The sequence below is a fragment of the Spirillospora sp. NPDC048824 genome, assembly GCF_043198455.1.
Lineage (GTDB): Bacteria > Actinomycetota > Actinomycetes > Streptosporangiales > Streptosporangiaceae > Spirillospora.
This window is the reverse complement of sequence record NZ_JBICUS010000007.1, coordinates 224,398-280,271: the sequence shown is the minus strand read 5'-3', so window position 1 is coordinate 280,271 and position 55,874 is coordinate 224,398. Positions and strand designations below refer to the sequence as shown.

The 55,874-nt window shown below is 71.1% G+C and carries 56 protein-coding genes (2 of these 56 only partly in view); 41 read left to right on the top strand and 15 right to left on the bottom strand.

Features of this window, described 5'->3' with window-relative positions:
• The 3 genes from ACGFIS_RS16660 to ACGFIS_RS16650 all read right to left on the bottom strand — a co-directional run.
• A protein-coding gene (locus ACGFIS_RS16660; protein WP_392905758.1) for an HAD family hydrolase crosses the window boundary here: on the bottom strand, positions 1-727 show its 5' portion. It extends 146 nt beyond the left edge of the window; the window shows 727 of its 873 coding nt (coding positions 1-727); it begins with the start codon at positions 725-727; its stop codon lies off the left edge, out of view.
• Between the two features lie 10 nt (positions 728-737).
• Entirely contained in the window at positions 738-926 is a 189-nt protein-coding gene (locus ACGFIS_RS16655) for a hypothetical protein (RefSeq protein ID WP_392971491.1), read from the bottom strand.
• Between the two features lie 271 nt (positions 927-1,197).
• Positions 1,198-1,836: a sigma-70 family RNA polymerase sigma factor gene (locus ACGFIS_RS16650; RefSeq protein WP_392905755.1), complete on the bottom strand. Its 639-nt coding sequence runs from the start codon at positions 1,834-1,836 to the stop codon at positions 1,198-1,200.
• 156 nt (positions 1,837-1,992) lie between these two features.
• Between ACGFIS_RS16650 and ACGFIS_RS16645 the strand changes: the two genes are divergently transcribed.
• From ACGFIS_RS16645 to ACGFIS_RS16610, 8 genes are all read left to right on the top strand, one after another.
• Complete coding sequence (locus tag ACGFIS_RS16645) at positions 1,993-3,321, top strand: putative quinol monooxygenase (protein ID WP_392905753.1); 1,329 nt, start codon at positions 1,993-1,995, stop codon at positions 3,319-3,321.
• Between the two features lies 1 nt (position 3,322).
• The gene (locus ACGFIS_RS16640; RefSeq protein WP_392905751.1) at positions 3,323-3,595 is read left to right on the top strand and encodes a glutaredoxin family protein; all 273 of its coding nucleotides are present in this window, start codon (positions 3,323-3,325) and stop codon (positions 3,593-3,595) included.
• Between the two features lie 344 nt (positions 3,596-3,939).
• Entirely contained in the window at positions 3,940-4,680 is a 741-nt protein-coding gene (locus ACGFIS_RS16635; protein WP_392905749.1) for a redox-sensing transcriptional repressor Rex, read from the top strand.
• Positions 4,681-4,763: 83 nt separating this feature from the next.
• Positions 4,764-6,389 (top strand): glutamyl-tRNA reductase, encoded by a 1,626-nt coding sequence (locus tag ACGFIS_RS16630; RefSeq protein WP_392905747.1) that lies wholly within the window; start codon positions 4,764-4,766, stop codon positions 6,387-6,389.
• Positions 6,390-6,501: 112 nt separating this feature from the next.
• Positions 6,502-7,371, top strand: coding sequence for a hydroxymethylbilane synthase (hemC, locus tag ACGFIS_RS16625; protein ID WP_392971589.1), 870 nt, complete (start codon positions 6,502-6,504; stop codon positions 7,369-7,371).
• A 143-nt stretch (positions 7,372-7,514) separates the two neighbouring features.
• Positions 7,515-9,044: a uroporphyrinogen-III synthase gene (locus tag ACGFIS_RS16620; RefSeq protein ID WP_392905988.1), complete on the top strand. Its 1,530-nt coding sequence runs from the start codon at positions 7,515-7,517 to the stop codon at positions 9,042-9,044.
• A gap of 68 nt (positions 9,045-9,112) precedes the next feature.
• Positions 9,113-10,108 carry a porphobilinogen synthase gene (gene hemB, locus ACGFIS_RS16615; protein WP_392905745.1) on the top strand — a complete coding sequence of 332 codons (996 nt, stop codon included), beginning with the start codon at positions 9,113-9,115 and terminating at the stop codon, positions 10,106-10,108.
• Between the two features lie 241 nt (positions 10,109-10,349).
• The gene (locus ACGFIS_RS16610) at positions 10,350-10,997 is read left to right on the top strand and encodes a bifunctional DNA primase/polymerase (RefSeq protein WP_392905986.1); all 648 of its coding nucleotides are present in this window, start codon (positions 10,350-10,352) and stop codon (positions 10,995-10,997) included.
• Here the strand turns inward: ACGFIS_RS16610 and ACGFIS_RS16605 are convergent, their stop codons facing one another.
• A complete protein-coding gene (locus ACGFIS_RS16605; RefSeq protein ID WP_392905743.1) occupies positions 10,998-12,713 on the bottom strand; it encodes a serine/threonine-protein kinase in 1,716 nt (571 codons plus the stop codon).
• Between the two features lie 198 nt (positions 12,714-12,911).
• On the opposite strand from ACGFIS_RS16605, the gene hemL reads away from it, so the two are divergent.
• Entirely contained in the window at positions 12,912-14,201 is a 1,290-nt protein-coding gene (gene hemL / locus ACGFIS_RS16600; protein WP_392905741.1) for a glutamate-1-semialdehyde 2,1-aminomutase, read from the top strand.
• 64 nt (positions 14,202-14,265) lie between these two features.
• On the opposite strand, the gene ACGFIS_RS16595 is transcribed toward hemL, so the two are convergent.
• Positions 14,266-15,138, bottom strand: a complete 873-nt coding sequence (locus tag ACGFIS_RS16595) for a dihydrodipicolinate synthase family protein (protein WP_392905738.1) — start codon at positions 15,136-15,138, stop codon at positions 14,266-14,268.
• A 4-nt stretch (positions 15,139-15,142) separates the two neighbouring features.
• Positions 15,143-16,147, bottom strand: coding sequence for an EamA family transporter (locus ACGFIS_RS16590; protein WP_392905735.1), 1,005 nt, complete (start codon positions 16,145-16,147; stop codon positions 15,143-15,145).
• A gap of 72 nt (positions 16,148-16,219) precedes the next feature.
• On the opposite strand from ACGFIS_RS16590, the gene ACGFIS_RS16585 reads away from it, so the two are divergent.
• The 6 genes from ACGFIS_RS16585 to ccsB all read left to right on the top strand — a co-directional run bounded on the left by ACGFIS_RS16585 (position 16,220) and on the right by ccsB (position 22,013).
• Positions 16,220-17,146, top strand: a complete 927-nt coding sequence (locus ACGFIS_RS16585) for a LysR substrate-binding domain-containing protein (RefSeq protein WP_392905733.1) — start codon at positions 16,220-16,222, stop codon at positions 17,144-17,146.
• 108 nt (positions 17,147-17,254) lie between these two features.
• Positions 17,255-17,893, top strand: a complete 639-nt coding sequence (locus ACGFIS_RS16580; protein ID WP_392905730.1) for a histidine phosphatase family protein — start codon at positions 17,255-17,257, stop codon at positions 17,891-17,893.
• Positions 17,894-17,938: 45 nt separating this feature from the next.
• Positions 17,939-18,529: a TlpA family protein disulfide reductase gene (locus tag ACGFIS_RS16575; RefSeq protein WP_392971488.1), complete on the top strand. Its 591-nt coding sequence runs from the start codon at positions 17,939-17,941 to the stop codon at positions 18,527-18,529.
• Positions 18,526-19,269, top strand: a complete 744-nt coding sequence (locus ACGFIS_RS16570; protein ID WP_392905724.1) for a cytochrome c biogenesis CcdA family protein — start codon at positions 18,526-18,528, stop codon at positions 19,267-19,269. Before ACGFIS_RS16575 ends, ACGFIS_RS16570 begins: the two co-directional genes overlap by 4 nt.
• Position 19,270: 1 nt before the next feature.
• Complete coding sequence (locus ACGFIS_RS16565) at positions 19,271-21,022, top strand: cytochrome c biogenesis protein ResB (protein WP_392905722.1); 1,752 nt, start codon at positions 19,271-19,273, stop codon at positions 21,020-21,022.
• Between the two features lie 4 nt (positions 21,023-21,026).
• Positions 21,027-22,013 (top strand): c-type cytochrome biogenesis protein CcsB, encoded by a 987-nt coding sequence (gene ccsB, locus ACGFIS_RS16560; protein ID WP_392905719.1) that lies wholly within the window; start codon positions 21,027-21,029, stop codon positions 22,011-22,013.
• A 39-nt stretch (positions 22,014-22,052) separates the two neighbouring features.
• On the opposite strand, the gene ACGFIS_RS16555 is transcribed toward ccsB, so the two are convergent.
• On the bottom strand, positions 22,053-22,343 hold the full coding sequence (locus tag ACGFIS_RS16555; RefSeq protein WP_392905716.1) for a hypothetical protein: 291 nt from the start codon (positions 22,341-22,343) through the stop codon (positions 22,053-22,055).
• Positions 22,344-22,480: 137 nt separating this feature from the next.
• On the opposite strand from ACGFIS_RS16555, the gene ACGFIS_RS16550 reads away from it, so the two are divergent.
• Together ACGFIS_RS16550 and ACGFIS_RS16545 are read left to right on the top strand one after the other, a co-directional pair.
• Entirely contained in the window at positions 22,481-23,467 is a 987-nt protein-coding gene (locus ACGFIS_RS16550; protein ID WP_392905714.1) for a hypothetical protein, read from the top strand.
• A gap of 16 nt (positions 23,468-23,483) precedes the next feature.
• Entirely contained in the window at positions 23,484-23,747 is a 264-nt protein-coding gene (locus tag ACGFIS_RS16545) for a hypothetical protein (RefSeq protein WP_392905711.1), read from the top strand.
• A 163-nt stretch (positions 23,748-23,910) separates the two neighbouring features.
• Here ACGFIS_RS16545 and ACGFIS_RS16540 read toward each other — a convergent pair whose 3' ends face one another.
• A complete protein-coding gene (locus ACGFIS_RS16540; RefSeq protein ID WP_021593176.1) occupies positions 23,911-24,114 on the bottom strand; it encodes a BldC family transcriptional regulator in 204 nt (67 codons plus the stop codon).
• A 247-nt stretch (positions 24,115-24,361) separates the two neighbouring features.
• Here ACGFIS_RS16540 and ACGFIS_RS16535 point away from each other — a divergent pair, with 247 nt between their 5' ends.
• From ACGFIS_RS16535 to msrA, 20 genes are all read left to right on the top strand, one after another.
• Positions 24,362-25,342, top strand: a complete 981-nt coding sequence (locus ACGFIS_RS16535) for a threonine/serine dehydratase (RefSeq protein WP_392905707.1) — start codon at positions 24,362-24,364, stop codon at positions 25,340-25,342.
• 44 nt (positions 25,343-25,386) lie between these two features.
• Positions 25,387-25,626, top strand: a complete 240-nt coding sequence (locus tag ACGFIS_RS16530) for a DUF4229 domain-containing protein (protein WP_392905704.1) — start codon at positions 25,387-25,389, stop codon at positions 25,624-25,626.
• An 81-nt stretch (positions 25,627-25,707) separates the two neighbouring features.
• Positions 25,708-26,424: a demethylmenaquinone methyltransferase gene (locus ACGFIS_RS16525; RefSeq protein ID WP_392905701.1), complete on the top strand. Its 717-nt coding sequence runs from the start codon at positions 25,708-25,710 to the stop codon at positions 26,422-26,424.
• A 137-nt stretch (positions 26,425-26,561) separates the two neighbouring features.
• Positions 26,562-27,818: a geranylgeranyl reductase family protein gene (locus ACGFIS_RS16520; protein ID WP_392905698.1), complete on the top strand. Its 1,257-nt coding sequence runs from the start codon at positions 26,562-26,564 to the stop codon at positions 27,816-27,818.
• A gap of 193 nt (positions 27,819-28,011) precedes the next feature.
• Positions 28,012-28,371, top strand: a complete 360-nt coding sequence (locus ACGFIS_RS16515; protein ID WP_392905695.1) for an NADH-quinone oxidoreductase subunit A — start codon at positions 28,012-28,014, stop codon at positions 28,369-28,371.
• A gap of 1 nt (position 28,372) precedes the next feature.
• Positions 28,373-28,918: a NuoB/complex I 20 kDa subunit family protein gene (locus ACGFIS_RS16510; RefSeq protein ID WP_392905693.1), complete on the top strand. Its 546-nt coding sequence runs from the start codon at positions 28,373-28,375 to the stop codon at positions 28,916-28,918.
• Complete coding sequence (locus ACGFIS_RS16505) at positions 28,918-29,697, top strand: NADH-quinone oxidoreductase subunit C (RefSeq protein ID WP_392905691.1); 780 nt, start codon at positions 28,918-28,920, stop codon at positions 29,695-29,697. The genes ACGFIS_RS16510 and ACGFIS_RS16505 overlap by 1 nt, the downstream gene beginning before the upstream one ends.
• Positions 29,694-31,040, top strand: coding sequence for an NADH-quinone oxidoreductase subunit D (locus ACGFIS_RS16500; RefSeq protein WP_392905688.1), 1,347 nt, complete (start codon positions 29,694-29,696; stop codon positions 31,038-31,040). The genes ACGFIS_RS16505 and ACGFIS_RS16500 overlap by 4 nt, the downstream gene beginning before the upstream one ends.
• The gene (nuoE, locus tag ACGFIS_RS16495) at positions 31,037-31,861 is read left to right on the top strand and encodes an NADH-quinone oxidoreductase subunit NuoE (protein WP_392971484.1); all 825 of its coding nucleotides are present in this window, start codon (positions 31,037-31,039) and stop codon (positions 31,859-31,861) included. Before ACGFIS_RS16500 ends, nuoE begins: the two co-directional genes overlap by 4 nt.
• Positions 31,858-33,156, top strand: a complete 1,299-nt coding sequence (nuoF, locus tag ACGFIS_RS16490) for an NADH-quinone oxidoreductase subunit NuoF (RefSeq protein ID WP_358449148.1) — start codon at positions 31,858-31,860, stop codon at positions 33,154-33,156. Before nuoE ends, nuoF begins: the two co-directional genes overlap by 4 nt.
• Complete coding sequence (locus ACGFIS_RS16485) at positions 33,153-35,636, top strand: NADH-quinone oxidoreductase subunit G (protein ID WP_392971481.1); 2,484 nt, start codon at positions 33,153-33,155, stop codon at positions 35,634-35,636. Before nuoF ends, ACGFIS_RS16485 begins: the two co-directional genes overlap by 4 nt.
• Complete coding sequence (gene nuoH, locus ACGFIS_RS16480; protein WP_392971478.1) at positions 35,633-36,970, top strand: NADH-quinone oxidoreductase subunit NuoH; 1,338 nt, start codon at positions 35,633-35,635, stop codon at positions 36,968-36,970. Before ACGFIS_RS16485 ends, nuoH begins: the two co-directional genes overlap by 4 nt.
• A 49-nt stretch (positions 36,971-37,019) precedes the next feature.
• Positions 37,020-37,640 carry an NADH-quinone oxidoreductase subunit NuoI gene (gene nuoI, locus ACGFIS_RS16475; RefSeq protein ID WP_392971586.1) on the top strand — a complete coding sequence of 207 codons (621 nt, stop codon included), beginning with the start codon at positions 37,020-37,022 and terminating at the stop codon, positions 37,638-37,640.
• Complete coding sequence (locus tag ACGFIS_RS16470; protein ID WP_392971475.1) at positions 37,637-38,581, top strand: NADH-quinone oxidoreductase subunit J; 945 nt, start codon at positions 37,637-37,639, stop codon at positions 38,579-38,581. Before nuoI ends, ACGFIS_RS16470 begins: the two co-directional genes overlap by 4 nt.
• On the top strand, positions 38,578-38,877 hold the full coding sequence (nuoK, locus tag ACGFIS_RS16465) for an NADH-quinone oxidoreductase subunit NuoK (protein WP_392905674.1): 300 nt from the start codon (positions 38,578-38,580) through the stop codon (positions 38,875-38,877). Before ACGFIS_RS16470 ends, nuoK begins: the two co-directional genes overlap by 4 nt.
• A gap of 9 nt (positions 38,878-38,886) precedes the next feature.
• Positions 38,887-40,803, top strand: a complete 1,917-nt coding sequence (gene nuoL / locus ACGFIS_RS16460; RefSeq protein ID WP_392905672.1) for an NADH-quinone oxidoreductase subunit L — start codon at positions 38,887-38,889, stop codon at positions 40,801-40,803.
• A complete protein-coding gene (locus ACGFIS_RS16455; protein ID WP_392971472.1) occupies positions 40,800-42,416 on the top strand; it encodes an NADH-quinone oxidoreductase subunit M in 1,617 nt (538 codons plus the stop codon). The genes nuoL and ACGFIS_RS16455 overlap by 4 nt, the downstream gene beginning before the upstream one ends.
• Entirely contained in the window at positions 42,413-44,008 is a 1,596-nt protein-coding gene (nuoN, locus tag ACGFIS_RS16450) for an NADH-quinone oxidoreductase subunit NuoN (protein ID WP_392971469.1), read from the top strand. The genes ACGFIS_RS16455 and nuoN overlap by 4 nt, the downstream gene beginning before the upstream one ends.
• 133 nt (positions 44,009-44,141) lie before the next feature.
• Positions 44,142-45,059 carry a polyprenyl synthetase family protein gene (locus ACGFIS_RS16445; RefSeq protein WP_392905984.1) on the top strand — a complete coding sequence of 306 codons (918 nt, stop codon included), beginning with the start codon at positions 44,142-44,144 and terminating at the stop codon, positions 45,057-45,059.
• 495 nt (positions 45,060-45,554) lie between these two features.
• A complete protein-coding gene (msrA, locus tag ACGFIS_RS16440; protein ID WP_392905664.1) occupies positions 45,555-46,211 on the top strand; it encodes a peptide-methionine (S)-S-oxide reductase MsrA in 657 nt (218 codons plus the stop codon).
• A gap of 189 nt (positions 46,212-46,400) precedes the next feature.
• On the opposite strand, the gene ACGFIS_RS16435 is transcribed toward msrA, so the two are convergent.
• The 3 genes from ACGFIS_RS16435 to ACGFIS_RS16425 all read right to left on the bottom strand — a co-directional run bounded on the left by ACGFIS_RS16435 (position 46,401) and on the right by ACGFIS_RS16425 (position 47,663).
• Entirely contained in the window at positions 46,401-46,835 is a 435-nt protein-coding gene (locus ACGFIS_RS16435) for a hypothetical protein (RefSeq protein ID WP_392971466.1), read from the bottom strand.
• The gene (locus ACGFIS_RS16430; protein WP_392905659.1) at positions 46,832-47,176 is read right to left on the bottom strand and encodes a hypothetical protein; all 345 of its coding nucleotides are present in this window, start codon (positions 47,174-47,176) and stop codon (positions 46,832-46,834) included. Before ACGFIS_RS16430 ends, ACGFIS_RS16435 begins: the two co-directional genes overlap by 4 nt.
• Before the next feature lie 82 nt (positions 47,177-47,258).
• Positions 47,259-47,663, bottom strand: a complete 405-nt coding sequence (locus ACGFIS_RS16425) for a nuclear transport factor 2 family protein (protein ID WP_392905656.1) — start codon at positions 47,661-47,663, stop codon at positions 47,259-47,261.
• 50 nt (positions 47,664-47,713) lie between these two features.
• On the opposite strand from ACGFIS_RS16425, the gene ACGFIS_RS16420 reads away from it, so the two are divergent.
• Entirely contained in the window at positions 47,714-48,196 is a 483-nt protein-coding gene (locus tag ACGFIS_RS16420) for a MarR family winged helix-turn-helix transcriptional regulator (protein ID WP_392905654.1), read from the top strand.
• On the opposite strand, the gene ACGFIS_RS16415 is transcribed toward ACGFIS_RS16420, so the two are convergent.
• Positions 48,189-48,401, bottom strand: a complete 213-nt coding sequence (locus ACGFIS_RS16415; RefSeq protein WP_392905983.1) for a dihydrofolate reductase family protein — start codon at positions 48,399-48,401, stop codon at positions 48,189-48,191. The genes ACGFIS_RS16420 and ACGFIS_RS16415 overlap by 8 nt on opposite strands.
• Before the next feature lie 218 nt (positions 48,402-48,619).
• Here ACGFIS_RS16415 and ACGFIS_RS16410 point away from each other — a divergent pair, with 218 nt between their 5' ends.
• Together ACGFIS_RS16410 and ACGFIS_RS16405 are read left to right on the top strand one after the other, a co-directional pair.
• Positions 48,620-49,417 (top strand): LuxR C-terminal-related transcriptional regulator, encoded by a 798-nt coding sequence (locus tag ACGFIS_RS16410; RefSeq protein ID WP_392905981.1) that lies wholly within the window; start codon positions 48,620-48,622, stop codon positions 49,415-49,417.
• Between the two features lie 78 nt (positions 49,418-49,495).
• Positions 49,496-49,879 carry a thioesterase family protein gene (locus ACGFIS_RS16405; RefSeq protein ID WP_392905652.1) on the top strand — a complete coding sequence of 128 codons (384 nt, stop codon included), beginning with the start codon at positions 49,496-49,498 and terminating at the stop codon, positions 49,877-49,879.
• A 331-nt stretch (positions 49,880-50,210) separates the two neighbouring features.
• On the opposite strand, the gene ACGFIS_RS16400 is transcribed toward ACGFIS_RS16405, so the two are convergent.
• The 3 genes from ACGFIS_RS16400 to ACGFIS_RS16390 are packed head-to-tail and all read right to left on the bottom strand — an operon-like array spanning position 50,211 to position 54,210.
• Positions 50,211-51,041, bottom strand: coding sequence for an ABC transporter permease (locus tag ACGFIS_RS16400; RefSeq protein WP_392905650.1), 831 nt, complete (start codon positions 51,039-51,041; stop codon positions 50,211-50,213).
• Positions 51,038-53,518: an alpha/beta fold hydrolase gene (locus tag ACGFIS_RS16395; RefSeq protein WP_392905648.1), complete on the bottom strand. Its 2,481-nt coding sequence runs from the start codon at positions 53,516-53,518 to the stop codon at positions 51,038-51,040. The genes ACGFIS_RS16400 and ACGFIS_RS16395 overlap by 4 nt, the downstream gene beginning before the upstream one ends.
• Positions 53,519-53,571: 53 nt before the next feature.
• On the bottom strand, positions 53,572-54,210 hold the full coding sequence (locus tag ACGFIS_RS16390; RefSeq protein ID WP_392905646.1) for a TetR/AcrR family transcriptional regulator: 639 nt from the start codon (positions 54,208-54,210) through the stop codon (positions 53,572-53,574).
• A gap of 132 nt (positions 54,211-54,342) precedes the next feature.
• On the opposite strand from ACGFIS_RS16390, the gene ACGFIS_RS16385 reads away from it, so the two are divergent.
• Positions 54,343-55,874 carry the 5' portion of an MDR family MFS transporter gene (locus ACGFIS_RS16385; protein ID WP_392905644.1) on the top strand. 217 nt of this gene lie beyond the right edge of the window, so only the first 1,532 of its 1,749 coding nucleotides appear in the window; its start codon is at positions 54,343-54,345; its stop codon lies beyond the right edge, outside the window.

Below are 55,874 nucleotides of genomic sequence, written 5' to 3'. Positions count from 1 at the left end.
GCTCGCGCAGTTCGGCGTCGGGGTTCACGGCGTGCGGATGGCCGACGGCGGTCAGCATCGGCAGGTCGTTGATCGAGTCGCTGTAGGCGGCGCAGCGCGCCAGGTCCAGGCCCTCGCGCTGCGCGAGGGCGCGGACGGCCTCGGCCTTCGCGGGGCCGTGCAGCAGGTTCCCGACGAGCCGTCCCGTGTAGACGCCGTCGCGCGTCTCCGCGACGGTGCCGAGCGCGCCGGTGAGGCCGAGGCGGTGCGCGATCGTCCGGGCGACCTCGACGGGCGTGGCGGTGACGAGCCAGACCTGCTGGCCGGCGTCGAGGTGCTGGAGGGCGAGGGTGCGGGTGCCGTGCCAGATCCGGTCGGCCATCACCTCGTCGTAGATCTCCTCGCTGAGCTTGACGATCCCGTTGACCTTCTGCCCGGCGACGAACGAGAGCGCGGCCTCCTTGGCGCTGCCGATGTGCTCGGAGTTCTCGGTGCCGCGGAGCCGGAACGCGGCCTGCCCCCAGGCGAACATGGCGAGGTCGCGCATGGTGAACAGCTTGCGGGAGGCGAGGCCCCGCGCGAAGTAGTAGATGGACGCGCCGCGCATCATCGTGTTGTCGACGTCGAAGAACGCCGCCGCGGCGGGGTCGGGCTCGGGAAGCGGCTCGGGCTCGGTCGCGGCCGCGGCGGCCACCTCCCCGGCGCTCTTGTGATCTTCATCCTTGCCGCGTTGCCAGAATCGCCGCATGGAGGTGAGCCTAGTCAACCCCCTTGCCCGAGCCGTCCGCGCGCCCGTGATTGCGACGGTCGTCACTCCGGTCGCTCGCCGCCGCGACGAGCCGCTCGCGCAGCGCCGCGCGGAAGCGCGGGTCCGGCCCCGCGTCGCTCGCCCGCAACCGGGCCAGCGCGTTCCCATGTTCGGCGATCTTTCCTCGCCCGGTTCTCAACTGGCCGCTCCCTCGCGGAATCCAGGCGCGAACGCGCTCCTGCCCGCAAAACGATCGGGTGGCGCGGCCGGTTACGGCCCGACAGTTAATTAATAAACTATCTAATAATGCGTTGATGCCGCCGGACGCCAGTGGGCGCAGCAGCTGGGCACTGTCAGCCGAGTACAGATCCGCCGAGTACAGGTCGGCCGGAGTACGAGTCGGCCGGAGTACGAGTCGGCCGGAGTACGAGTCGGCCGGAGTGCAGGTCGGCCGTATTGCGGGTCGGGGGCTAGTGGCACAGGTCGGGTGGGAGCATGCGCGCCAGCGACCGGACGGCCCGGTACTGCAGCGCCTTGATCGCGCCCGGCTTCTTGTCCATGACCAGCGCGGTCTCGGCGACCGACAGCCCGTGCAGGAACCGCAGGACGACGCATTCCTGCTGCTCGGACCCCAGCCGGCGGACGGCCGCCAGCAGGGTCCGGTTCGTCATCGAGTCCAGGACGGCCCGCTCGGGCCCCTCCTGTGGCCGGTCCGGTTCGACGAGCTCGGCGGTGCAGACCTCCAGCCGGTAGCGGCCGGACTTGAAATGGTCGGCGACCAGGTTCCGGGCGATCGTCACCAGCCAGGCCCCGAAGTCCTTGCCCTGCCAGTGGAAGTCGCAGATCCGGCGGAGCGCGCGGAGGAACGTCTCGCTGGTGAGGTCCTCGGTGAGCGAGTGCGTCCCGACCCGGTAGTAGACGTAGCGGTAGACCAGTTCGACGTAGTGGTCGTAGAGGGAGCCGAACGCGTCGGCGTCGCCGTCCCGTGCCCGCAGGACCAGGGCCTTGAGCAGCTCCGCCCGGTCGGCAGGGCCGGAAGTGCGGTCGGCGCCGCCTCGGATCGACCGGGGAAGTGGGAGGACCCCGGCATCGAGGGTCAAGCTGCTCATGCAGATCTCCTCGGGGCGTACGCGACCTCCGGCGTGATTTGCCACTCTAGATACCGATAGGTACGCCAGGCAATGGTGTGTGTGCACGGGCACATGCACGTGCGTTCTCGGGAGCGGTTACCCGTCAGCCCCCGGCATCGGGCACCATGGGGCGCGATGGTCTCTGCTCTCCTCGCGCTCGTGGCGACCCTTGGTGCCTTACTGGTCACCGGGTTGCTGATTCAGCGCGCCTACCAAGACCGGCTGCTCTACCTCATCGCCTGGTCGTTCACCCAGGTCGGGCTTTCGCTCGCCCTGCTGTCGATGGGCGTCGGGTTCCTGGCCGGATTCAACGGCGTGTTCTTCCGCGTCATGGAGCTCGGGGCGGCCCTGATCGGGCCGCTCTGGCTCGCGCTCGGCATGATCGAGCTGATCGCCCGGTACGTGCAGGTGCGGTTCGCCGCCTGGCTGTTCGCGATCTCCTACACGTTCGTCGCGATCGTCATCCTGCTCCTGGACCCGCTCAAGGGCTCGCTGTCCAAGGACCTGCCCAAACCCGGCTCCACCTACGACGCCCTGCCGCTGCTGCTGATCGACGGCGCGCACGTCGTCGCCGTGCTCGCGTTGGCGGCGTGCACCGGGGTCACCGCCTGGCTGGCGAGCAAGCGGGACGAGGAGGCCGGCGAGCTGCTGATCCCGATCGCCCTGGTCGCCCTGGCGGGCGTCCTGGTGGTGAGCGGCACCCGCGGGTTCCTGCCCGCGCCGCTCGCGGTGATCGCCCTGGGCGCCGCCGCCGGCCTCGTCTGGTACGGCGCGATGCGCACGATCCCGGTGTACGACGACGAAGAGGGCTATGACGGCTACAGGGACGACCACGGAAATGAGCCGATGACCGGGTACGAAGAGCAGGGGTACCCGCGCTCGCGGGCCGAGTCCGTCCGGCCCGACCCCGTCCCGGCGCCGACCCCGTCGCCCGACCCGAGGCGCGGGGAACTGCGCTTCCCCGAGCCGGCCCCCGCCGAACCGCTGCGCTTCCCTCCGGACAACCCCGCGGGCCCCACCGCCGTGGACGGTGCCGGCGGCCGTGCCGGTGCCGCCGGCATGGGAGTCGCCGGGCTGCCCGAGCAGAACCGGCACGCCGGGCCGTCCAGGGGCGCGTTCGGCGGCGAGCTGGCCGGGGCATGCGGCCAGATCACCGTCTACACGCTGCTGGACGGACGCGAGGACGCCTTCGACCGGCTCGCCACCGACCTCGTGAAGGCGGCCCTCGCGGTCGAGCCCGACACGATGATCTTCGCCTGCCACGAGGTGGTGGGCGGCCCCACGCAGCGGATCTTCTACCAGCTCTTCCGGGACGAGGCGGCGTTCGCCGCGCACCGGCAGCAGCCGCACCTGCAGCGCTTCCTGGCGGAGTCCCGCACGCACGTGCTGGCCACCAACGTGATCGAGCTGCGCCTCGGCGCCGCCAAGGTGCCGCTCCCCGCACCGGAGTACCCCGGGAGGTGACATGACGGCCAGCGAGAAGGCGAGTATCACGATCACGCTGCTCGGCAAGCCCGGCTGCCATCTGTGCGACGACGCCCGTGCGGTGATCGAGCGGGTCGCCCGCGATCTGGGCGTGCCGTGGGAAGAGCGTGACATCACCAGGTCCGAGGAGCTCACCGAGCAGTACTGGGAGCAGATCCCGGTCACGCTCGTCAACGGCGTCCAGCACGACTTCTGGCGCGTCGACGAGGCCCGCCTGCGCGCCGCCATCGCGAAGCTGCGCGAACCGGCCTGACACCCGGGCCGAGCCGGGCCCTTCCGGCCGCCGCGCGTCTCCGGGCCGCCGTGCGTCTCCGGGTCGTACCGACGGATATGTCTGGTCGGTCACATCCGGCGGCGGCCGGGCGGGTGCCGCGTACCCTGAAAAGTTGCTGCTGGACGGCGCTTTCGCGGTCGCGCGCGAGCGTCCGGAGTCCGCTATCCGGGGGGTGACTTTGTGCGCGTGTTCACAAAGGCTTAACCTGGTGGACAGCCCCGGGGCGGTCAGGTCGCGGCCGTGAGCCGCTGCCCGCCCCCGCGAGAACCGGAGCCAGGGGTCGGCGTGACCCCGTACCCAGCGTCGAGCCCGAAGAGCAGGCCGTGACACCTCGACAGAACCGACAACGCGACCGTGCAGGGCGCGGCATCCCCGAAGCCACCGTGGCGCGGCTGCCGGTGTACCTGCGGGCGCTGACCGCGCTGCAGGAGCGCGGCATCACGACCGTGTCCTCGGAGGAACTGGCCGCGGCCGCCGGCGTCAACTCGGCCAAACTCCGCAAGGACCTGTCCCACCTGGGCTCGTATGGGACGCGCGGCGTCGGGTACGAGGTGGAGTACCTCGTCTACCAGATCTCCCGTGAACTCGGGCTCACCCAGGACTGGGTGGTCGCCATCATCGGGGTCGGTAACCTGGGCCGTGCGTTGGCCGGCTACGGCGGTTTCGCGTCCCGCGGTTTCCGCGTGGCCGGCCTGCTCGACGCGGACGAGTCCATCGTCGGCCAGGAGATCTCCGGGATGACGGTGCAGAACATCGACCTGCTGGAGGACATCATCGCGGGCCACGGCGTGTCCATCGCCGTGATCGCCACCCCCGCGGGCGCGGCCCAGGGGGTGTGCGATCGTGTGGTGGCCGCGGGTGTGACGAGCGTCCTGAACTTCGCGCCGGTGGTGCTCTCGGTACCCGAAGGAGTCGATGTGCGGAAGGTCGACCTGTCGATCGAGTTGCAGATCCTCGCGTTCCACGAGCAGCGCAAGGCCGGGGGGCCGGACGGTCTCGCCCCCCTCGCCGCGGGTGACGCGCCTCCCGGCACGACCCATTACGTAGAGACTGTCGAGGCATGATCGGGACAGTGTGATCGGGACGGCATGATCGGGGCGGTCCGACCGGGAGACGCGGGAAACCAGGGAGACGCGGGAGAGGCCATATGAGCATTCTGGTCGTGGGGCTCAGTCACCGGAGCGCGCCCGTGGCGGTGCTGGAACGGGCGGCGGTGGCCGGGGACGACCTGGTCAAGCTGCTGCACGCGGTGCACGAGTCCGCGAACGTCGCCCAGGCCGCCATCGTCTCGACGTGCAACCGCGTCGAGATCTACGCGGTGGTGGACAAGTTCCACGGGGGCGTCTCGGCGATCTCCGAGCTGCTGGCCCTGCACTCCGGCATCCCGATGGACGACCTGTCGCGGCACCTGTACGTCCACTATGAGGAGCGGGCCGTCCAGCACGTGTTCGCGGTGGCGTGCGGCCTGGAGTCGATGGTCGTCGGCGAGGGCCAGATCCTCGGGCAGATCCGGCAGGCGTTCCGGCTCGCCCAGGAGGAGGGCACGCTCGGCCGCGACCTGCACGACGTCCTGCAGCAGTCGCTGCGGGTGGGCAAGCGCGCCCACCACGAGACCGGCATCGACAAGGCGGGCGCGTCGCTGGTCAGCGTGGGCCTGGAGGTCGCCGCCCGGCATCTCGGGCCGCTGGACGAGGTACGGGCGCTGGTCGTCGGCGCCGGCTCGATGAGCTCGCTGGCGGCGGCGACGCTGAGCCGGTCCGGAGTCCGCGAGGTCGTCGTCGCGAACCGCACCCACGACCGGGCGGTGCGGCTGGCGGAGTCGCTGGAGGTGCCGTCCCGGGCCATCGAGCTTTCGGTGCTGGACGCCGCGATCACCGAGGCCGACCTGGTGGTGTCGTGCACCGGCGCGGCCGGGCTGGTCATGACGGCGGCGCGGCTCGCCGCGCGGGGCGTCGGCTCCGACGGACGCAGGCGGTTCTTCCTCGACCTGGCGCTGCCGCACGACATCGACCGCGACGCGGGCGACCTGCCGGGCGTCGAACTGGCCGGGCTGGACGATCTGCGGACCGCGCAGGAGGCGGCGAAGGCCATCGGCCCTGAGGCCGTCGACGCCGTCCGGCGGATCGTGTGCGAGGAGGTCGAGGCGTTCCTGTCCGCGGTCCGCGCCGCCGCCGTCGCCCCGACGGTCGTCGCGCTGCGCAGCAAGGCGGCGGAGGTCGTCGAGGCGGAGCTGAACCGGCTCGCCGGGCGGCTGCCCGAGATGGACGACCGGGCCCGCAAGGAGATCGACCAGACCGTCCGGCGCGTGGTGGACAAGCTGCTCCACGCGCCGACCGTCCGGGTGAAGGAGCTGGCGGCGGCGCCGGGCGGCGACTCCTACGCCGACGCGCTGCGCGAGCTGTTCGACCTGGACCCGAAGGCCCCCGAGGCGGTGGCCCGCGCCGACATGCGCGAGGACGAGCCGGGCGCCTCGGCCGTGTGGAACGGTTCGACCCCCGCGGTTGACCCGGACTGCGCCGAGGCCGACTGCGTGAGTATCCCGTCGCCCGCCGAGGGCGCACGGGGCATCGAACTGAACGAGGCCGGCGTGAACGAGGCCGGCGTGAACACGGCCGGCCTGCACGAGGTCAGTTTGCAGGACGTCAAGGCGCACGAGACACAGAGCACGGATGTGCTGGGCGTGCCCGCGGAGACGGTGAACGCGCAGGCCGCGAGCGTCCGGGCGGTCAGCGCCCGCGATGCCGTGGCGGCGCGCGAAGGAGACGTGACGTGAGCGCGGGCGGCCCGCCGGCCGTCCGCCGGAAGTCGAGCGGAGCAGGGGATTGAGCAGGGGATTGAGCACTCCAGGCGGGGGGCCGCTGCGGCTCGGTACCCGCAAGAGCCTGATGGCGACGACCCAGTCGCAGCGCGTCGCGGACGCGTTGACGCAGCTGACGGGGCATGCCGTCGAGCTGGTCGGGGTAACCACGCAGGGTGATGTTTCCAAGGCCCTGCTCGCCCAGATCGGCGGGACGGGGGTCTTCGTCAATGCGCTTCGCGACAAGATCCTGTCCGGCGAGGTGGATTTCGCCGTGCACTCGCTGAAGGACCTGCCGACGTCCGAGACGCCGGGGATCGCCCTCGCCGCGACACCCCTGCGCGATGACCCCCGCGACGCCCTGTGCGGCCCGGCGAAGCTCGCCGACCTGCCGCGCGGGGCGCGCATCGGCACCGGCTCCCCACGCCGGGTCGCACAGCTGCGCGCGCTGCGGCCCGACCTGGAGATCGTCCCGATCCGCGGCAACGCCGACACCCGGCTCCGCAAGGTCACCGACGGTGAACTCGACGCCGTCGTGCTCGCCCACGCGGGCCTGAAGCGGATCGACCGGCTGGCGGCGGTCGGCGAGGTCTTCGACCCCGACCAGATGCTGCCGGCCCCCGGGCAGGGGGCGCTCGCGCTGGAATGCCGCGCCGACAGGGCCGACCTCCGCGATTTTCTTGGAATGGTCGACGACGCCGCGACCAGGAGGTCCGTCACCGCCGAGCGGACCGTGCTGGCCGTCCTGGAGGCGGGTTGTTCCGCGCCCGTGGGAACATACGCTGCCGAAGTAGATGAAAAGCTGCATCTGACGGCGACCGTCGCGGCGATCGACGGGAGCCGCCAGATCAGGCTGTCCGCAAGCGGCCACCCGGATGCCGCCGAGCAGATCGGACGCGACCTCGCGGACCGGCTGCTCGCGCAGGGGGCCGACCAGTTGATGGGGGAGCGCGATTGAGCCCCGCCGCGAAGAGCAGCGCCGCCGAGAATACGAAGAGCACGCCCGCCCGGCCTCCAGAGGCCGAGCAGGCGGCCAGGGGGAGCACGGCCAAGGGGAGTGAGGGGACCGCGGCCGGAGGCACCGGCGTCGGCACCGTCTCGATCGTCGGGATGGGGCCGGGCGATCCGGGCCTGCTGACCCTGCGCGCCGCCGCCGAACTGGAACGCGCCGACACGGTGATCGTGAGCCGGGCCCACTGCCCGGAGGAGATCCTGTCCCACTGCCGGCCCGATGTGGAGATCATCGACTCGGCGGAGGGTGACCCCGTCCGGCTCGCCGCCCGCGCCGCGCAGGCGGGCCGGCGGGTCGTCCGGCTGCTGAGCGGCGACCCCGGCGTGATGTGCGGGCTGGCCGCCGAGGGCGGCGCCCTCGCCAAGGCCGGTGTGCCGTTCGAGGTCGTGCCGGGCGTGTCCGCGGTGACGGGCGTGCCCGGGTACGCGGGCATCCCGCTGACCGACGCCGAGCACCGCGAGGTCCGGGTCGTGGACGCCTCGCAGGCCGGCGTCGACTGGGAGCGGTTCGCCGCCCCGGACACCACCCTGGTGATCATCGGCGCGGAGGGCGCCGTGGCGGAGGTCTGCAAGGGCCTGGTCGCCGCGGGACGTCCCGACTCCACCCCCGCCGCGATGACGAGCCTCGGCACGACCACCGAGCAGGAGACCGTCGTGTCGACGCTGCAGAAACTGGCGTCCGCGACCAAGGGCATGGAGGCGCCCGCCCTGATCATCGTCGGGGACGTGGTCGGCTGGCGCGACAGGCTGTCCTGGTTCGAGACGAAGGCGCTGTTCGGGTGGCGGGTCCTCGTGCCGCGCACGAAGGAGCAGGCCGCGTCGCTGTCGGAACAGCTGCGCGGGTACGGCGCCGTCCCCGACGAGGTCCCGACGATCTCCGTGGAGCCGCCGCGCACCCCGCAGCAGATGGACCGTGCCGTCAAGGGCCTGGTCACCGGACGGTACGAGTGGGTGGTGTTCACCTCCACCAACGCCGTCAAGGCCGTCCGGGAGAAGTTCGTCGACTACGGCCTCGACGCCCGCGCGTTCGCCGGGCTGAAGGTCGCCGCCGTCGGCGAGCAGACCGCCGCCGCGCTGGTCGAGTTCGGCATCCAGCCCGACCTGACGCCGTCCGGCGAGCAGTCCGGGGAGGGCCTGGCGCGCGAGTGGCCGCCCTACGACGAGGACCTCGACCCGATCAACCGGGTGCTGCTGCCGCGCGCCGACATCGCCACCGACGTGCTCATCGCCAGGCTGACCGAGCTGGGCTGGGAGTGCGAGGACGTCACCGCCTACCGGACGGTCCGGGCCGCGCCGCCGCCCGCGCCGATCCGTGAGGCGATCAAGGGCGGCGGGTTCGACGCCGTGCTGTTCACCTCGTCGTCCACGGTGAAGAACCTGATCGGGATCGCCGGCAAGCCGCACAATGTGACGGTGATCGCCGTGATCGGCCCGCAGACGGCGAAGACGGCGCAGGAGTACGGGCTGCGCGTCGACGTCATGGCGGACAAGCCCTCGGCATCGGCCCTCGCGGAGGCGCTCGCGGAGTACGGCGCCAAGCGGAGGGCGGCCCAGATCGAGGCGGGAGACCCGCTCCGCAAGCCCAGCCAGATGCGCCGGGGGGCCCGGCGCCGCAGGTGAAGCCGCCGCCGGCACGGCTCACCGGGGGCCGTGTTCGCGTGGCGTAGACCGACCCGGAAAGAAGGATCATGTCCGCACAGTTCCCCGTTGCCCGGCCGCGGCGGCTGCGCCGCACGCCCGCCCTGCGCCGGATGGTGGCCGAGACGCGGCTCAGCCCGGCCGAACTGGTCCTGCCGATGTTCGTGAAGGAGGGCATCGCCGAGCCGCAGCCCGTCTCGTCCATGCCGGGCGTGTTCCAGCACACCCGCGACAGCCTCCGCAAGGCCGCGCACGAGGCGGTCGAGGCCGGGGTCGGCGGCATCATCCTGTTCGGCGTCCCCGCGGTCAAGGACGGCGTCGGCTCCGGCGCCGACGACCCGGACGGCATCGTCCAGCTCGCGCTGCGCGACCTGAACGCCGACCTGGGCGACTCGACCGTGATCATGACGGACCTCTGCCTCGACGAGTACACCGACCACGGGCACTGCGGCGTCCTCACCGGCTCCGGCGAGTCCGGCGGGGAGATGGACAACGACGCGACGCTGGAGCGGTACGCCTCGATCGCGGTCGCGCAGGCCGAGGCGGGCTCGGCGGTCGTCGGCCCGAGCGGCATGATGGACGGCCAGGTCGCCGCGATCCGCGCGGCCCTCGACGGCGCCGGCCACCCGGACATCGCGATCATGGCGTATTCGGCGAAGTACGCCTCGGCGTACTACGGCCCGTTCCGCGAAGCCGCCGAGTGCGCCCCGCGGTTCGGCGACCGCTCCACCCACCAGCAGGACCCGGCGAACTCCGACGAGTCGCTGCGCGAGGTGTTCCTCGACCTCGACGAGGGCGCCGACATGGTCATGGTGAAGCCCGCGGGCGCCTACCTCGACGTCGTCCGCCGCGTCCGCGACGCCGTCGACGTCCCCGTCGTCGCCTACCAGGTGAGCGGCGAGTACGCGATGATCGAGGCCGCCGCGGAGAAGGGCTGGATCGACCGCGAGCGGACGATCATGGAGTCGCTGCTGTCCATCCGCCGCGCCGGCGCCGACATCGCGCTGACGTACTGGGCCACCGAGGTCGCCCGCCGCCTGTCCTAGGACATCACCGGCCGGACATCACCGGCCGGACATCATCATCACCGGCCGGTCCGCCACCCGGGCGTCGTCCGCCCTGCTCGGGCACCTCTCATAACGGGAGAAATCCCGGAATCTCCCTCCCTCCACGGAGGGGGTAGTCAATTGGGGTTGTTTCTGGGGGTAGCCGTGTCCGGGTGTTTGCGTGCCGGGCATCATCGTTAGTCAAGAACCCACGTTCGACCTTGGGTAATTGGGGGCGGAGATGCTGGTGGTGTCGGGGAGCAAGCGGCAGAAGGCGGCACGCGACAGGATGGCCTCGGCGGCGCGGCAATACGCCGGCCTCGGCTGGCCGTGCTTTCCCGGCGCGCATCCGCCCGGCGGCGGTGACCGGGCCTGTTCGTGCGACCGCATCGGGTGCCCCGACCCGGGCGCGCATCCGGTATCGGCGGCCTGGGCGCACCAGGCCAGCGTGGACGCCGACACCATCGGACGCTGGTGGTCCGAACGTCCCCTGGCCAACATCATCCTGCCGACCGGCCGGGTGTTCGACGTGTTCGACGTCCCGGCCGCCGCGGGCACCGTCGCGCTCGACCGGATCGCCTCCGGCGACCTGCCCGTCGGGCCGGTCGCGTCCGTCGGCGGCGACCGGCACCTGTTCTTCGTCGCGACCCGCGGCGCGCCCGTCGACGAGGACGAATGGTGGTCCTGCCACCTTGACACCCTGCCGGAGGACGTCGCCGAGACGCCCGGCATGCGGTGGCACTGCCGCGACAGCTACGTCGTCGCGCCGCCGTCCGTCCTCCCGTACGACGGCGGCGAGGTCAGCTGGCTGAGGCCGCCCGCCGGCGGCCCCCTGCCCGACCCCCTGCGCCTCCTGGAAGTCCTCGCCGACAGCTGCGAGGACGCCTAGTCAAGCCGTCCGCGGGGCTTTGATGGCGGCCTTGGGTCCCCACTTGGTGTACGAGCCGCTGATCTTCTGGTTGCGGCCGTCCTCCGTGCCGGCGCGGACCCAGAACTTCGTGGGCCGGTGGCCGGCGTCGAGTTTGATGGCGAAGGTGATCTGCTGCACGCCGGTCGCCTGGGACATCTGCGCGTACATGGGGCCGATGCCGGGCACCTGCGCCAGCTTCGCGGCCGGGGCCTCGCCCTCGTAGATCGTTCCCGACTCGGTCGGCGGCGACTTGGTCAGCTTCGTCGCCGACTGCAGCAGCGCCGTCAGGTTCGTGACGGAACTGCCCTGGCGCACCTGGCCGGCCGCCGCCGGGTAGCCGCTTCCGCCGAGCGCCGACGCCTTCCACCGCTTGCCGACGCGCATGTAGAACCGGTCCTGGACGATGACGGCACGCACCGGTTTACGGGTCGAGCCCGTTCCCGCCAGCGTCAGCGAGTAGGACGGCTGCCCGCCCTGCACCAGGCCGAACGTCCCCTTGGCGCTCGCGGGGAAGCCGCAGCAGCCCGACTGCCGGTAGCTGAACACGGCGCCGGGCGCCTTGGCGATGGCCTGGTCGATCTGCGCGACGAGCGGCCTCGGGTCGACGCCACCGGCGGGCAGCGTGGGCTGCGGGGTGCTGCTCTGCGCCGGCGCCGGGTCGGGCGGCGGCGTCTCGTCCCCCTTCAGCAGCGTCATGGCGCTCGCGCCGGCGCCGGCGACCACGAGGACGGCGACGGCGGCGAGGACCCAGCGGGTCCGCCCGCCGCGGCCCCCGGCCTGCTTGCCAGCGACGATCGGGTTGAGGCCGCTGCTGCGGGACGCCTTCGGCTTCGGCGGCTCGGGATACCGCGCGGCCTGCGCGGCGAGTTCGGTGAGCCGCCCGCGGCCCTGCGCCTCCCAGGACGGGCCGTACGCGGAGACGGCCGCGTCCTCCAGGGCGGCGAGGTAGTCGACGACGGACTGCGGCCGCTGGGCCGGGTCCTTCGCGAGGCCCTGGTGGATCAGATTGCGCAGCGGCCCCGGCACCTCGTCGGCGGGGATCGGCGCCTCGCGGTGCAGCCGCGCCATGTTCCGTCCCGCGTACGGGGGCCGCCCGGTGAGGCACTCGTAGAAGATCGCGGTGGCGGCGTACAGGTCGGTGGCGACGGTGGCGGGCACACCGTCCCACAGTTCGGGCGCCGCGTACGGCGGGCCGGACTGCGCCTCGGTCCCCGTGGAGGACGTCGCGAAGTCGGTGAGCCGCGCGTTGCCGTCCCCGTCCACCAGGATGTTCGCCGGGCGCATCGCGCCGTGAACGATGCCGTGCTCGTGCGCCGCCGCGAGGCCGAGGAGCGTCCCGCCGAGCATCGACAGCGCCGCCAGCGGGCCGGTGGGGCCCTGCGCGGCCAGCACCCGCCGCAGGCTGACGCCCTCGGCGTACTGCATGACGATCGCGGCGCCCTCCGGGGTCTCCACGAAGTCGTACAGGTCGACCACGTTGGGATCCTCGAGCTGCGACAGGCGCCGCGCGGTGGCGCGGAACCGCGCCAGAAAGGCCTCGTCGGCGCCGAGCGCCCCGGCGAGGTACTTGATCGCGACCTTGGTGCTGGTCATGTCGTCGGTCGCCAGCATCACCCGGCCCGAGGCGCCGCCGCCCAGTTCCCGGTCGTGGGTGAAGCCCGGGACCGTCCAGCCGTCAACCACGTTGAAAGCCATCCCTCCGATACGGCCTGTCAATGAGTTCGGCCGGTGAGTACAGCCGGTGAGTCAGTGAGGCGCCGCTGGACCACGTGCGAGAACCTGTGAGTGCCAGGGTGCCGATGTCGTACTTCCGATGTCGTACTTGGTGGAATATCGGCCCGTACCGTGCGAGGTCAAGGTAAGTCGCCGAACTGCAACTGAGAGACTGCTTCCGTGACTGGTATCGATCACTCCCAGCAGTTGTTCGACCGTGCCGCCGCGATCGTCCCCGGGGGCGTGAACTCGCCGGTCCGGGCGTTCGGGGCCGTCGGCGGGACGCCCCGTTTCATGGTGTCGGGGCGCGGGCCGTACCTGACGGACGCCGACGGCAACGAGTACGTCGACCTGGTGTGCTCGTGGGGGCCGATGATCCTCGGGCACGCGCATCCGGCCGTCGTCGAGGCGGTGCGGGACGCGGCGGGCCGCGGCACGTCCTACGGGGCGCCGACGCCGGGAGAGGTGGAACTCGCCGGGGAACTCGTGTCCCGGACGCCGGCGGAGAAGGTCCGGCTCGTCAACTCGGGGACCGAGGCGACGATGTCGGCGATCCGGCTGGCGCGCGGCTTCACCGGACGTCCCAAGATCGTGAAGTTCGCGGGCTGCTACCACGGGCACGTCGACTCGCTGCTCGCCGCGGCGGGGTCGGGCGTCGCCACGTTCGGCCTGCCCGACACCCCGGGCGTGACCGGCGCGACCACCGCCGACACGCTGATCCTGCCGTACAACGACGTCACGGCGCTGGAGACGGCGTTCGACGAGCACGGCACCGACATAGCGTGCGTCATCACCGAGGCGGTGCCGTGCAACATGGGCGTGGTGCCGCCGCTGTCCGGCTTCAACGCGCTGCTGAAGCGGCTGTGCGAGCGGTACGGTGCGCTGCTGGTCATCGACGAGGTCCTCACCGGGTTCCGGGCGTCCGCGTCAGGCTGGTTCGGGATCGAGGGCGTCGCGGGCGACCTGATGACGTTCGGGAAGGTGATGGGCGGGGGGCTGCCCGCCGCCGCGTTCGGGGGACGCGCCGACGTCATGGACCATCTCGCCCCGGCCGGTCCCGTCTACCAGGCGGGCACGCTGTCGGGGAACCCGCTCGCCACCGCCGCCGGCATCGCCACGCTGCGGAACGCCACCGCCGAGGTGTACGCGACGATCGACCGCTCGGCGGAGATCGTGTCGAGGGCCGCGTCCGAGGCCCTGGAGCGCGAGGGCGTCCCCCACTCGGTGCAGAACGCCGGCAACCTGTTCTCGGTGTTCTTCAGTGAGGGGCGGGTGGGTGACTTCGCCACCGCGCAGCGCCAGGACGCCAAGGCGTACGCCGCGTTCTTCCACGCCGCCCTGGAACGAGGCGTGTATCTGCCTCCGTCGGCGTACGAGGTGTGGTTCCTGTCGTCCGCGCATGACGAGGAGGCTCTGGGACGCATTCTGGACGCCCTTCCGCATGCCGCCCGAGCCGCGGCCCAGGCGTAGCCCAAGAAGCGCTCTGGCGTCGTTCTACAGGCTTGGACGGGCAGGCCCGGACGGGCCGGGCGGCTTACGCGGGCAGGGCGCGATAGGCGGCGAGGGCCGCGGCGACCGACTCGGGACGCGGTGCTTGCAGCGGAGCGCGCACCGCGGGCTCGTCGATCAGTCCCTCCTCCGCGAGGCACGCCTTGAGGACGGCGGGTGCCGGTTCGCTGAACAGCGCCTCCGTCATCGGGAACAGCGCGTTGTGGAGCTTCAGCCCGCGTGCCGCGTCGCCGTCGCGTGCCGCGCCCGCCATCGCGGCGTAGGCGGCGGGCGCGAGGCACGCACACGCGGCGACGCCTCCGGACGCGCCGAGCTGGAGCATCGGGTAGATGTACGCGTCGTCCCCGCTCAGGACCGCTTTTCCGGTGCCCGCCGCCAGCATGCCGAGGGTGTCGTGGTCGATGGCGCCCGCGCAGTGCTTCATGCCGGCGACGCAATCGAGGGAGAGCAGCCGCACGAGGGTGCCGGCGGACAGGTGCTTCCCCGTCCGGTACGGGATGTTGTACGGGAGGAGCGGGACGTCCACGGCGGCGCCGATCGCGGCGAAGTGGTCGATGACGGCGTCGTCCGACGGGCGCAGGTAGTACGGGACGACGACGAGCAGCGCGTCGGCGAGCGGGGCGCGTTCGCGGGCCTGCCGGATGGAGTCCGCGGTGCCCATCGTCCCGGCGCCGACGGTCAGCGGTGTCCGGCGGTCGTCGGAGACGGCACGGCACACCTCCAGCACCGTCCGCTGCTCGCCGGGGCTCAGCAGGGCGGCCTCGCCGGTCGTGCCCAGCGCGACGAGCCCGTCCGCGCCGTTGTCCAGGCAGTGGACCGCGAGCCGTTCGAGCGACTTGGCGTCCACGTCCCCGGAGCGGGTGAACGGCGTCACGAGAGAGGCGTGGATTCCGTGCATGGTCTCACCTGGTTTCGGCGGGCCGGATTTCGGCAGGGCGGATTTCGGCGGAGTGGTTGTCGGCGGGGCGGATGTCCGTGGGGCGGATGTCCGCGGGGCGGATGTCGGTGCGGGCGGGCGGAGTGAGGCCGATGCGCGACCGCAGGCGGACGCTGCCGGCGGCGACGCCCGCGATGACCAGCGCGGCGCCGGTGAGGCGGGTCGCGTCCACGTGCTCGCCCAGCAGGAGGCCGGCCGAGGCGAGTCCGAACGGCGGGACGAGCAGCGAGTACATGGCGACGGTGCTGGCCTCGTACCGGCGCATCAGCCACCCCCACGCGCCGAAGCAGCACAGGGTCGAGACGTAGGCGATGAACGCCATCGACGCGACCCCGGCGAACGACAGGTTGCGCGCCGCTTCCGGGACGGCCCCCGGCCCCTCGAAGATCAGCGAGAGGGCGAGCAGCGGGAGCGGCGGCACCAGGGACACCCACACCATGAACCCGAACGCGTCGACCGGCCCGCGGGCGGCCTGGTTCATCCGCCGCATCGCCACGTTCGCCAGCCCCCAGCTCGCCGCGGCGAGCAGGCAGATCAGGAACGCCCCGACCGGGCTCCCGCCTTCGGCCTGGGCCACGCCGATGAGCGTGACACCGGTGAACGCGACGACCATGCCCGCGATCTGCCGGACGGTGAGGCGCTCGCGCAGCAGCAGGCCCGCGAACAGCGCCGTGAAGATCGCCTGCACCTGCAGGACGACCGACGCCAGGCCGGCGGGCATCCCCATGTGCATGCCGAGGAACAGCAGGCCGAACTGCCCCACGCCGAGCGGGACGCCGACCAGCACGAGCCAGCGCGCCGGCACCGGCGGCCGGCGGACGAAGAACACGGCCGGGAGCGCCGCGGCCGCGAACCGCAGCGAGGCCATCAGCAGCGGCGGGAAGTCGTCCAGCGCCACCCGGATCGGGACGAAGTTGAACCCCCACAGCGCGGCGATCAAGGTGGCCAGCGCGACGTGGCGTGATCTCATTCCCCGATCGTCGTCACCCACTTGTTTTAGGACAAGCGAGAACTTCTTGAAACTTCGTTTTAGTATTGCTTCATGCTTGATCTCGAACGGCTGCGGGCGCTGCACTCGGTCGCGACCTACGGCTCGGTCAGCGCCGCCGCGGACGTCCTGCATGTGACGACCTCGGCCGTCTCCCAGCAGCTCGCCAAGCTGGAGCGGGAGACCGGCCAGAAGCTCCTCGAACGCAACGGCCGCGGCGTCCGGCTCACCGACGCCGCCGTACTCCTCGTCGCCCACGCCGAGCGGATCCTGTCCCTCGTCGAGCAGGCGCAGGCCGACCTGGAGGCGCACCGCGGCTCCGTCGTCGGGCAGCTCTCCGTCGCCGCGTTCCCCACCGCGATCCGCGGGCTCATGCCGGCCGCCCTGCGCGCGCTCCGCGCGGACCACCCCGACCTGCGCGTCCAGCTCAGCGAGGAGGACCCGATGCGCAGCATGCCGCTCCTGTCGCGCGGCGACCTCGACATGGCCGTCGTCCAGGACTGGAACAACGAGCCGCTTCCCCTGCCCGAGGGCCTGTGCAAGGGCGTCATCTGCGACGACGTCGCCGACGTGGCGCTGCCGGAGAGCCACGCCCTCGCGGGCCGCGACACGATCGACCTCAAGGAGCTGGCGGGCGACCCGTGGATCAGCTCGTCGCCGGACAGCATCTGCTGCGGCTGGCTCCTGCGCACGCTCCGCGCCATCGACAGCGAACCCGAGATCGCCCACATGGCCTACGAGTTCGCCACGCAGCTGTCCCTCGTCGCCGCCGGGCTCGGCAACACGATCCTGCCGCGCCTCGGCCGCTGCGACGTGCCGCCCGGTGTGGCGGTCGTCCCGCTGGACGCCCCGCTGTCGCGCCGCGTCTACGCGGTATGGCGCGAGGAGGCCGCCCGCCGTCCCGCGATCCGCGCCGCCGTCACCGCGCTGCGCACCGCCGTCCCCGCCGACGCCCGCGTGCTCACCCCGGCCCCGGCCTGAGCGCCGCCGCGGCCGTCCCCTCCGTCGCCTCCTCCCGCCGCTGAGCCGCGCCCCAGGGGGCGGCCGGTGGGCGGGGGCGCGGGGGGACGAAGGTAATCTGACCTCGCAATGACTGAAAAGACGATCGTTCACCTGTTGCGGCACGGTGAGGTGCACAACCCCGACGGCATCCTGTACGGCCGGCTGCCCGGGTACCGCCTCAGCGAGGACGGTGTCCTCATGGCGAAGGCCGCCGCCAAATGGTTCGCCGACCGGGACGTCACCGCGCTCTTCTCCTCGCCGATGCAGCGGGCGCTGGAGACGGCCGCACCGCTCGCCGACGCGTTCGACCTGCCCGTCACGGTGGACGATCGTCTGATCGAGGCCGACAACCACTTCGAGGGGCTGACGTTCGGGGCGGGCGCCGGTTCGCTGCGCCGCCCGGAGCACTGGTACCACCTGCGCAACCCGTTCCGGCCGTCCTGGGGGGAGCCGTACCGGGCGCTCGCCGCCCGGATGCGCGCCGCCGTCATCAGGGCGCGGGAGGCGGCGCGGGGCCACGAGGCCGTGTGCGTCAGCCACCAGCTGCCCGTCTGGATCCTGCGGCTGCACGCCGAGCGGCGCCGCCTCTGGCATCTGCCGCACCAGCGCGAGTGCACCCTGGCCAGCGTGACGAGCCTGACCTTCGACGGCAGCCGGCTGGTGGACGTCGTCTACAACGAGCCCGCGGCCGGGATGGCGAAGGGGCCCAGTGTCGCGGGTGCCTGACCGCACCGGTACGTTGTGTACTACGTCTTGTAGTAGGAGGGTCCGTTGAGCCCCCGAATCTCCCCTCTGCGCGCCGCCGCCGCTGCCGTCGCGCTCTGCGGGCTGCTGGCCGGCTGCGCCGGAACCAGCGCCTCGGAGAACGGGCAGGGCGGCGACGCCAACCGGTTCATCTCGGGAGACGGCAATGTCACCGAGTACAAGTCCGCCGAGCGCCCGAGCGTCCAGGGCGTCTCCGGCCGGCTCCTGGACGGCAAGCCGTTCAAGCTCGCCGACCTCAAGGGCAAGGTCGTGGTCGTGAACTTCTGGGCGTCCTGGTGTGCGCCCTGCCGCGGCGAGGCCCCGTCGCTGCAGCACGTCTACACCGAGAACAAGGACAAGGGCGTCGAGTTCCTCGGCGTCAACTTCAAGGACTCCAAGGCCAACGCCGAGGCGTTCGAGCGCAAGTTCAAGATCACCTACCCGAGCCTGTCCGACGCCGACGGCCAGGTCACGCTGGCCTTCCGCGAGGTGCCGCCCAGCGCGATCCCGAGCACGCTCGTCCTCGACCGGCAGGGCCGCGTCGCCGCCCGCATCATCGGCGCGACGACCTACTCCAAGCTCAACCCCCTGGTCGCCGAGATCTCCTCAGAAAAGTGAGCTCACTCAACGAGACGGTCGTCAGCGGGTCGCTGGTGGCGGCGGCGCCGCTGGCGGCGCTCGCCGGGCTCGTCTCGTTCGCCTCGCCGTGCGTCCTGCCGCTGGTACCGGGCTACCTGTCGTACGTGACGGGCATGTCCGGCGCCGACATGGCCGAGCAGCGGCGGGGACGGCTGCTCGCCGGCGTCCTGCTGTTCGTCGCGGGCTTCAGCGTCGTGTTCGTGAGCTACGGCGTCGTGTTCGGGGGGCTGGGACGGTGGCTGCTGGAGTACCAGGACCCGATCACCCGCGTCCTCGGCGTCATCACGATCCTGTTCGGCCTCGCGTTCATGGGGTTCATCCCCGGCCTGCAGCGCACCTTGAAGTCGGGACGGCTGCCGGCGGCCGGTCTCGCGGGCGCGCCGCTCCTCGGCGTCCTGTTCGGGCTCGGCTGGACGCCGTGCATCGGCCCGACGCTCGGCGCCGTGCAGAGCCTCGCCGTCACGGAGGCGAGCGCCGGGCGCGGCGCGCTACTGTCGCTGGCGTACTGCCTGGGCCTCGGGCTGCCGTTCGTGGCCGCGGCGATCGCCTACCGCCGGGCGCTCGGCGCGTTCGACGCCGTGAAGCGCCACTACCCCCTGGTCATGCGGATCGGCGGGGGGATGCTCGTCCTCATCGGGGTGCTGCTGGTCAGCGGCCTGTGGGGTGACCTGAACATCCAGCTCAAGTCGTGGATCAGCGGCTTCCAACCGGTGATTTGAGATGACTGACATCCAGGACGACGTGCAGGACGACGCGCAGGCCGCGGAGGCCGCGGAGTCGGGGACCCTGGCGCCCGCCGCGCGGCAGGCGCCGGGGGAGGCCCCCGGCCCGGCCGGTCTCGGCCCGATCGGCTGGCTGCGGTGGGGCTGGCGCCAGCTCACCACGATGCGCACCGCGCTGATCCTGCTGTTCCTGGTCGCGCTCGGCGCGGTGCCCGGGTCGATCCTGCCGCAGCGCGGGCAGGCGCCGGAGAAGGTCGCGGCCTACCTTGAGGAGCACACGACGCTCGGGCCGTGGCTGGACAGGGCGTCGATGTTCGACGTGTTCGCCGCGCCCTGGTTCGCGGCGATCTACATCCTGCTGTTCGTCTCGCTGGCCGGCTGCGTCATCCCCCGCGCGGTCAAGCACTACCGGTCGATGCGGGCGCGGCCGCCGGCGGCGCCCCGGAACCTGGCGCGGCTCCCGCAGTCCGCGAAGTACGAGACGGACACGTCCCCGGAGGACGTCCTCGCCGAGGCGCGCGAGGTACTGCGCGGGCGCCGGTTCCGCGTGGACGTCGCCGGCGGCGCCGCGTCCGCCGAGAAGGGCTATCTCGGCGAGACCGGGAACCTGCTCTTTCACCTGGCGCTGCTGGCGCTGCTGTTCGCGCTCGGCCTCGGGAACCTGTTCGGCTACCAGGGGAACGTGCTGCTGGCCGAGGGCAACACGTTCGCCAACTCGCTGAGCCGGTACGACAAGTTCTCGCCGGGGCGCATGTTCGGCGACGGGGACCTCGCCCCGTTCACCGTCACCCTGGACGACTTCAAAGCCGAGTACCAGACCGAAGGCGACAAACGCGGCCAGGCCACCGACTTCAACGCCGACATCCGCTACCGGTCCGCCCCGGACGCCGCGGAGAAGCCGTACGACCTGAGGATGAACCATCCGCTCAGCGTCGGCGGAGCGAAGGTGTACCTGCTCGGCCACGGCTACGCGCCGGTCTTCACCGTCCGGGACGCCAACGGTGACGTCGCGTTCAAGGACTCGGTGCCGTTCCTGGAGATGCAGCAGGCGAACCTGACGTCCGAGGGCGTCATCAAGGTCCCCGACGCCCAGCCCGACCAGCTCGCCTTCTACGCGATCCTGTGGCCCACGGCGATGGCCAGCGAGGACGGCAAGCAGATCGTCTCGGGGTTCCCGGCTCCGCTCCGCCCGGTCGTCACGATCACCGCGTTCAAGGGCGACATCGGCCTGGACTCCGGGACACCCCAGTCGGTCTACAAGCTGGAAGGCGTCGGCGAGACGCTCCACCCCGTCAAGGACGGCCAGAAGCTGCTGGAGCCGGGGGAGACGTTCGAACTGCCCGGCGGCGCAGGGTCGGTCACGTTCGACGGGCTGGAGGAGTACGTCACCCTGTCGGTCAACCACGACCCGGGACGCGTCCCCGCGCTGATCGCCGCCATCCTCGCGGTGCTGGGCGTGGCGGCGTCGTTCATGGTCCGGCGGCGCAGGGTGTGGGTCCGTGCGAGCGCCGCGGAGGGCGGGCGTACGGTTGTCGAGGTCGGTGGTCTCACGCTGGGGAGCCCGACCGCGGAGTTCGACGAGATCGTGACCGCGTTGCGCGGTCCGGAGGACAGGCCCGACGTCGAGGCTTCCGAGGGTAAGGAGCCCGAGGCCGAGGAGCCCGAGGACACGGAGTCCGAGGCCGAGGGGCCTGAAAGCGAGCCCGCCGCCGACCCGGAATCCGGGTCGGCGACCGAATCGAAGGAGTGACGCGGTGAGCGACGCCGACCTCGCGAACCTGAGCGACAAGCTCATGCTGACCACCGTGGTGATGTACGTCATCGCGCTGGCCGCCTACGCCATCGACCTCGGCTTCGGCCGCCGCGCCGCACCGGAGACGGTTTCAGAGAAGGCGGAGGCGAAGGTCCTGGTGGGCGCCGGCGCCCACGCCGAGGACGCCGGCCCGGCCGCGGACGCGTCCGCCGCCGCGGACACCGAGGACGGAGGCGAGCGTCCCCAGCTCGACTGGGTCCGCCTCGCGGTCCTGCTCAACGTGCTGGGCTGGGGCGCGCACCTCGGCGTCATGGTCACCCGCGGGCTGTCCGCGGGCCGGTGGCCGTGGGGGAACATGTACGAGTTCCTCACCGCCATCGCGTTCGCCGCCGTCACCGCGTTCATGGTCGTGATGTACCGCTACAAGGCGCGTTTCCTCGGTGCGTTCGTCATGGCCGCCGCGGTCGTCGCGCTGGGCGTGGCGAACATCTGGCTGTACGACTCGGTCGGCCCGGTCACCCCGGCGCTGAACTCGTACTGGATCGCCATCCACGTGACCGCGGCGATCATCGCGACGGGCGCGTTCACCGTCGCGGGCGCCGCAACGGTCCTGTACCTGGTGAAGGACCGCGTGGAGGCGCGCCGTGGAGTCGCGGACGGCGGCGTCCTGTCCCGCATGCCGTCGGCCGAGAGCCTGGACCGCCTCGCGATGCGGGTCACGATGTTCGCGTTCCCGATCTGGACGGCTGCCATCATCATGGGCGCCATCTGGGCCGACCAGGCGTGGGGCCGGTACTGGGGCTGGGACCCGAAGGAGGTCTGGTCCTTCGTCACCTGGATCATCTACGCCGCCTACCTGCACGCTCGCGCGACGGCCGGCTGGAAGGGCCGCAAGGCCGCGATCCTCGCGCTGCTCGCGTTCGCCGCGCTGATGTTCAACTTCTTCGGCGTGAACTACCTGTTCTCCGGCCTGCACTCCTACGCGTAAGGAGACCGCGTGTAGGACGGACGCTCGCGCGAGCGTCCGTCAGGCTCCCTCGTCGCGGAGCCGGCGTTCCAGATCACGCAGGAACGCCGGGTCGTCGTCCGGGCCGATCGGCCCGGCGGCGGCCATCCGGGAGCCGAAGGCCGCCGCGCCGTGGCGGGGCCGGCCGTCCAGCAGCCACAGCATCGAGCCGATGAGGAAGCCGAAGAAGGCGATCGCGAACCAGCCCCGCCTGGACAGGTGCCGCAACTCGGATGCGTCGGTCCGGAGGACGTCCAGGAGGCAGTAGAGCCAGATCCCGAGCAAAACCAGCGTAACCAGCACGTTTGTCACGGCTAAAGGGTATCCGTGACTCGTGGGGATGACGCCAAGTCGGGTTCCGGCTTACCCTTTCTGCGGGGCCCTGTCCGTCACCGGACCCGATGAGCGTTGCTTGTGAACCCCCATGGGCCCGTCGACAGAGGAGCCTGATGCGCTTCAAAGGCGTCCATCGCAAGCCCCGGGAGCTGCGGAGCCGGGAGTCGCTCCGTGGTGGGCAGAGCCGCAGGAACGATGCCGCGTACTCCCCGTCGCCGCCCGACTCGGGGCAGGTGCGGCCGCGCAGCAACCAGCCGCGCGACCGGTTCGGGCGGTTCCGCAAGGCCGGCCGTGACGACGACTACGCGCTCGGGCCCGGCGCGGACCGTCCCGGCGCGAACGGCGGAGTGGACGGCGGCGACGCGGTGGCCGGGCTCACCGGCAGGTTCGGGCGGCGCAGGCACGGGCGGCCCCGGTCCGGCGACTACTCGTGGAGCGACTTCGAGCTGGAGGACGACCGGCTCCGCGTGGAGCCGCACCCGCCGGGCATGCCGCACGCCGCCGACGGCCGCCGCAACTGCGGTGCCCTGGAAGGCATCCTCTACCGGCAGTGGGACGTCCGGGGAGGGCCGCCGACACCAGAGGTGATCGGGGCCGTGGACAGCCTGGCATCGCTGCCCGAGCCGCTGAAGGAGAAGCTCGCGGGCGGGCTCGACGGCATCTACGTGGGGCCCGGAGGCGTCCCGCAGCTCGACGACATGGGCCATCTGCGCGACCGGCCGCTCCCGTCCGGCCGCGCCACCTGGGACATCTGCGCCGGCGCGTACGGCGACCGCAAGATCGTCGTGGGGGACCGGCCGTCCCCGACGCCGGACGTGATGCTGCACGAGGTCGGGCACGCGCTCGACGACATCGACGGCGACGACGGCGAGTGGACGTCCGACAGCCCCGCCTTCCGCAAGCTGTACGAGGAGTGCAGGCCGCATCTCGCGAGCGACTTCCACCGCCAGCCCGACGCGCTCGGCCGCCGCGAGTTCTTCGCGGACGCGTTCGCCGCGATCTCCTCCCGGCAGCGCCCGGCCCTCGTCGATATGCTCGCCGGCAACATCCGGACCGCCCTGGAGGTCATGCTCTTCTTCAACCGCAGGTACGGGATCTAGGGGAGGGTGATCGAGGATGTACGTGATCCGGCTCCCCGATGGCACGCTCCGGGTCCCGCACAGCGTTCTCGCCGAACCCGCCGAGGCGGGCGAAGGACGGATCATCGCCGACGCCTATGTCGAGATCGGGCCGGACGACCCCGACTACGACCGGCTTCTCCGCGAGTCGCTCACGGAGGAGGAACTGGAGGAGCGGCGGCGCCGCTGGCGGGACGAGGACGCTGACCTGCTCCGCCGGTTCGAGGAGTGGAAGGCGGGCGACGCCGGAGACCAGGCGTAGAACCGGAGGCAAGGCGTGGGAGAGTGAACCGAGCCCCGGAGTCGGCGCCCGAGTACGGGCGGGGAGATGTGCCGGCGGGGAGTGAGAAGGCCCCGGCCGCCCGGGCGAGGGATTCCTGCGAGGGGACTACCACGGCGCGGCGGTCCGGGCGGCTGAGGCCAGGTCAGCGGGCCGAATGCTCGGCGACGGGCTCCTCGCCGCGCAGCAGCGCGTGCACCTCGGACTCGCGGAAGCGGCGGTGGCCTCCGGGAGTGCGGATGCTGCTGATCCGGCCCGCGGCGGCCCACCGGGTGACCGTCTTCGGGTCGACCCGGAAGAGGGCGGCGACCTCTCCTGGTGTCAGCAGGCGCTCGCTCGTGCTCTCCACGTTTTCTCTCCCCCTTTGTCCCGCTCTCGGCGCGGGTGGACTGTTTAACAGTGTGGCGGGTCAAGACCGATTTCTCCCTTGTTTTCGGAAAAGATCACGGTCCGTAGTTCGCCGAACAGGAGCGATCACCGTCGGTGCCCGCACCGTGAGTGACGCAGATCACATTGACCCCGTTTGACCTGCCATGTCACGTCCGAAACGGGCCGCGGGCAGCCCCTGCCCACCGCGCGAAGTAGTCTCCCAGAACATGTCCGACCTTGTATCGCTACCGGAGATGGAGGCGGCCGCCGAGCGCATCGCGGGCGTCGCCCTCCGGACACCGCTCGTCCGGTTCCCCCACGACCCCGCCCCGGCGGCCGCCGGGGAGCCGTCGTTGCTCGTGAAGGCCGAGTCGCTGCAGCCGATCGGAGCGTTCAAGGTGCGCGGCGCGTACGCCGCCATCTCGTCCCTGACCCCGGACGAACGCCGGCGCGGTGTGGTGACGCACTCCAGCGGCAACCACGCGCAGGCCGTCGCCTACGCGGCGCGCACCTTCGGCGTCAAGGCCGTCCTGGTCATGCCGCACAACACCCCGGGCGTCAAGGTCGACGCGTGCATCGCGCTCGGCGCCGAGATCGTCTATGTCGAGCCGACGTCGCAGGCCCGCGCCGAGACCGCCGGCAAGCTCGCCGGCGCGCACGGCTTCGCGATGATCCCGCCCTACGACGACGCCCGGGTCATCGCCGGTCAGGGCACCGTCGGGATGGAGATCGTCCAGGACCGCCCGGACGTGGACGTCGTGCTCGTCCCCGTCAGCGGCGGCGGCCTGATCGCCGGAGTGTCCGCCGCCGTCAAGGCGCTGCGGCCCGAGGCCAGGGTCATCGGCGTCGAACCGGAACTCGCCGCCGACGCCCGCGACTCGATGGCCGCGGGACGTCCCGTCGCCTGGGACGCCGAGGAGACCGGCCGCACCATCGCCGACGCCCTGCGCGTACAGCGGGTCGGCGACCTCCCCTTCGCGCATATGCGCGCCCACGTGGACGGCATCGTCACCGTCACCGAGGACGAGATCAGGGCGTCGATGCGCCGCCTCGCCCGCGAGGCCCGCCTCCTCGCCGAACCCGCCGGCGCCGTCGCCACCGCCGCCTACCTCTACCGCCGCGCCGAACTCCCGGCCGGACGCACCTACGTCTCGATCCTCTCCGGCGGCAACGCGGACCCGTCACTGCTCTTGGACGTCCTGAGGTGACCCGGCGCAGAGGTCACGGGGTGTGGAGGTAGCCTCGAAGGGTCATGCGTTCCATCATCTTCTACACCGCCGCACGGGTCGTGATCTTTCTGGCGACCGCGGGCGTGCTGGCGCTGATCGGCGCCCGCGGTGCCCTGCTCCTGCTCCTGGCGCTGGTGATCAGCGGCGTCGTCAGCTACGTGCTGCTGTCCGGTCAGCGTGACCGGATGTCCGCCGCGGTCGTCTCCGGTGCCCGCTCCCAGCGGGCGAAGTTCCAGAAGTCCGTAACCAAGGAAGACGGCTAGAAGGAAGACGCCGGCGGGAGGCCCCGCGGGGACCGACCCGCGATGCGTGTGCGCCGTGCCACTGCTTCTAGGGTGGGGGGCATGAGCCGCGCCTCTCTTGACAAGAAGCCCGCCGACGTCGCGGCGATGTTCGACGGCACCGCCGAGCGGTACGACCTGCTGAACACGCTGATGACCGGCGGGCAGGACCGGCGGTGGCGCCGGGAGGTGGTGCGGGCGGTGGACGCGAAGCCCGGTGAGCGGGTCCTCGACCTCGCGGCGGGTACCGGGACGTCCGCGGTGCCGTTCGCCGAGGCGGGCGCCGAAACGGTGGCGTGCGACTTCTCGCTCGGCATGCTGCGGGTCGGCGTGCGGCGGCACGGCCGGGGCCGGACGACGCGCGCGCGGCGGCTGGGTTTCGTCGCGGGGGACGCGCTGCGGCTGCCGTTCGCGGACGGGTCGTTCGACGCCGTCACGATCTCGTTCGGGCTCCGCAACGTGGCCGACACGGGGCTGGCGCTGCGCGAGCTGCGGCGTGTCGCGAAGCCCGGCGGGCGGCTGCTGATCTGCGAGGTGAGCCACCCTCCGAACGGGCTGCTGGCGTTCGGCCACAAGGCGCATCTCCGGTACGGGCTGCCGCTGCTGGCGCGGGTCAGCTCCAACCCCGACTCCTACAGGTACCTGGCCGAGTCGACGCTCGCCTGGCCGGACCAGGCGGCGCTGGCGCGGCTGGTCCAGGACGCGGGCTGGGACGGGGTGCACTGGCGCGATCTCACGTTCGGGGTGGCCGCGCTGCACCGCGCGGTCAACCCGGGATGACCCGCGGGCGGCCGCCGGTCCGGACCGATCCAAACCTGGACCGGCCCAGAAGTACGCACCAGTCGTGATAAAGGAATAGACTCCCCATCGGATCCTTGTGAAGTGCTTCACAAGCGAACGAGCTAAAGAGGACCGCAGTGACCGACTCCGCCCGACACGCAGATGTCATCGTCGTCGGGGCAGGCCCCGCCGGATCGTCGACCGCGTACTGGCTGGCGCAGGCCGGCCTTGAGGTGTTCCTGCTGGAGAAGACCAGGTTCCCGCGCGACAAGATCTGCGGCGACGGCCTCACGCCGCGCGCCGTCCGCGCCCTCATCGGGATGGGCGTCGACGTCAGCGACCCGGGCTGGGGACGCAACAAGGGGCTGCGCATCTACGGCGGCGGCGTCAAGGTGGAGCTGCCGTGGCCGGAGCTCGCGAGCTTCCCCGACTTCGGGCTCGTCCGCAAGCGCACCGACTTCGACCAGCTCCTCGCCGAGCACGCCGCGAAGGCCGGCGCCCGGCTGCTGCAGGGCTGCACCGTGACCGGCCCGATCCTGGACGAGCGCACCGACCGCATCACCGGCGTCACCGCCGACTACGAGGGCGAGGAGGTCGAGTTCCACGCGCCGCTGGTCGTCGCGGCCGACGGCAACTCGACCAGGCTGTCGCTCGCCATGGGCCTGCGGCGGCGCGAGGACCGCCCGATGGGCGTCGCGGTCCGCCGCTACTTCCAGACGCCCCGCCACGACGACGACTACATGGAGGCGTGGCTGGAGCTGTGGGACGGCGAGCGCCTCCTGCCCGGCTACGGCTGGGTCTTCGGCGTCGGGGACGGCACGTCCAACGTCGGGCTCGGGCTCCTCAACACCAGCAAGGCGTTCCAGAGCGTCGACTACCGCGGCATGCTGAAGCGCTGGTGCGCGCAGATGCCGGAGGACTGGCAGTTCGACGAGGACCACGCGACCTCGAAGATCCGCGGCGCGGCGCTGCCGATGGGCTTCAACCGGCAGCCGCACTACACCCGAGGGATGCTGCTCGTCGGCGACGCCGGCGGCATGATCAACCCGTTCAACGGGGAGGGCATCGACTACGCGCTCGAGTCCGGCCGGCTGGCCGCCGACATCATGGTGCAGGCACTCGCCCGCCGCACCCCCGCCCAGCGGGAGCGGACGCTGTACGAGTACCCGCGCATCCTGAAGGAGGACCACGGCGGCTACTTCACTCTGGCCCGGGTGTTCGTCCAGGCCATCGGCGATCCGCGCATCATGAAGTTCCTCACCGCGCACGGGTTGCCCCACCCCACGCTGATGCGGTTCACGCTCAAGCTGCTCGCGAACCTGACCGACCCCAAGGGCGGGGACGCGATGGACCGCGTCATCAACGCGATGCAGAAGGTGGCGCCGGCGGCATGAGCGATGGCGTGACCGATCGTGTGAGCGGCGCCGTGAGCGAGCGCATGCGATTCAAGCTTCCGCAGGTGAGCGGACTAAAGTGCATGACCCGACCCCCTGAGGGGAGCGATATTGATCACCTTGGCTAGGGTGGCGGCCCGCGGCGGAGCCGTCCGGTACAGCGTTGTACGTTCCGAGGAGAGGCCGTAGGGGCATGGATCTCTATATTCCGCTCATCGTCCTGGGGGTGCTCGGCTTCGGCTTCGCCGCCTTCTCGGTGGTGATGGCCTCGTTCACGGGGCCGAAGCGGTGGAACCGCGCGCGGCTCGACGCCTACGAGTGCGGTATCGAACCGACCCCGCAGCCGGTGGGCGGCGGACGTTTTCCGATCAAGTACTACCTGACGGCGATGCTGTTCATCGTCTTCGACATTGAGATCATCTTCCTTTACCCCTGGGCGGTCGCGTTCGACCGGATGGGGCTCTTCGCCCTTGTCGAGATGGTCCTTTTCATCGTCGCCGTTCTCGTGGCGTACGCCTACATCTGGCGGCGCGGCGGTCTGGAGTGGGACTGATATGGGTGTTGAGGAGAAGCTTCCCAGCGGCTTCCTGCTGACCACGGTCGAGCAGGTCGCGGGGTGGGCGCGCAAGAGCTCGGTGTGGCCGGCGACGTTCGGCCTTGCCTGCTGCGCGATCGAGATGATGGCGGCCGGCGACCCCAGGCACGACTTTTCCCGGTGGGGAATGGAACGCGCCTCGGCGACGCCGCGGCAGGCCGACCTGATGATCGTCGCGGGCCGGGTGAGCCAGAAGATGGCCCCGGTGCTGCGGCAGATCTACGACCAGATGACCGAGCCGAAGTGGGTCATCGCGATGGGCGTGTGCGCCTCGTCCGGCGGCATGTTCAACAACTACGCGATCGTGCAGGGCGTCGACCACATCGTCCCGGTGGACATCTACCTGCCCGGCTGCCCGCCGCGCCCGGAGATGCTGCTGGACGCGATCGTCAAGCTGCACGACCAGATCCAGAACACCAAGCTCGGCCCGCAGCGCCAGAAGCAGATCGCCGAGCTGGAAGAGGCCAAGCGCCGCCGGCTGCCGCTGCTCGGACAGGGGGCCTGATGAGTTCCGAACATCCCGAGCAGAAGGCCGAGCAGAGCGCCGACCAGCTGCCCGCGCACACCGAGGAGGAGCGCCGGGAGCAGCCGATCGTCCGCAAGGGCATGTTCGGCGCGAAGACGACCGGCGACACGTCCGGGTACGGCGGGCTGGTCATCCGGCAGAGCCCGAAGGTGTCCGCGACCCGCCCGTACGGCGGGCCGGGCGGCGCCGCCGAGCCCGGCGAGTTCGACGTGATCGCCGACGAGCTGGAGCGCGCACTGCGGGGTCCGGGGTCGTCCCCGGAGAAGGCGGGGCCCGATTTCGGTGACGCGATCGAGCGGGTCGTCGTCGACCGCGGTGAGCTGACGTTCTTCGTCAGGCGCGAGCACCTGCGTGAGGTGGCGCGCACCATGCGGGACGACCCGTCGCTGCGCTTCGAGCTGTGCTCGGGCGTGTCGGGCGTCCACTACCCGAAGGACGAGGGCGCGGAGCTGCACTCCGTCGTGCACCTGCTGTCGATCACGCACAACCGGCGCGTCCGGCTGGAGGCGACCTGCCCGGACGCCGACCCGCACATCCCGTCCCTGGCACCGGTCTACCCGACGAGCGACTGGCACGAGCGCGAGACCTACGACTTCTTCGGGATCGTCTACGACGGCCACCCCGCGCTCACGCGCATCGAGATGCCCGACGACTGGGTCGGCCACCCGCAGCGCAAGGACTACCCTCTCGGCGGCATCCCCGTCGAGTACCGAGGTGCGGAGATCCCCCCGCCGGACGAAAGGCGGTCGTACGTATGAGCTCGACCAAGTACACCGAGTACGACGCCTACGCCGCCGAGGAGGCGGCCGAAGGCCGCGTGTTCGACGTCGGCGGGCAGGACTGGGACCAGGTCGTCGCCGGCGCCGAGGAGGCCGGTGACGAGCGGCTCGTCGTCAACATGGGCCCGCAGCACCCGTCGACGCACGGCGTGCTCCGGCTGATCCTCACGCTCGACGGTGAGACGGTGACCGAGGCCCGGGTGAACATCGGGTACCTGCACACCGGCATTGAGAAGAACATGGAGTTCCGTACCTGGACGCAGGGCACCACGTTCTGCACCCGGATGGACTACCTCGCGCCGCTGTTCAACGAGGCGGCGTACTGCCTGAGTGTGGAGAGGCTCCTCGGCATCACCGACCAGGTGCCGGAGCGGGCGCAGATCATCCGCGTGATGATGATGGAGCTGAACCGGATCTCCTCGCATCTGGTGGCGATCGCGACGTTCGGCCTCGAACTCGGCGCGACCACGGTGATGCTCAACGGGTTCATCGAGCGCGAGTACACCCTCGACCTGTTCGAGGAGATCACCGGGCTGCGCATGAACCACGCCTACATCCGCCCCGGCGGGGTGGCGCAGGATCTGCCGAGCGGTGCGACCAGCAAGATCCGCGACTATCTCGACCGGATGCCGAAGCGGATCGAGGCGCTGCGCAAGCTCCTGGACGCGAACCCGGTGTTCCTGGCGCGGACGAAGGACGTCGCGTACCTGGACCTGACCGGCTGCATGGCCCTCGGCGTCACCGGCCCGGTGCTGCGCGCGACCGGGCTGCCGTGGGACCTGCGCAAGTCGCAGCCGTACTGCGGCTACGAGAACTACGATTTCGAGGTCGCGACGCAGGACACGTCCGACGTGTACGGGCGCTACCTCGTCCGGATGGACGAGATGGAGCAGTCGCTGAAGATCGTCGGGCAGTGCCTGGACCGGCTGCAGGCCGCCAAGGGCCCCGTGATGATCGAGGACAAGAAGATCGGCTGGCCGGCGCAGCTGGCGATGGGCGCCGACGGCCTGGGCAACTCGCCCCGGCACATCGCGCACATCATGGGCACCTCGATGGAGGCGCTGATCCACCACTTCAAGCTGGTGACCGAGGGTTTCCGGGTACCGGCCGGGCAGGCGTACGTGCCGATCGAGTCGCCGCGCGGCGAGCTGGCCGCGCATGTGGTGAGCGACGGCGGCACCCGCCCGTTCCGCGCCCACTTCCGCGACCCGTCCTTCGTCAACCTGCAGGCCGTACCGGCGATGGCGGAGGGCGGCATGATCGCCGACATCATCGCCGCGGTGGCCAGTCTCGACCCGGTCATGGGAGGTGTGGACCGATGACATACGAGCCGGAGGTTCGTGAACGGCTGGAAAAGGACGCCAAGCTGATCATCGGCCGTTATCCGCGGCCGCGGTCGGCGCTGCTGCCGATGCTGCACCTGGTGCAGTCGGTGGAGGGGCACGTCACACAGGACGGCATCGAGTTCTGCGCGGAGCAGCTCGGGATCACGCCGGCGCAGGTGACGGGCGTCGTGACGTTCTACACGCAGTACAAGCAGGCGCCGGTCGGGGAGTACCACGTCGGCGTGTGCACCAACACGCTGTGCGCGATCATGGGCGGCGACCAGATCTGGGACGAGCTGAGCGAGCACGCCGGGGTCGGGCACGACGAGTCCACCCCGGACGGCAAGGTCAGCCTTGAGCGGATCGAGTGCAACGCGGCCTGCGACTTCGCGCCGGTGATGATGGTCAACTGGGAGTTCTTCGACAACATGACTCCCGAGAAGGCCAAGAAGCTCGTCGACGACCTGCGGTCGGGCGAGCGGGTCCTGCCCTCGCGCGGCGCGGAGCACCTGGCCACGTGGCGGGAGGCGTCCCGGGTGCTGGCGGGGTTCCCCGACGGACGCGCCGGCGAGGGCGTCCAGGCGGGGCCGGAGTCGCTGCGCGGCCTCAAACTCGCGCGGGAGCGCGGGTGGGCCGCCCCCCCGAGTGCAGTTGCCGGGGGGTCTGGGGGGTCGTCCCCCACGAATGACGCGGACGCCGACCGTGAGCGGCCGGACGAGCCGGTGAAGCCGGAGCAGATCGCCGAACCGCCGCACGAGCCCGGCGAGCCGATCCCGGGTGAGGCGAAGCCCGGCAGCCAGGAGGGGCGGAACACGTGACCACGCTGACCCCGATCCTCACCAGGAACTGGGACCAGGCCGACTCGTTCACCCGCGAGGGCTACGAGCGTGAGGGCGGCTACAAGGCGCTGCGCAAGGCGTTCGGGATGGAGCCGGACGACATCGTCCAGGCGGTCAAGGACTCCGGCCTCCGCGGCCGCGGAGGCGCCGGCTTCCCCACCGGAATGAAGTGGGGGTTCCTGCCGCCGAGCAGCCCGAACCCCCGCTACCTGGTGGTCAACGCCGACGAGTCCGAGCCGGGCACGTGCAAGGACATCCCGCTGATGATGGCCAATCCGCACGTGCTCATCGAGGGCGTCGTCATCAGCTCGTTCGCGATCAAGTCGAACCTCGCGTTCATCTACGTGCGCGGCGAGGTCCTGCACGTGATCCGCCGGCTGCACCAGGCGGTCGCGGAGGCGTACGAGGCCGGTTACCTCGGCAAGGACATCCTCGGGTCCGGTTACGACCTCGACGTCGTCGTGCACAGCGGCGCCGGGGCCTACATCTGCGGCGAGGAGACGGCGCTGCTGGACTCCCTTGAGGGGTTCCGCGGCCAGCCCAGGCTGAAGCCCCCCTTCCCGGCGGTCGCGGGCCTGTACGGCGGGCCCACCGTCATCAACAACGTCGAGTCGATCGCGTCGGTTCCCTCGATCATCGGCAACGGCCCGGAGTGGTTCGCCGCGATGGGCACCGAGAAGTCCCAGGGTTTCGGGATCTTCTCGCTGTCCGGGCATGTCACGCGTCCCGGCCAGTACGAGGCGCCGCTCGGGATCACGCTGCGGGAGCTGCTCGACATGGCGGGCGGCGTCCGCGAGGGGCACCGGCTGAAGTTCTGGACGCCCGGCGGGTCGTCCACGCCGATCTTCACCGACGAGCACCTGGACGTGCCGCTGGACTTCGAGTCCGTCGGCGCCGCCGGGTCGATGCTCGGCACCCGGGCGCTGCAGATCTTCGACGAGACGACGTGTGTCGTCCGGGCGGTGCTGCGCTGGTCGGAGTTCTACGCGCACGAGTCGTGCGGCAAGTGCACGCCGTGCCGTGAGGGCACCTACTGGTACAAGCTGATGATCAAGCGGCTGGAGGCCGGGCAGGGCACCGAAGAGGACCTGGAGACCCTGCTCGACATCTCCGACAACATCCTCGGCCGGGCGTTCTGCGCCCTCGGCGACGGCGCCACCAGCCCCGTCGTGTCGTCGATCAAGCTGTTCCGGGACGAGTACCTCCAGCACTTCGAGCAGGGCGGCTGCCCGTTCGACCCGGCCAAGTCCACCCTCTGGGGAGGTGCCAAGTGACCGTCACCGACGACAAGTCGGCGGTGGAGAAGCGTGAGGAGATGGTGTCCTGCACCATCGACGGCTTCGAGATCGAGGTGCCGAAGGGCACGCTGATCATCCGGGCCGCCGAGCTGCTCGGCATCCAGATCCCCCGGTTCTGCGAGCATCCGCTGCTCGACCCGATCGGGGCGTGCCGGCAGTGCCTGGTGGAGATTCCCGACGCCGGCAACGGCCGCGGGATGCCGAAGCCGCAGGCGTCCTGCACCACCCCCGTGATGCCGGGCATGGTCGTCCAGACCCAGCTCACCTCGCCGGTGGCCGACAAGGCCCAGCACGGCATCATGGAGTTCCTGCTCATCAACCACCCGCTGGACTGCCCCGTCTGCGACAAGGGCGGCGAGTGCCCCCTGCAGAACCAGGCGATGTCCCACGGGCGCGGCGAGACGCGGTTCCTGGAGACCAAGCGGACGTGGCCGAAGCCGCTCCCGCTGTCCAGCCAGGTGCTGCTCGACCGGGAGCGCTGCATCCAGTGCACGCGCTGCACCCGGTTCTCCGAGCAGATCGCCGGCGACGCGTTCATCGACCTGTTCGAGCGCGGCGCCAAGGAAGAGGTCGGGATCGCCGAGGACCGGCCGTTCCAGTCCTACTTCTCCGGCAACACCGTGCAGATCTGCCCCGTGGGAGCGCTCACCGGCACCGCGTACCGGTTCCGGTCCCGGCCGTTCGACCTGGTGTCGACGCCGAGCGTCTGCGAGCACTGCGCGTCCGGCTGCGCGATCCGGACCGACCACCGGCGCGGCAAGGTGACGCGGCGGCTGGCCGGCGACGACCCGCACGTCAACGAGGAGTGGAACTGCGACAAGGGCCGCTGGGCGTTCACGTACGGGACGCGGCCGGAACGGCTCACGCATCCGCTCGTCCGCAACGAGGACGGCGAGCTGGAGACGGCGTCGTGGCCGGAGGCGCTCACCATCGCGGCGGAGGGCCTCGCGGCGGCGCACGGCCGCGCCGGCGTCCTGACCGGCGGGCGCGTCACCCTTGAGGACGCCTACGCCTACGCCAAGTTCGCCCGGATCGCGCTCGGCACCAACGACGTCGACTTCCGGGCCCGGCCGCTGTCGGACGAGGAGTCGCGGTTCCTCGCCTCGTCGGTCGCGGGACGCTCCATCGAGGTGTCCTACGCCGACCTGGAGAAGGCGGGGGCAGTGCTCCTGGCCGGCTTCGAGCCGGAGGAGGAGTCGCCGATCGTGTTCCTGCGGCTCCGCAAGGCGTTCCGCAAGAACCGGCTGAAGGTGTACGCCGTCGCCCCCTTCGCGACCCGCGGGCTGGACAAGGTCGGCGGGACACTGCTGCCGACGGCGCCCGGTGCGGAGGCGGAGACGCTCGGCTCGCTGATCGGCGACGACGACCGGTCCGACATCCGGACGCTGATGGAGACGCCCGGCGCCGTGATCCTGGTCGGTGAGCGGCTCGCCGGCAGCCCCGGCGCGCTGACGGCGGCGGCCCGGCTGGCGCAGTTCACCGGCGCCCGGCTGGCGTGGGTGCCGCGCCGGGCCGGGGAACGCGGCGCGGTCGAGGCCGGGGCGCTGCCCGGACTGCTGCCGATCGGACGCCCGGTGACCGACCCGGCGGCGCGGGCGGAGGTCGCCCGCGTCTGGGGCGTCGCCGAACTGCCCTCCGGGGCGGGCGAGGACGCCGCCGGGATCATCGCGGCGGCGGCCGGGGGGCGGCGCGGGGCGCTGCTCGTCGGCGGCGTCGACCCCTACGACCTGCCCGACCCGGACGCGATGCTGCGGGCCCTGGACGCCGCCGACTTCGTGGTGAGCCTGGAGCAGCGGCCGAGCGCCGTCACCGACCGCGCCGACGTCGTCTTCCCGGTCGCGGCCGTCGCGGAGAAGTCCGGCACGTTCGTCGACTGGGAGGGCCGCGGCCGCCAGTTCGACGTCGTGCTCAGGTCGTCCGGGCGGATGTCGGACCTGCGGGTGCTGGACGCCCTCGCCGACGAGATGGACGTCCACCTCGGGCTGCCCGGCCCGGAGGCGGCGCGCCGCGAGCTGACCGAACTCGGCGCCTACCGCGGTCAGCGTCCGGACGCACCGGACGTGGCGCAGGAGCTGCCGCCGCACCCGGGGCAGGGTGAGGCGCTGGTGGCGACGTGGCGGCTGCTGCTGGACCGCGGCCGGCTGCAGGACGGCGAGCCGTTCCTCGCGGGCACCGCGAAGGCCGCGGTCGCCCGGCTGTCGCCCGCGACGGCCGCGGAGATCGGTGCGACCGGCGCGGTGACGGTGTCGGCGGCGCGCGGCGAGGTCACGCTCCCGCTGGAGGTGACCGCCGACCTGCCCGACCGGGTGGTGTGGCTGCCGACCAACTCGGCCGGCTGCGCGCTGTACCGGGACCTGGGCGCGGCGGCCGGCGGCATCGTCAAGATCGCGAGCGGGGTGCTCGCGGGCGCGACGGCGGCGCAGGCTCCTGACGAGAACGCTGGAGGCAGCAAATGAGCCCGCTCGCGGCGGCGCCGGCCGCGGATCCGACGCTGAAGGACTTCGGCTCGGATCCGTGGTGGCTGATCGGCGGCAAGGTCGTCGCCATCTTCGCGTTCCTGGTCGTGACCGTGCTGATGACGATGTGGTTCGAGCGGCGCCTCATCGGCCGGATGCAGCTGCGCGTCGGCCCGAACCGCGCGGGCCCGTTCGGCCTGCTGCAGGGCCTCGCCGACGGCATCAAGCTGGCGCTGAAGGAGGACATCGTCCCCCGCCAGGTCGACAAGGTCGTGTTCGTCCTCGCTCCGGTCATGGCGGCGGTGCCGGCGTTCATCTCGTTCGCCATCATCCCGTTCGGGCCGACGGTGTCGATCTTCGGGCACCAGACGCCGCTGCAGGGCACCGACCTCCCGGTCGCGGTGCTGCTGGTGCTGGCGATGGCGTCGATGGGCGTGTACGGGATCGTGCTGGCCGGCTGGTCGTCGATGTCGCCGTACTCGCTGCTCGGCGGGCTCCGCTCGTCCGCGCAGGTGATCTCCTACGAGATCGCGATGGCGCTGTCGTTCGTGGCGGTGTTCATGTTCGCCGGCTCGATGTCCACCTCGGAGATCGTCGCCGCGCAGCAGGACAAGTGGTTCGCGATCCTGCTGGCGCCGTCCTTCATCGTGTACGTGATCACGATGATGGGGGAGTCGAACCGCATCCCGTTCGACCTGCCGGAGGGTGAGGGCGAGCTGGTCGGCGGCTTCCACACCGAGTACTCGTCGCTGAAGTTCGCGATGTTCTTCCTCGCGGAGTACATCAACCTGGCGACGCTGTCGGCGCTGGCGACCACGCTGTTCCTCGGCGGCTGGCGCGCTCCCGCGCCGATCTCCACGGTGTGGGCGGGCGCCAACTCCGGCTGGTGGCCGGTGCTGTGGTTCCTGGCCAAGGTGCTCATGTTCATCTGCTTCTTCATCTGGCTGCGCGGCACGCTGCCCCGCGTCCGCTACGACCAGCTGATGAAGCTCGGCTGGAAGGTGCTGACGCCCTTCTCGCTCGGCTGGATCCTGCTGGTCGGCACCATCCGCGCGCTGCGCAACGACGGCTACGACATGCGGCAGATCGTGATCGTCGCCGCGGTCGCGGCCGCGGTGGTGCTGGTGGCCACGGTGCTCTGGGAGATGGTCCGGGGCGGCGAGGACGAGAAGGAGATCGTGCCGGGCGCGGGCGCGGGCAAGGACGGCGGGCCCGACCCGGCCGCCGGCGGGTTCCCGGTGCCGCCGATGGACGCGCCCCACTACCGCGGCGGCCCGGCCGGGGCTTCCACGTTGAAAACCCCTCCTGAGGAGGTCACCAGTGGGACTCACTGATTTCCTGAACCCGGTGAAGGGGTTCGGGGTCTCGTTCCACCAGATTTTCATGAAGAGCGAGACCGTTCAGTACCCCGAGGTGAAGAAGCCGACGGCTCCGCGCTTCCACGGCCGGCACCAGCTCAACCGGTGGCCGGACGGTCTGGAGAAGTGCATCGGCTGCGAGCTGTGCGCCTGGGCCTGTCCCGCCGACGCGATCTTCGTCGAGGGCGCCGACAACACCGCCGACGAGCGCTACTCGCCCGGTGAGCGGTACGGCCGCACCTACCAGATCAACTATTTGCGCTGCATCCTGTGCGGGCTGTGCATCGAGGCGTGCCCGACCCGGGCGCTCACGATGACCAACGAGTACGAGCTCGCCGACGACAGCCGCGAGAGCCTGATCTACACCAAGGAGATGCTGCTGGCGCCGCTGCGCGAGGGCATGGAGACGCCGCCGCACGAGATGCGGCTCGGCGACACCGAGGAGGACTACTACCGCCTCGGCCTCCAGCCCGAGGAGCCGGCGCCGACCGTCCCGTCCGAGGGCGGCGGCCGGGCGAGCGTCGACCAGGCGGTCGAGAAGGAGCGGGCCGCCAAGGCCGAGAAGGCGGGCAAGGACGAGAAGGCCGCCAAGGCCGAGAAGGCGGGCAAGCGCGAGAAGGCCCGTAAGCGGGGTGAGGGCAAGTGAACGCCTCGTTCTCGGGTGCGCACGTCCTCGCGGCGGAGGTCGCCGACAAGCAGTCCGGTGAGCCGTTCTTCTTCTGGCTGCTGGCCGTCGTGTCCGTCGGCGCCGCAATCGGCATGATCTTCATGCGGAAGGCGGTGCACTCGGCGCTGCTGCTGGCCACCGTGATGCTGTCCCTCGCCGCGCTGTACGCGATCCAGAACGCCCCGTTCCTGGCGTTCGTCCAGGTGATCGTCTACACCGGCGCGGTGCTGATGCTGTTCCTGTTCGTGATGATGCTCGTCGGGGTGAGCTCCACGGACTCGCTGGTCGAGACGATCCGCGGCCAGCGTTTCTGGGCGGTGGTCGCCGCGGTCGGGTTCATCGCCCTGGTGGGCGCCGGTCTCGCGAACGCGGCGCTCGGCGGCTCGGCGGGCCTGAACCAGGCCAACGCCGAAGGCAACGTCGTCGGCCTGGCCCGGCTGCTGTTCTCCAAGTACGTGTTCGCGTTCGAGGCGACCAGCGCCCTGCTGATCACCGCGGCGCTGGGCGCGATGGTGCTGGCGCACCGGGAACGCACCGAGCCGAAGCCGACGCAGAAGGACCTGTCCAAGGGACGGTTCCTGTCCGGCGACCATCCGGGCCCGCTGCCGGGCCCCGGCACCTACGCGAGGCACAACGCCGTCGACATGCCGGCGCTGCTGCCCGACGGGACACCGTCGGAGCTGTCGGTCAACCCGGTCATCGCCGCCCGCGTCGACTCGTCGGAGCGGCACGCCGATCTGCACGGCGCGTCCCCGGAAGAGGCGGTCGAGCGGAACGTCCGGGACGTCAGGGCCGTCACCGATGAAGCCGAGGACGCGGACGCCGAGTCGCGCGTCGTCAAGTCCGGGACGCGGGCCGCCGGCGGCAGTGCCGGCGGCCGGGCGGGCGGCAACGAACGTGAAGGCGAGGCTGGTCAATGAGTCCGGGGCACTACCTGGCGCTCTCGGCGATCCTGTTCACCATCGGCGCTCTCGGCGTGCTCGTGCGCCGCAACGCGATCGTGGTGTTCATGTGCATCGAGCTGATGCTGAACGCGACGAACCTGGCGTTCGTCTCGTTCTCCCGCATGCACGGCAACCTGGACGGTCAGATCATCGCCTTCTTCGTGATGGTGGTGGCCGCCGCGGAGGTCGTGGTGGGCCTGGCGATCATCATGACCGTCTTCCGGACCCGCAGGTCCTCGTCGGTGGACGACGTGAACCTGCTGAAGTACTGAGAGGCTGGGATGAAAGCGGAAGGCATCCAGGCCGCGTCCTGGCTCCTCATCGCGCTCCCGCTCGCGGGCGCCGCGATCCTCCTGATCGGGGGGAGGCGCACCGACAAGTGGGGGCACCTGCTCGGCGTCGCGATGTCGGTCGCGTCGTTCGCGCTCGGCGTCGCGATGTTCGTCCAGATGCTCGGATACGGCGCCGAGGAGCGGCGCCGCAGCCGGCACCTGTGGGACTTCATCGACGTCGGCGCGTTCAAGGTCGGCATGGACCTGCTGGTGGACCCGTTGTCCATCAGCTTCGTGCTGCTGATCACCGGGGTGGGCTCGCTCATCCACATCTACTCCGTCGGCTACATGGCCGACGATCCCGAGCGGCGCAAGTTCTTCGCCTACCTGAACCTGTTCGTCGCGGCGATGCTGCTGCTGGTGCTCGGTGACAACTTCCTGATCATGTTCCTCGGCTGGGAGGGCGTGGGCCTCGCCTCCTACCTGCTGATCGGGTTCTGGCAGCACAAGCCGACCGCCGCGACCGCGGCGAAGAAGGCGTTCGTCGTCAACCGCGTCGGCGACATGGGGCTGATCATCGCGATCGCGCTGATCTTCGCCACCTTCGGCACCATCGACTACCAGCCGATCCTCGGCACGGGCGCCGAGCATGTCGGCATGGCGTCCCAGCTGAGCACCGGGACCGCCACCGCGATCGGGCTGCTGCTCCTCGTCGGCGCGTGCGGCAAGTCGGCGCAGCTGCCGCTGCAGTCCTGGCTGCTGGACGCGATGGAGGGCCCGACCCCCGTGTCGGCGCTCATCCACGCGGCGACGATGGTGACCGCCGGCGTGTACCTGATCGTCCGGGCGGGGCCGATCTTCGAGATGTCCGACACCGCGCAGCTGGTGGTGACGATCGTCGGTGCGGCCACGCTGCTCTTCGGTGCGATCATCGGGTGCGCCAAGGACGACATCAAGAAGGCTCTCGCCGGTTCGACGATGTCGCAGATCGGCTACATGACGCTCGCGGCGGGGCTCGGCAAGGCCGGCTACGTCTTCGCCATCGCGCACCTCATCGCGCACGGCTTCTTCAAGGCCGGCCTGTTCCTCGGCGCCGGGTCCGTCATGCACGGCATGAAGAACGACGTGAACATGCGCCACTACGGCGCGCTCCGTTCCATGATGGTCGTCACCTACGCCACGTTCGGGCTCGGCTACCTCGCGATCATCGGGTTCCCCGGGCTGTCCGGCTGGTTCACCAAGGACGGCATCATCGAGGCGGCGTTCAACGAGGGCGGCACGCACGGAAACATCCTCGGCGCGTGCGCGCTGCTCGGCGCCGGCATCACCGCGTACTACATGTCGCGCGTGATGTTCATGACGTTCTTCGGCGAGAAGCGCTGGGCGGACGACGCCCACCCGCACGAGTCGCCCAAGGTCATGACGGTGCCGCTGATCCTGCTGGCGGGCGGCTCGGTCGCCGCGGGCGGGTTCCTCATCCTCGGCGGGTTCGGCCACTTCCTGGAGCCGGTCGTCGGGGCGCCCGAGCACGAGCACGAGTTCGCCTGGATCACCGCACCCGGCATCGCGACCGTCGTGCTGATGGTCATCGGGGCGGCGATCGCCTGGCGGCAGTACGGCAGCCGGAAGGTGCCGCGTGAGGCGCCCAAGGGCTCGTTCGTCACCGTCGCGGCCCGCAAGGACCTCTACGGCGACGCGCTCAACGAGTCGCTGCTGATGCGTCCCGGCCAGTGGCTGACCCGGCTCGCGGTCTGGTTCGACGGACGCGGCGTCGACGGCGCCGTGAACGGCACGGCCGCCGGCATCGGCGGCACCTCCGGCCGGCTCCGGCGCGTCCAGACCGGCTTCGCCCGTTCCTACGCACTCTCAATGACCTTCGGCGCTGCGCTCGTGGTGGCCGCGCTCCTGGTGGTGAACGTTTCATGAGCGACTTTCCCTGGCTGAGCGTCCTCATCGCGCTGCCACTGGCGGGCGCGGTGCTGCTCACCGTCATCCCGCGTGAGCGGGAGACGCTGGTCAAGCAGTTCGCGCTCGGCGTCTCCCTCGTCGTCGCGGTCCTCACCGGGATCATGGCCGCGGGCTTCGACGCGGGCGGGCCGCGCTTCCAGTTCGAAGAGAAGTACTGGTGGATCAGGGAGTTCGGGATCCACTGGGCGCTCGGCGTCGACGGAATCGCGCTGACGCTGATCCTGCTGTCGGTCATCCTCGTCCCGCTGGTCATCCTGGGCTCGTGGGGCGAGGCCGACCGGTCCGGCGGCGTGGACGTCCCGGTCCGGGGCGAGGCGGGGCCCGGCCACGCGGAGGGACCACAGCGGTCGGTGAAGGCCTACTTCGCGCTGCTGCTGTCCCTCGAAGCGACGATGATCGGTGTCTTCGCGGCGACCGACGTGTTCGTCTTCTACGTCTTCTTCGAGGCGCTGCTCATCCCGATGTACTTCATCATCGGGTACTACGGCGGCGCGCAGCGCTCCTACGCCGCGGTGAAGTTCCTGCTGTACTCGCTGCTCGGCGGGCTGCTGATGCTCGTCGCGGTCATCTGGCTGTACCCGCTGTCGGCCAGGCCCGTCGCCGAGGGCGGCGTCGGGCACGGCACGTTCATGTTCGACGAGCTGTCGAAGCTGAACATCGACCCGACGACGGCGAAGTGGCTGTTCCTCGGCTTCTTCATCGCGTTCGCGATCAAGGCGCCGATGGCGCCGGTGCACACCTGGCTGCCGGACGCGGCGCAGCAGTCCCCGGCGCCCGCGCTGGTCCTGCTCGTCGGCGTCCTGGACAAGGTCGGCACGTACGGGATGCTCCGGTTCTGCCTGGAGCTGTTCCCCGGCGCGGCCAGGTGGGCGACTCCCGTCGTGATCGTGTTCGCGGTCGTCAGCATCATCTACGGCGCGATCCTCGCGATCGGGCAGGTCGACATGAAGCGGCTGATCGCCTACACGTCGATCTCCCACTTCGGGTTCATCGTGCTCGGCATCTTCGCGATGACGTCGCAGGCCCAGTCGGGCGCGGCGCTGTACATGGTGAACCACGGGTTCTCCACCGGCGCGCTGTTCCTCGTCGTCGGGTTCATGATCGTCCGGCGGCGGTCGGCGCGGATCTCCGACTACGGCGGCATGCAGAAGGTGGCGCCCGTCCTGGCCGGGACGTTCCTCATCGCCGGACTGTCGAGCCTGTCGCTGCCCGGCCTGTCGCCGTTCGTGTCGGAGTTCCTCGTCATCGTCGGCACGTTCAGCCGCTACCAGTGGGCCGCGATCGCCTCCGTCATCGCGATCGTGCTCGCCGCCGTCTACATCCTGTGGATGTACCAGCGGACCATGGGCGGCCCCGCCGTGCCCGCCGTCGCGGGCCTGAAGGACCTGTCCGCCCGGGAGAAGTGGGTCATCGCCCCCATCCTCGCGATCATCGTGGCGATGGGCTTCTTCCCGCAGCCGGTGCTGGACGTGATCAACCCGTCGGTGAAGGAGACCATGGCCCGGGTCGACAAGCAGGACCCCGCGCCGGACATCACCGGTAACGTCGCCGAGAACGGAGCCCGTCCATGAGCACCAGCAGTCAGGTGAGCGCGGTCCTCGCGCAGGGGGGTGACATCCCCGCGCCGCACATCGAATACGGGCAGATCGCCCCGATGCTGCTGGTCTTCGGCGCCGCGATCATCGGCGTGCTCGTCGAGGCGTTCGTCGGCCGGCGCCGGCGCTGGACCACGCAGGTGCCGATCGCGTTCCTCGGCCTCGCCGCCGCCTTCGCCTGGACGATCGTGCTGGGGTGGCGCGAGAACCCGCACCACGTCGCCGCCGAAGGCGCGATCGGCGTGGACGGCCCCACCCTGTTCCTGCAGGGCACCATCCTGGTGCTGGCGCTGGTCAGCCTCCTGCTGATCGCCGAGCGCGGCGGCGCCCGGGCGGGCGCCGTCGAGGGGCACTTCGCCGCGCAGGCGTCCGCCCTGCCGGGCAGCGAGGCCGAGCAGCGCACCACCGAGGCGGGCGCCGTCCAGTCCGAGGTGTTTCCGCTGATGATGTTCGCCGTCGGCGGCATGGTCATGTTCCCGGCCGCGAACGACCTGCTCACGATGTTCGTGGCACTGGAGGTGCTGTCGCTGCCGCTGTACCTGCTGTGCGGGCTCGCCCGCCGGCGGCGCCTCCTGTCCCAGGAGGCCGCGGTCAAGTACTTCCTGCTCGGCGCGTTCTCCTCGGCGTTCTTCCTGTACGGGGTGGCGCTGCTGTACGGGTACGCGGGGTCGGTGCGGCTGTCGGACATCTCCGCACAGATCGGCAAGGACGCCGGCAACGAGACCCTGCTCCTCGCGGGCGTCGCGCTGCTGTCGGTCGGGCTGCTGTTCAAGCTCGGCGGCGTCCCGTTCCACATGTGGAAGCCCGACGTCTACCAGGGCGCCCCCACCCCGATCACGGCGCTGATGGCGTCCTGCACCGTCGTCGCCGCGTTCGGCGCGATCGTCCGCGTCTACTACGTCGCGTTCGAGACCCTCGAATGGGACTGGCAGCCCTTCATGTGGGGTGTGGCCATTCTCACGATGGTCGCCGGGTCGATCATCGCGATCACGCAGACCGACATTAAGCGGATGCTGGCCTACTCGTCGGTCGCGCACGCGGGCTTCCTGCTCCTCGGCGTGATCGCCGCGTCCCCGAACGGCCTGTCGAGCACCCTGTTCTACCTGCTCGCCTACGGCTTCGCCTCCGTCGGCGCGTTCGCCGTCGTCACGATGGTGCGGGACGCGGGCGGCGAGGCGGGCCACCTGTCGCGGTGGGCGGGGCTCGGCAAACGCTCTCCGGTCGTCGCCGGTGTGTTCGCCTTCTTCCTGCTGGCGTTCGCCGGCATCCCCCTCACCAGCGGATTCACCGGGAAGTTCGCGGTGTTCAAGGCGGCCGTCGAGGAGGGTGCGACACCGCTGGTCGTCGTCGCCGTCATCGCCTCCGCCGTCGCCGCGTTCTTCTACATCCGCGTGATCGTCGTCATGTTCTTCAGCGACCCCGACCCCGACGGGCCGGTCGTGGTGGCCGGGCCGGCGACCGCGGTCGCTGTCGCGGTAGGCGTGACGGCTACTGTTGTACTCGGCGTGCTCCCACAACCCATTCTGGACCTTGCGGGACAAGCCACGACCGACATGTTCGTCCGGTAGGGAGTCCTGGGTGAGCCACCCATTCGCTGAGAAGTCCGGCGGGCCGGCCGTAGAGGAGACCGGCCCGTTCGGGCTTCCCGTCGACGCCGCCCTCGCGGCCGACGCCAGGGGCCGCCTGGCCACCGTTGAGGAAATGCTCATGGACTGCGTCCGCGGCGAGGACGCGCTGCTCACCGAGGCCTCACAGCACCTCGTCGAAGCGGGCGGCAAGCGGTTCCGGCCGATGCTGGTGCTGCTCGCCTCCCACTTCGGCGACCCCGCCGCGCCCGGCGTCGTGCCCGCCGCCGTCGTCGTCGAACTCACCCACCTCGGCACCCTGTACCACGACGACGTCATGGACGAGGCGACCGTCCGCCGCGGCCAGGAGTCCGCCAACTCCCGCTGGACGAACACCGTCGCCATCCTCACCGGCGACTACCTGTTCGCCCGCGCGTCCGACCTGCTCGCCGACCTCGGACCCGAATCCGTCCGCGTTCAGGCCCGCGCGTTCGCCCGGCTCGTCCGCGGCCAGATCCAGGAGACCGTCGGCCCCGGCCCCGACGCCGACCCCCTCAAGCACTACCTCCAGGTCGCCGCCGACAAGACCGCGTCCCTCATCGCCGTCTCCGGCCATTTCGGCGCCCTGCTGTCCGGGGCCCCCTCGCACGCCGTCCACACCGTCACGTCGGCCTGCGAGAAGATCGGTATCGCGTTCCAGCTGTCCGACGACATCCTCGACATCGCGTCCGAGACGGAGGAGTCCGGCAAGACCCCCGGCACCGACCTCCGCGAAGGCATCCGCACCCTCCCGATGCACCACGTCCTCGCCGGCATCGGCTCCGGCCCGGACGACGCCCGCCTCCGCGAACTCCTCGTCCAGGACCTCTCCGACGACGCCCTCCACGCCGAGGCCCTCACCCTCCTGCGCGCCCACCCCGCCATGGACCGCGCCCGCGCCGACCTGCGCCGCTGGGCCGACGACGCCCGCACCGAACTCCTCACCCTCCCCGCCATCCCCGCCCGGGACGCCTTCACCGGCCTCTGCGACTACGTCGTCTCGCGTACCGGTTAGAGGCTCGTCGAGCGGCCGGTCGTGCCCGGACGCATCATCTGTCGCGCCGTTGGGTCGGCAGGAGGTCCGGCCAGACGAGCCGCCCCGCCACGCGCATCTCACCGATCACTGTCCGTGACCCGCACCGCGCCACGACCGGGTACGTGTCCGGCACGGCATCGCGCCGCACGGTGGCGGCGCCGCCCACGGCCCGCCCGGTGAACGCCTCGGACGTCGCCGGTCCCGGCGCGGCACACCCGGGAACGGAAACCTCCACCGTCTCCCCGGGCCGCGCCATTCCCGGCACGACCGTCACCTGATCGTGCCCCGGCCCGTTCCCGGCCCCCGGGGCCACCAACCCCACCGCGATGAGTGCCGTACCCGACATGGTGACGCTGACCAGACGCAACGAGGCTCCTCGACTCCGGCGAACAACGACCGGCACTGTAGCCCGTCCAGGCGGTCCCGGGCACAAGATCCAGCCGACCGGTGGCCGCCGCGAGCTAACCTGAGGACATGTTCGGCTTTGCGAAGACCCAGATGGTCTCTCCGGAGAAGGCACTCCCCGGCAGGGACGAACCCATCCCGGTGCCGCCGCGCCACGAGGTTCTCGACGCGCCCTTGGCTCCGCCCTACCCGGACGGCGCCGAGATCGCCGAATTCGCCCTCGGGTGCTTCTGGGGCGCCGAGCGCATGTTCTGGCAGGCCCCCGGCGTCATCTCCACCGCCTCCGGCTACGAGGGCGGCTACACCCCGAACCCCACCTACGAAGAAGTCTGCAGCGGCCAGACCGGCCACACCGAAACCGTCCGAGTCGTCTACGACCCGACCAAGGTCTCCTATGAAGACCTCCTCCGCACCTTCTGGGAGTCCCACGACCCCACCCAGGGCATGCGCCAGGGCAACGACATCGGCACCCAGTACCGCTCGGCCATCTTCCACAGGACCGACCTCCAGCAGAAGGCCGCCGAAGCCTCCCGCGACGCCTACCAGCAGGTCCTCACCAAGGCCGGCCACGGCCCCATAACCACTGAGATAAGCAAGGCCACCGACTTCTACTACGCCGAGCACTACCACCAGCAGTACCTCTCGGACAATAAAAACCCCGGAGGATATTGCGGCATCGGCGGAACGGGCGTGTCCTGCCCGGTCGGCGTTGCGCCCGCTGAGTGACCTTGCGCGGGGCGCGTCACGGCTCTGGTCCGCGCGGCCCAGGACAACGACTTCCGTGTGGTGATCAGTGCACTCACACCGATCGAAGCCCAGGACGTCCGGACCAAGCCGGACAGGCTTCGCTGGTACCTGTCCAGGCTCCGCATCGATCCGGTCGGTGTCGCCACGACCGAGTAGATGAAGCAGTGTTCAGACTCGGAGCCAGTCCACCGGTGAGGGGCGGTTCGCGCTGGCGTCCTTGCAGAGTGCGGGAATGTGGGAGCCGTCACTGGAAACGACCTTCGAGGGACCGGTGGCGCTGGCAGCGGTGGCCACCACCAAGGCGTCCACGACGCAGTCGTGGCCGGAGAGGCCGGTGGAGTTCAGCAGGGCGGCAGCCGCGTCCGCGAGTTCCTCGGTGACAGGAACGATGGTGAGCCTGGAACGCAACCATGCGAGCCGTCTTCCTGCCTGTCCGTCGCGACGCTGCTCGGCGATGGTGACGGCACTGATGACGGGCACGAATTCCTCCCGCACCGCCAGCTCCAGGCGTGCCGTCATGCGGCGGTCATCGTCGGCGAGGAGCGACAGGCCCTGCGCGTCCAACACGAATGCCGGACCGATCAGGGCAGCCGGCCTGGTCACTCGCCCCGCCATGCGGCCTCTGCCTCCGCCAGTTCCTCCTGTGTGAACTCTCCGTGGCGGGTGACGTGATCGTCCACGATCTCCTGAGCCTGGAGGAGGGCCAAGTGGCGCTCGGCTGCGGCATTCAAGAACTCGGAGAAACCGCGTGCTCCCGTGCGGGCCTCGATCTCTTCTACGACGGACTCGCGCAGCGTGACCGACTTCTTCACGGTCTTGCCATGGCTTTCGCCTGCACCCGCCCCCAACACCCGCTGCTCCGTCCCCGAGGAAGCAGGCGGACGACGTCTCCGCTTGCGCGGCTTGCCCTGGGGGGTGATCGCGCCGTCACGAGTATCGGCCATGATCTGACAGTACTACCAAGAGTAGGATAGTTGGATGGGGTGAAGGCACTCTGTGTCGTCGTCGTGGAGTTCGGGCCTGGGGTCAGGTGGGGTTCAGGGGGTCGTAGCAGTCGTAGTTGCGTTGGGTGAAAATCTTTCCGTCGCGGAATTCGAGGAAGGTCGCGATGTGGGCCCGCAGGGTGTGGCCTGCGGGGACGTCGCCCAGCTGGACCGCGGTCGTGCCGGTCCAGAGCACTTCCAGGGCGACCTGGTCGCCCATGGCCAGGGCGTTGAGCACCTCGAAGTTCTGCGCGCTCAGGCCCTTGCGGCCCGCTTCGGCCGCGGCGCGCAGGCCCGCCAGGTCGCGGACGTTGCCGTCGGGAAAGAGTGCGTTGGGCAGTTCGTGGTGGGTGGCGTCGGGGTGGAAGAACGCTGCGAGTTCCTCGCCGGTGGCAAAGCCGGAGACGGCGCGGTGGTAGTGGATCGCGGTGTCGATGTTGCGATGCATGTCTACAACCGTAGTTGTACAACCTTGGTTGTCAATGGTCGAATGGTCTCGTGGCATCCTCACTCGACCCGCGGTCGCTGGACACCGGAACGCTCGCCCTCTTCGCCGGCCAGGCCGCCGCGGCACTGGTGCAGGATCAGCTGGCCGACCAGGGCTTCGGTGATCTGCGGTTCTCGCACGGTTACGTCTTCCAGCACCTGATCGACGGTGAGCCCACGGTCGGTGAACTGGCCGCGCGACTCGCGATGACCCAGCAAGGTGCCTCGAAGGTCGTGGCGGAGCTCGAAAGGCTCGGTTACTGCGAGCGCACGCCCGATGCGAGCGATGCCCGGATACGGCGGGTTCGGCTGACCGTTCGGGGCCGGGACGCGGTGGACGCGGCGCGGGGTGCGCGCACAGCTCTGGATCGGCGGCTCGCCGAGCGTTTCGGCGAGAAGCGTCTGGCCGAGCATCGGGATCTGCTGGTCCGGCTCCTGGACGAGCTTGGGGGAACGCCCGCGGTGGAGCGCCGGGCCGTGCCGCCGCCTAGGTAGCGGTTGCCGGTTTGTGGATTCGGTAGCGCAGGTGCTGTACTCCTGGAGCGTCCATGGCACGGAGCAGTTCCAGTTCGATGTGGTCGGGCGGCATGTTGTCGAACAGGCGGCGGCCCTGGCCGAGCAGGACGGGCATCAGCTGCAGTTCCATCTCGTCCAGCAGGCCCGCGCGGAGGCACTCCTGGGCGGTCGCGGCGCCGTGCAGCAGGATGTCGCGGCCGTCGGCGGCCTCCTTGGCCTGCGCGACGCAGGATTCGATGCCGCCGGTGACGTAGCGCGCGTGTCCCGGCGCCGGGGGTCCGGCTCGCCTGGGCCGACCGTCCGGCGGCGAGCCTGAGCGACGTCACCGCGGGTGATCTCGACCTCAGCCTGCGCCAGCGGGAGATCCGCCGCCCCGGCGGCTTCTCCGACGAGTTGCGCGCGGTGCTCGGGGACGGCAGGTCGACATGGGGGCTGCTGACCGTGTTCCGGGAGGCGAAGCGCCCGTACTTCTCGCCGGCCGAGGTCGGGTTCGTCGCGTCGCTGGCCGGACTGATCGCCGACGGGGTGCGGCGGGGCCTCCTGCTCGACGGCGCACGGGACGGGGACGGTGACGTCGGCCTGCTCGTCCTCGACGCCGACGACGGCGTCAGCATGTCCAACCGGGCGGCGGACCGCCGGCTGGACGAGCTGGGCAGCGGTGACAGGGCCGGCGCCCGGCTGCCGCTGGTCGTGCCCGCCATCGCCCGCCAGACCCGCGCCCTTGCCGGTTCGGCGCCCGGTCCAGTGTCGGCCGGTGTCCGACCGGCCAGGGCCAGAGTGCGGACCCGGGTCGGTCACTGGCTGATCGTGCGGGGCTCGATGCTGGGGGACGGGCCGGAGGCGCCGGTCGCGGTCATGCTCGAAGCGGCCCGCCCTGCCGAAATGGCGCCTCTGATGGTCGACGCCTACGGATTCACCGACCGAGAGCGGCGAGTGACGGAGCTGGTGGCACAGGGCCTTTCCACCAGGCAGATCGCGGCCCGGCTGCACGTGTCGTCGTACACGGTGCAGGACCACCTGAAGTCGATCTTCGCGAAGTCGGGCACCGGTTCACGCGGCGACCTGGTCGCCCGGCTGTTCTTCGATCACTGCGCCGACTCCCTGACATCCGGGGCCGCGGCGCGGGCCACGGCGCCCTCGGGAGACCGCCTCTCCGAACGGCCGCTCGACGTGGCCGACGCCGATCAGCACGAACGCTGACGTGTACGCCGAAATGGTCCCGACCCCGGTCGCCGCGCCCCGCGATGCTCGCAACGACGGGCTGAGGAGGATGGGCGTATGGAACTGAAGAAGGGGTTGCGGGCCAAGACGTCCGTGGTGGTCGAGGAGGCGGACACGGCCGTCCGGCTCGGGAGCGGTGACGTTCCGGTGCTGGGTACGCCGCGGCTGCTGGCGCTGGCGGAGGCCGCGACGGCCAAGGCGGTCGAGGCCTGCCTGGACGAGGCCATGACCTCGGTCGGGACGCGGGTCGAGCTGGAGCATCGGGCGGCCAGTCCCGTCGGCGTGCGCGTGACGGTCGAGGCCGAGCTCACGGATGTCGACGGCGCGCGGCTCGTGTTCGCGTTCAGCGCCGCCGACGAGCGGGGCACGGTGGTGGGTGACGGCCGCGTCGAGCGGGTCGTCGTGGACCGGGAGAGGTTTCTCGCGCGGCTGGGCCGGTGAAACGCCGTCAGTACGGCAGGAGGCGGCCGGACGGCGTCCGCAGGTCGGGCGGGCTCGGTTGACGTGGGGGTTTGGGACGCTTGATGAGCTGCTGCCGTGCCATGGTGATCATCTCCCCCCATCGGGCGGGGCTTAACCCGTCGATCGAGCCGATGTCGCGTTGTACCTCCTACGACGTACCCGTAGCGTGCGAGGTTCGATGAGCTTATGCGACGGACACTGCCGGTTCGACCGATTTCAAGAAAGCGACTGTCGCGATATGTGTCCGAATGGATACTTTCTGCAATGACCGAGAGTGGTCGCAAGTTGCGGGCCCGGGGGCCGGGAGTACCTAGGAGACGATGTCGCGGGTGCGGAAGCGGCGGAATGCGATGGCGAACAAGACGACGGCGTAGGAGATGGAGAGGGCCGCGCCCTTGGCCATGCCCGTCCATTGGATCTCGGGTTGGAGGGCGTCCATCCAGGAGTACATCCAGTGCGTCGGGAGGAACTCGCGCCAGGTGCCGAGCGCGGTGACGGCGTCCAGGATGTTGCTCACGATGACGAGGCCGACGGCGCCGCCGACCGCACCGAGCGGCGAGTCGGTGGTGACGGACAGCAGGAAGGCCAGGGACGCGACGACGAGCTGGGAGACGAGGGCGTACCCGACGATGATCGCCATCCGGCTGAGCGCGGTGCCGGCCGGGACGGTTCCGCCGGTCGGGAGTTCGACGCCGCCCCAGCCGAACCCGGCCGTCCCCGCGATCAGCGACATCAGCGGCAGGCTGACGACGGCGAGGACCGCGTAGGAGAGCGCGACGACGAGCTTCTGCCGCAGGAGACGGGCGCGCGGTACCGGCGCGGCCAGCAGGTAGCGCAGCGACGACCAGCCCGCCTCGCTCGCGACGGTGTCGCCGCAGAACAGCGCCACGGCGACGACCAGCAGGAAACCCGTCGAGACGAACAGGGTGAAGAGGGCGAAGTTGAGGGCGCTGGACGTGGCGACGTCGACCAGGCTGGGCGCGCCGTCCGGTTCCGGGTCGCCGCCGAGCTTGAACGCGGCCACCAGCACCCACGGGAGGACGAGCAGGATCCCGAACGCGACCAGGGTGCGGCGCCGCCGGAACTGGCGGACGGCCTCCACCCGCAGCGGAAGGGTCCGGCGGACGTTGTAGGCGGTCATGAACGCTCCCCGATGATCTCCAGGAAGGCGTCCTCCAGGCGACGGCCGGAGGACCCGACGATGTCGGCGACGGGACCGGCGGCGACGCGGCGGCCACCGGCCATGACGACCGCGTGCGTGCAGGTCTGCTCGACCTCGGCGAGCAGGTGGCTGGAGACGATGACCGTCCGCCCGGCGGCGGCGTACCGGACGAGCACCTCCCGCATCTCGCGGATCTGCGGCGGGTCGAGGCCGTTGGTCGGTTCGTCCAGGACGAGGAGGTCGGGCAGCCCGAGCATGGCCTGGGCGATTGCGAGGCGCTGCCGCATCCCCTGCGAATACGTGCGGACGGCACGGTCGAGGGCGGACCCCAAGTCGGCTATTTGCAGCGCCTCGTCCAGGTGGGCTTCGTCCAGGGGGCGGCCTGTGGCGCGCCAGTAGAGGTCCAGGTTGTCGCGGCCGGAGAGGTGGGGCAGGAAACCGGGCCCTTCGACGAAGGAGCCGAGCCGGGCCAGGACGGCCGCACCGGGATGGACGTGATGACCGAAGATGCGGATCTCGCCTGCATCGGGATGGATCAACCCCATGAGCATGCGCAGCGTCGTTGTCTTCCCAGCACCGTTCGGGCCGAGCAGCCCCAGCACCTGGCCCTTCTCCACCCGGAACGACAGGTCGGCGACGGCCAGGTGGCCGTTCTTGTACGCCTTCGTAAGGCCCGTTATCTCCAGCGGGACGTCGCCGTCCTTGTCGGGGTCGTGCCGGCGGCGTCCGGGCACGGCGATGAGCAGGGCGAGAACGAGGGCCGCCGCCGGCAGCGCCCAGACCCACGCCGGTACGGGCGTCGGCGCGGTCGTCAGCGAGGGGACGGCCGGGACGGTCAGCGGCGACACCGCCCGCACCTTGTACGACGCCGGCGCGGCCGGGGTGGCGAAGCCCATGTCGGTGGTCGCGATGACGAGGCGGATCCGGTGGCCGCGGTCGAAGCGGTGGTCCATCGCGGGGAGCGTGACAGTGACCTCGCCGTCGCCGCCGGACACCCGGAAAGGTGCGGCCAGCCGCCGCGCGAGCGTCGCCGTCCCGCCGGGCGCGACGTCGTAGAGCTTCGCGAACAGCGGCCCGTCCCCGTCCACCTTGAGCCGGACGGTGGCCGCGCCCGTCAGCTGGACGGGACGCTCCAGCGGACGCGTGTCGAACGTCGCGGACTGACCGGGCATTTCGGCCGGCAGCCCGCCCCCGAGAGCGCTGAGAGAACCCGCCGAACCCAGCGAATCGAGTGAGCCGAGCCCGGGCAGCGCGGAGATCGACGCGGGGGACCCGCCGGCCGGATGGTGGATCGTCTGCTGCTCGCCGCTCAGCGGCAGATCCACGGGGCTGCCGGAGAGACCCGGATATGTACGGGTCGTCGCCTCCTCGATGACGACCTCCTGGGTGGACGAGTCGAGCCCGCCCGCCCGCGTCACCGTGAAACCGTCCGGCGACGGCGCGGCGGAGCGTTCGAGCCGCGCGTCGAAGAAGCCGAGGACCAGGTCCTCGATCCGCTCGGTCTCGGGGGCGCCGCCGTCATGGCCGCCCTGGAACCAGACCACCGACACCGGCGCGCCGTTCGCGGCGATCGCGCGGGCGTTGGCGTCGGCGTGGCCGAGCGGGAACAGCGAGTCGGACTGCCCCTGGACGAGCAGTGCCGGCACCTTGATCCGGTCGGCGACCGAGGCCGGGCTCGACCGCCGCAGCGTTTCGATCGCCGAGTCGGTGGGACGGCCCTTCTCCGCGACCTCCTGGTACATCTCGCACAGGGACGGCAGGAAACGGCCGCATGCCGTACGGCCCGCGCTGCCGGTGAAGAACAGGCCCGCCCACAGCTTCTTGAAGACGCCGTCCGAGGGCCCGGCTCCGGTCGCGTCCGGGAACAGCGCGTCCGGAAGGCTGTGCCACGTGATCATCGGCGCGATGGCGTCGACCCGCGCGTCGTGGGCGGCGGTCAGCAGCGCGATCGCGCCGCCGTACGACTGGCCCGCCATGCCGACGCGCGGGTCGCCGGGCCCGTCGAGCCGGACCTCCGGGCGCCGCGCCAGCCAGTCGATGAGCTGCCGGGTGTCCTTGACCTCATAGTCGGGGGAGTTGAGCGCGATCTCCCCGGTGGAGCCGCCGAATCCGCGTGCCGACCACGCCAGCACCGCGTATCCGGCGCGGGCGAGGCCGCGGGCCTCGTCCGCCACGTCCCGCTTGCTGCCGCCGAAGCCGTGCCCCAGCATGACCGCGGGGGCCTGGGCGCGGCCGACCGGCTTGTAGAACGTGGCGTCGATGGTGACGCGCTGGTCGTCGCCGGGGCCGTCGACCACGGCGATGCGCTGGTCGACGGTGTGGACGGGGGCCTCGCCGCCCGCCGTGAAGCCCCAGCCGGCGCCTCCGCCGGCGAGCACGATCGCCGCTCCGGCCGCGGTCCAGCGCGTGACCCGTCCCGTCCTGCCCCACCGCGCCCGGAGCGCCCCCAGCCTCATGGTCAGAACCCTATGTGCGCGGCGTCCCCGGGCCGGACGTCCGGCCGGGCGGGTCAGGAGGCGGGGAGCGGGGCGAGGGCGGCGGTGAACATGGCCGTCAGCCGGTCGGTGAGTTCGGCCGGGTCGGCGGCGCGCAGGTCGTTGAGGCCGAGCAGGCGCCGGACGGGCCCGCCGCCCATGATGATCGTGGACGCGAGCAGCGCGCGGGCGCGGGCGTCGGGCCCGTCGAGCTGGGCGACGATCGGCTCGACGATCACGTCCTCCAGGTAGTGGAGGAGGATCTCCTTGACCTCGGGCTGGCCGGCCGAGCGGTCCAGCATCCGCGACATCGCGGTGACGGGGCCCTGGTCGAGCAGCCGGACGAAGTGCTCGGCGAGCCGGCGGGGCAGGCCGGCGGGATCGCCCGCGATGACTCCGCGGATCACCGACTCGCCGGTCAGGACCTCCGCGAACAGCGCCGCCTTGGAGCCGAAGTACCGGTTGACCAGGGCCGTGTTCGCCTCGGCCCGCGCCGCGATCATGCGGACGGTGACGCCGTCGTAGCCGTGCTCGCCGAACAGGTCGCGGGCGGCGTTCAGGATGCGGCGCCGGGTCGCCTCACGGTCGCGCTTCGGCCGCCGCGCGGCGCCCTCGCCCCCGCCGCTGCCGGCGGACGGCGTGGTGCGTCCGGTCTCCTGCTCGACCTGCGTCATCACTCCCGCCCCCTTCGCGCTTCGGCCGCCTCACTCGCCGGCCGCCTCACTCGCCGGCCGCCTCATCCGCCGGCCGCCGTCAGTGCCAGAATCTACCGAGGTTGCATGTAAACAAGCGTCTACATAACATACATGCACAGCACAGGTAATCAACTCGGTGGTCCGTCGGGCCGCCGGCATGGGGGCAGGGTGGCTCAGGCGAGCGTGGCGTCGCACGGTGCGGCGGCGGAACCGGCGAGACCGCACTACACGCACCGTCAGATCTTGAAGATCCTCTCCGGTCTGATGATGGCGATGCTGACCTCGATGCTCTCCACCTCGGTCATCGCCACCGCGCTGCCGACGATCGTCGGCGACCTCGGCGGCCAGGACCAGCTGTCCTGGGTGGCCAGTGCCGCGCTGCTGACCATGACGGCTTCGACCCCGCTGTGGGGCAAGCTGTCGGACATCGCCGGGCGCAAGCTGATGTTCCAGACCGCCCTGCTGATCTTCGTCATCGCCTCGGTGTGCGCCGGGCTGTCGCAGAACGTCGGCCAGCTCATCGCCGCCCGCGCCGTCCAGGGCCTCGGCGTCGGAGGGCTGTCCTCGCTCGCCCAGGTCATCCTCGGGGACGTCGTCGAGCCGCGGCAGCGCGGACGCTACGCCGGCTACATGGGCGCCGTCTTCGGCGTCTCCACCGTGGCCGGGCCGCTGCTCGGCGGGTTCATCGTGGACGCGGACGCCCTCGGCTGGCGCTGGTGCTTCTACGTGTGCGTCCCGCTCGCGGTCGTCGCCTTCCTGGTCATCCAGCGGGTCCTGAAAATGCCGAGGGTGCGCCGCGACACCCGCGTCGACGTGTTCGGCGCGTTCACCATCACCGGCAGCGCCGCCACACTGATGCTGCTGCTGTCCCTGGGCGGGACGGAGTTCGCGTGGAACTCCGCATGGACCTACATCCTGGCCGGGGCCACCGTCGTGCTGGTCGTGCTGGCGATCGTCGCCGAGCGCGGCGCCCGCGACCCGATCCTGCCGCCCCGGCTGTTCCGCAACCGCATGTTCGTGCTGACGTCGTTCGTCTCCGTCTGCATCGGCATGGCGATGTTCGGCGTGATGATCTACATGCCGCAGTATCTGCAGATCGTCAAGGGGATGAGCCCCACGGCGTCCGGCCTGATGACGCTGCCGCTGGTCATCGGCATGCTCGTCACCTCGACCGGATCCGGGCAGGTCGTCACCCGGACGGGCCGCTACAAGATCTTCCCGGTGCTCGGGCTGGCCTGCGTCGCCATCGGGATGTTCCTGCTGTCGCGGCTGCACACCGACTCCCCGACGGTGCTCATCGGCGTGGACCTCGCCGTCCTCGGCATCGGGATGGGCCTGACGCTGCAGATCCTGATCCTGGCCGCGCAGAACGCCGCCGCGTCCGCCGACCTGGCCTCGACGACGTCGGGTGTCTCGTTCTTCCGCAACCTCGGCGGCGCCATGGGCGTGGCCGCGTTCGGCGCGATCCTCACCAACCGGGTGGCGAGCGAGATCGCCTCCGGCCTCCGCGCGGCGGGCGTCCGCGGGACGCCCGGCGGCGGTGAACTCGGGTCGCCGGACGAGATCCAGCGGCTCCCCGAGCCGGTCAAGGGCATCGTGCAGGACGCGTTCTCCAACGCGCTCGAGACCGTCTTCCTGGTCGG

Coding starts and splice junctions, on each gene's coding strand:
- ACGFIS_RS16650 (WP_392905755.1), bottom strand. CDS start 1,836: ATGAGCAGCTTGACCCTCGATGCCGGGGTCCTCCCACTTCCCCGGTCG.
- nuoE (WP_392971484.1), top strand. CDS start 31,037: ATGACATACGAGCCGGAGGTTCGTGAACGGCTGGAAAAGGACGCCAAG.
- nuoN (WP_392971469.1), top strand. CDS start 42,413: ATGAGCACCAGCAGTCAGGTGAGCGCGGTCCTCGCGCAGGGGGGTGAC.
- ACGFIS_RS16595 (WP_392905738.1), bottom strand. CDS start 15,138: ATGCACGGAATCCACGCCTCTCTCGTGACGCCGTTCACCCGCTCCGGG.
- ACGFIS_RS16565 (WP_392905722.1), top strand. CDS start 19,271: ATGACTGACATCCAGGACGACGTGCAGGACGACGCGCAGGCCGCGGAG.
- hemC (WP_392971589.1), top strand. CDS start 6,502: ATGGCGACGACCCAGTCGCAGCGCGTCGCGGACGCGTTGACGCAGCTG.
- ACGFIS_RS16545 (WP_392905711.1), top strand. CDS start 23,484: ATGTACGTGATCCGGCTCCCCGATGGCACGCTCCGGGTCCCGCACAGC.
- ACGFIS_RS16630 (WP_392905747.1), top strand. CDS start 4,764: ATGAGCATTCTGGTCGTGGGGCTCAGTCACCGGAGCGCGCCCGTGGCG.
- ACGFIS_RS16390 (WP_392905646.1), bottom strand. CDS start 54,210: ATGACGCAGGTCGAGCAGGAGACCGGACGCACCACGCCGTCCGCCGGC.
- ACGFIS_RS16430 (WP_392905659.1), bottom strand. CDS start 47,176: ATGGCCGATACTCGTGACGGCGCGATCACCCCCCAGGGCAAGCCGCGC.
- ACGFIS_RS16530 (WP_392905704.1), top strand. CDS start 25,387: ATGCGTTCCATCATCTTCTACACCGCCGCACGGGTCGTGATCTTTCTG.
- ACGFIS_RS16445 (WP_392905984.1), top strand. CDS start 44,142: ATGCTCATGGACTGCGTCCGCGGCGAGGACGCGCTGCTCACCGAGGCC.
- ACGFIS_RS16550 (WP_392905714.1), top strand. CDS start 22,481: ATGCGCTTCAAAGGCGTCCATCGCAAGCCCCGGGAGCTGCGGAGCCGG.
- hemB (WP_392905745.1), top strand. CDS start 9,113: ATGTCCGCACAGTTCCCCGTTGCCCGGCCGCGGCGGCTGCGCCGCACG.
- ACGFIS_RS16640 (WP_392905751.1), top strand. CDS start 3,323: ATGACGGCCAGCGAGAAGGCGAGTATCACGATCACGCTGCTCGGCAAG.
- ACGFIS_RS16425 (WP_392905656.1), bottom strand. CDS start 47,663: ATGCATCGCAACATCGACACCGCGATCCACTACCACCGCGCCGTCTCC.
- ACGFIS_RS16505 (WP_392905691.1), top strand. CDS start 28,918: ATGAGTTCCGAACATCCCGAGCAGAAGGCCGAGCAGAGCGCCGACCAG.
- ACGFIS_RS16610 (WP_392905986.1), top strand. CDS start 10,350: ATGCTGGTGGTGTCGGGGAGCAAGCGGCAGAAGGCGGCACGCGACAGG.
- ACGFIS_RS16455 (WP_392971472.1), top strand. CDS start 40,800: ATGAGCGACTTTCCCTGGCTGAGCGTCCTCATCGCGCTGCCACTGGCG.
- ACGFIS_RS16580 (WP_392905730.1), top strand. CDS start 17,255: ATGACTGAAAAGACGATCGTTCACCTGTTGCGGCACGGTGAGGTGCAC.
- ACGFIS_RS16535 (WP_392905707.1), top strand. CDS start 24,362: ATGTCCGACCTTGTATCGCTACCGGAGATGGAGGCGGCCGCCGAGCGC.
- ACGFIS_RS16605 (WP_392905743.1), bottom strand. CDS start 12,713: ATGGCTTTCAACGTGGTTGACGGCTGGACGGTCCCGGGCTTCACCCAC.
- ACGFIS_RS16525 (WP_392905701.1), top strand. CDS start 25,708: ATGAGCCGCGCCTCTCTTGACAAGAAGCCCGCCGACGTCGCGGCGATG.
- nuoL (WP_392905672.1), top strand. CDS start 38,887: ATGAAAGCGGAAGGCATCCAGGCCGCGTCCTGGCTCCTCATCGCGCTC.
- ACGFIS_RS16585 (WP_392905733.1), top strand. CDS start 16,220: ATGCTTGATCTCGAACGGCTGCGGGCGCTGCACTCGGTCGCGACCTAC.
- nuoK (WP_392905674.1), top strand. CDS start 38,578: ATGAGTCCGGGGCACTACCTGGCGCTCTCGGCGATCCTGTTCACCATC.
- ACGFIS_RS16395 (WP_392905648.1), bottom strand. CDS start 53,518: ATGAGGCTGGGGGCGCTCCGGGCGCGGTGGGGCAGGACGGGACGGGTC.
- nuoI (WP_392971586.1), top strand. CDS start 37,020: ATGAAGAGCGAGACCGTTCAGTACCCCGAGGTGAAGAAGCCGACGGCT.
- ACGFIS_RS16500 (WP_392905688.1), top strand. CDS start 29,694: ATGAGCTCGACCAAGTACACCGAGTACGACGCCTACGCCGCCGAGGAG.
- ACGFIS_RS16515 (WP_392905695.1), top strand. CDS start 28,012: ATGGATCTCTATATTCCGCTCATCGTCCTGGGGGTGCTCGGCTTCGGC.
- ACGFIS_RS16405 (WP_392905652.1), top strand. CDS start 49,496: ATGGAACTGAAGAAGGGGTTGCGGGCCAAGACGTCCGTGGTGGTCGAG.
- ACGFIS_RS16400 (WP_392905650.1), bottom strand. CDS start 51,041: ATGACCGCCTACAACGTCCGCCGGACCCTTCCGCTGCGGGTGGAGGCC.
- ACGFIS_RS16590 (WP_392905735.1), bottom strand. CDS start 16,147: ATGAGATCACGCCACGTCGCGCTGGCCACCTTGATCGCCGCGCTGTGG.
- nuoH (WP_392971478.1), top strand. CDS start 35,633: ATGAGCCCGCTCGCGGCGGCGCCGGCCGCGGATCCGACGCTGAAGGAC.
- msrA (WP_392905664.1), top strand. CDS start 45,555: ATGTTCGGCTTTGCGAAGACCCAGATGGTCTCTCCGGAGAAGGCACTC.
- ACGFIS_RS16510 (WP_392905693.1), top strand. CDS start 28,373: ATGGGTGTTGAGGAGAAGCTTCCCAGCGGCTTCCTGCTGACCACGGTC.
- ACGFIS_RS16645 (WP_392905753.1), top strand. CDS start 1,993: ATGGTCTCTGCTCTCCTCGCGCTCGTGGCGACCCTTGGTGCCTTACTG.